The 57,671-nt window shown below is 45.8% G+C and carries 49 protein-coding genes and 17 tRNA genes (2 of these 66 running past the window's edge); 42 read left to right on the top strand and 24 right to left on the bottom strand.

The features are described from left to right. Positions 1–1,895, top strand: partial view of a S8 family serine peptidase gene (locus AYJ58_RS16805; protein ID WP_106650992.1) — the 3' portion only. It extends 220 nt beyond the left edge of the window; only the last 1,895 of its 2,115 coding nucleotides appear in the window; its start codon lies off the left edge, out of view; its stop codon occupies positions 1,893–1,895. Between the two features lie 10 nt (positions 1,896–1,905). After that, positions 1,906–2,370: a hypothetical protein gene (locus AYJ58_RS16800; RefSeq protein WP_106650991.1), complete on the top strand. Its 465-nt coding sequence runs from the start codon at positions 1,906–1,908 to the stop codon at positions 2,368–2,370. Positions 2,371–2,416: 46 nt separating this feature from the next. Here AYJ58_RS16800 and AYJ58_RS16795 read toward each other — a convergent pair whose 3' ends face one another. Beyond that, entirely contained in the window at positions 2,417–3,319 is a 903-nt protein-coding gene (locus AYJ58_RS16795; protein WP_106650990.1) for a LysR family transcriptional regulator, read from the bottom strand. Between the two features lie 162 nt (positions 3,320–3,481). Here AYJ58_RS16795 and AYJ58_RS16790 point away from each other — a divergent pair, with 162 nt between their 5' ends. Beyond that, positions 3,482–3,964, top strand: coding sequence for a DoxX family protein (locus tag AYJ58_RS16790; protein WP_232790827.1), 483 nt, complete (start codon positions 3,482–3,484; stop codon positions 3,962–3,964). A gap of 63 nt (positions 3,965–4,027) precedes the next feature. Next, positions 4,028–4,840, top strand: coding sequence for a DODA-type extradiol aromatic ring-opening family dioxygenase (locus AYJ58_RS16785; protein ID WP_106650988.1), 813 nt, complete (start codon positions 4,028–4,030; stop codon positions 4,838–4,840). 157 nt (positions 4,841–4,997) lie between these two features. On the opposite strand, the gene AYJ58_RS16780 is transcribed toward AYJ58_RS16785, so the two are convergent. Then, a complete protein-coding gene (locus tag AYJ58_RS16780; RefSeq protein ID WP_006082311.1) occupies positions 4,998–5,873 on the bottom strand; it encodes a 1,4-dihydroxy-2-naphthoate polyprenyltransferase in 876 nt (291 codons plus the stop codon). 366 nt (positions 5,874–6,239) lie between these two features. Here AYJ58_RS16780 and AYJ58_RS16775 point away from each other — a divergent pair, with 366 nt between their 5' ends. The 4 genes from AYJ58_RS16775 (at position 6,240) to AYJ58_RS16760 (ending at position 13,163) form a co-directional block, all read left to right on the top strand. After that, positions 6,240–7,178: an SDR family NAD(P)-dependent oxidoreductase gene (locus tag AYJ58_RS16775; protein WP_106650987.1), complete on the top strand. Its 939-nt coding sequence runs from the start codon at positions 6,240–6,242 to the stop codon at positions 7,176–7,178. Positions 7,179–7,269: 91 nt separating this feature from the next. Continuing rightward, positions 7,270–8,136: an acyl-CoA thioesterase II gene (gene tesB, locus AYJ58_RS16770; protein ID WP_006085518.1), complete on the top strand. Its 867-nt coding sequence runs from the start codon at positions 7,270–7,272 to the stop codon at positions 8,134–8,136. Between the two features lies 1 nt (position 8,137). After that, positions 8,138–8,539 (top strand): YbaY family lipoprotein, encoded by a 402-nt coding sequence (locus AYJ58_RS16765; protein ID WP_006082308.1) that lies wholly within the window; start codon positions 8,138–8,140, stop codon positions 8,537–8,539. Between the two features lie 727 nt (positions 8,540–9,266). Beyond that, complete coding sequence (locus AYJ58_RS16760; RefSeq protein ID WP_106650986.1) at positions 9,267–13,163, top strand: S8 family serine peptidase; 3,897 nt, start codon at positions 9,267–9,269, stop codon at positions 13,161–13,163. A gap of 97 nt (positions 13,164–13,260) precedes the next feature. On the opposite strand, the gene AYJ58_RS16755 is transcribed toward AYJ58_RS16760, so the two are convergent. Next, entirely contained in the window at positions 13,261–14,142 is an 882-nt protein-coding gene (locus tag AYJ58_RS16755; protein WP_106650985.1) for a LysR family transcriptional regulator, read from the bottom strand. Between the two features lie 152 nt (positions 14,143–14,294). Between AYJ58_RS16755 and AYJ58_RS16750 the strand changes: the two genes are divergently transcribed. Together AYJ58_RS16750 and AYJ58_RS21880 are read left to right on the top strand one after the other, a co-directional pair. Then, positions 14,295–15,542: an MFS transporter gene (locus tag AYJ58_RS16750; protein ID WP_106650984.1), complete on the top strand. Its 1,248-nt coding sequence runs from the start codon at positions 14,295–14,297 to the stop codon at positions 15,540–15,542. A gap of 76 nt (positions 15,543–15,618) precedes the next feature. Then, a complete protein-coding gene (locus tag AYJ58_RS21880) occupies positions 15,619–15,759 on the top strand; it encodes a hypothetical protein (protein WP_157825782.1) in 141 nt (46 codons plus the stop codon). 58 nt (positions 15,760–15,817) lie between these two features. Here the strand turns inward: AYJ58_RS21880 and AYJ58_RS16745 are convergent, their stop codons facing one another. Beyond that, complete coding sequence (locus AYJ58_RS16745) at positions 15,818–16,756, bottom strand: LysR family transcriptional regulator (RefSeq protein WP_106650983.1); 939 nt, start codon at positions 16,754–16,756, stop codon at positions 15,818–15,820. A 96-nt stretch (positions 16,757–16,852) separates the two neighbouring features. Here AYJ58_RS16745 and AYJ58_RS16740 point away from each other — a divergent pair, with 96 nt between their 5' ends. Together AYJ58_RS16740 and AYJ58_RS16735 are read left to right on the top strand one after the other, a co-directional pair. Further along, positions 16,853–17,287: a DMT family transporter gene (locus AYJ58_RS16740; protein ID WP_106650982.1), complete on the top strand. Its 435-nt coding sequence runs from the start codon at positions 16,853–16,855 to the stop codon at positions 17,285–17,287. Positions 17,288–17,296: 9 nt separating this feature from the next. Beyond that, positions 17,297–17,746 (top strand): DMT family transporter, encoded by a 450-nt coding sequence (locus AYJ58_RS16735; RefSeq protein WP_106650981.1) that lies wholly within the window; start codon positions 17,297–17,299, stop codon positions 17,744–17,746. A gap of 81 nt (positions 17,747–17,827) precedes the next feature. Here AYJ58_RS16735 and AYJ58_RS16730 read toward each other — a convergent pair whose 3' ends face one another. The 14 genes from AYJ58_RS16730 to AYJ58_RS16665 all read right to left on the bottom strand — a co-directional run bounded on the left by AYJ58_RS16730 (position 17,828) and on the right by AYJ58_RS16665 (position 26,118). Then, positions 17,828–19,207, bottom strand: coding sequence for a sigma-54-dependent transcriptional regulator (locus tag AYJ58_RS16730; RefSeq protein WP_006082299.1), 1,380 nt, complete (start codon positions 19,205–19,207; stop codon positions 17,828–17,830). Between the two features lie 4 nt (positions 19,208–19,211). Then, on the bottom strand, positions 19,212–21,008 hold the full coding sequence (locus AYJ58_RS16725; protein WP_106650980.1) for a sensor histidine kinase: 1,797 nt from the start codon (positions 21,006–21,008) through the stop codon (positions 19,212–19,214). A gap of 129 nt (positions 21,009–21,137) precedes the next feature. Beyond that, positions 21,138–22,535: a TRAP transporter large permease gene (locus AYJ58_RS16720; RefSeq protein ID WP_006082297.1), complete on the bottom strand. Its 1,398-nt coding sequence runs from the start codon at positions 22,533–22,535 to the stop codon at positions 21,138–21,140. Continuing rightward, positions 22,535–23,272 carry a TRAP transporter small permease gene (locus tag AYJ58_RS16715; RefSeq protein WP_198555495.1) on the bottom strand — a complete coding sequence of 246 codons (738 nt, stop codon included), beginning with the start codon at positions 23,270–23,272 and terminating at the stop codon, positions 22,535–22,537. The genes AYJ58_RS16720 and AYJ58_RS16715 overlap by 1 nt, the downstream gene beginning before the upstream one ends. Positions 23,273–23,331: 59 nt before the next feature. Next, a complete protein-coding gene (locus AYJ58_RS16710) occupies positions 23,332–24,351 on the bottom strand; it encodes a TRAP transporter substrate-binding protein (protein ID WP_071939600.1) in 1,020 nt (339 codons plus the stop codon). A gap of 466 nt (positions 24,352–24,817) precedes the next feature. Continuing rightward, positions 24,818–25,048 (bottom strand): hypothetical protein, encoded by a 231-nt coding sequence (locus tag AYJ58_RS16705; RefSeq protein ID WP_006082294.1) that lies wholly within the window; start codon positions 25,046–25,048, stop codon positions 24,818–24,820. A gap of 170 nt (positions 25,049–25,218) precedes the next feature. Then, positions 25,219–25,294: transfer RNA gene (locus AYJ58_RS16700), tRNA-Val, on the bottom strand. Between the two features lie 28 nt (positions 25,295–25,322). Further along, a tRNA-Val gene (locus tag AYJ58_RS16695) sits at positions 25,323–25,398 on the bottom strand. 28 nt (positions 25,399–25,426) lie between these two features. Then, positions 25,427–25,502, bottom strand: a tRNA-Val gene (locus AYJ58_RS16690). Positions 25,503–25,530: 28 nt separating this feature from the next. After that, positions 25,531–25,606 (bottom strand) — tRNA-Val (locus tag AYJ58_RS16685). Positions 25,607–25,654: 48 nt separating this feature from the next. Further along, a tRNA-Val gene (locus AYJ58_RS16680) sits at positions 25,655–25,730 on the bottom strand. A gap of 48 nt (positions 25,731–25,778) precedes the next feature. Further along, positions 25,779–25,854, bottom strand: a tRNA-Val gene (locus tag AYJ58_RS16675). A gap of 39 nt (positions 25,855–25,893) precedes the next feature. Beyond that, positions 25,894–25,969, bottom strand: a tRNA-Val gene (locus AYJ58_RS16670). Between the two features lie 73 nt (positions 25,970–26,042). After that, positions 26,043–26,118, bottom strand: a tRNA-Val gene (locus AYJ58_RS16665). 607 nt (positions 26,119–26,725) lie between these two features. Here AYJ58_RS16665 and gltX point away from each other — a divergent pair. From gltX to AYJ58_RS16615, 10 genes are all read left to right on the top strand, one after another. Next, positions 26,726–28,135: a glutamate--tRNA ligase gene (gltX, locus tag AYJ58_RS16660; protein WP_106650979.1), complete on the top strand. Its 1,410-nt coding sequence runs from the start codon at positions 26,726–26,728 to the stop codon at positions 28,133–28,135. Positions 28,136–28,240: 105 nt separating this feature from the next. Then, positions 28,241–28,316, top strand: a tRNA-Ala gene (locus tag AYJ58_RS16655). Positions 28,317–28,368: 52 nt separating this feature from the next. Next, a tRNA-Glu gene (locus AYJ58_RS16650) sits at positions 28,369–28,444 on the top strand. Between the two features lie 212 nt (positions 28,445–28,656). Next, positions 28,657–28,732: transfer RNA gene (locus AYJ58_RS16645), tRNA-Glu, on the top strand. 200 nt (positions 28,733–28,932) lie between these two features. Continuing rightward, positions 28,933–29,008 (top strand) — tRNA-Glu (locus AYJ58_RS16640). A 118-nt stretch (positions 29,009–29,126) separates the two neighbouring features. Continuing rightward, positions 29,127–29,202: transfer RNA gene (locus AYJ58_RS16635), tRNA-Glu, on the top strand. Positions 29,203–29,320: 118 nt separating this feature from the next. Then, positions 29,321–29,396: transfer RNA gene (locus AYJ58_RS16630), tRNA-Glu, on the top strand. A gap of 118 nt (positions 29,397–29,514) precedes the next feature. Continuing rightward, positions 29,515–29,590, top strand: a tRNA-Glu gene (locus AYJ58_RS16625). A 103-nt stretch (positions 29,591–29,693) separates the two neighbouring features. Continuing rightward, positions 29,694–29,769 (top strand) — tRNA-Ala (locus AYJ58_RS16620). 133 nt (positions 29,770–29,902) lie between these two features. After that, positions 29,903–29,978, top strand: a tRNA-Glu gene (locus AYJ58_RS16615). Between the two features lie 594 nt (positions 29,979–30,572). Here AYJ58_RS16615 and AYJ58_RS16610 read toward each other — a convergent pair. After that, positions 30,573–32,402, bottom strand: coding sequence for an ABC transporter ATP-binding protein (locus tag AYJ58_RS16610; protein WP_106650978.1), 1,830 nt, complete (start codon positions 32,400–32,402; stop codon positions 30,573–30,575). 171 nt (positions 32,403–32,573) lie between these two features. Between AYJ58_RS16610 and AYJ58_RS16605 the strand changes: the two genes are divergently transcribed. The 7 genes from AYJ58_RS16605 (at position 32,574) to AYJ58_RS16575 (ending at position 39,827) form a co-directional block, all read left to right on the top strand. Further along, entirely contained in the window at positions 32,574–34,265 is a 1,692-nt protein-coding gene (locus AYJ58_RS16605; RefSeq protein ID WP_106650977.1) for a DNA-3-methyladenine glycosylase 2 family protein, read from the top strand. 92 nt (positions 34,266–34,357) lie between these two features. Further along, on the top strand, positions 34,358–34,915 hold the full coding sequence (locus AYJ58_RS16600; RefSeq protein WP_106650976.1) for a methylated-DNA--[protein]-cysteine S-methyltransferase: 558 nt from the start codon (positions 34,358–34,360) through the stop codon (positions 34,913–34,915). A gap of 47 nt (positions 34,916–34,962) precedes the next feature. Next, positions 34,963–36,246 carry a DEAD/DEAH box helicase gene (locus AYJ58_RS16595; protein WP_106650975.1) on the top strand — a complete coding sequence of 428 codons (1,284 nt, stop codon included), beginning with the start codon at positions 34,963–34,965 and terminating at the stop codon, positions 36,244–36,246. Positions 36,247–36,318: 72 nt separating this feature from the next. Further along, a complete protein-coding gene (locus AYJ58_RS16590; RefSeq protein WP_006082288.1) occupies positions 36,319–36,789 on the top strand; it encodes a phosphatase domain-containing protein in 471 nt (156 codons plus the stop codon). Positions 36,790–36,929: 140 nt separating this feature from the next. Further along, positions 36,930–37,826: a chemotaxis protein CheV gene (locus AYJ58_RS16585; protein ID WP_106650974.1), complete on the top strand. Its 897-nt coding sequence runs from the start codon at positions 36,930–36,932 to the stop codon at positions 37,824–37,826. A 174-nt stretch (positions 37,827–38,000) separates the two neighbouring features. Continuing rightward, positions 38,001–39,227 (top strand): serine/threonine transporter SstT, encoded by a 1,227-nt coding sequence (sstT, locus tag AYJ58_RS16580; RefSeq protein ID WP_106650973.1) that lies wholly within the window; start codon positions 38,001–38,003, stop codon positions 39,225–39,227. A gap of 75 nt (positions 39,228–39,302) precedes the next feature. Then, on the top strand, positions 39,303–39,827 hold the full coding sequence (locus AYJ58_RS16575) for a CIA30 family protein (RefSeq protein WP_106650972.1): 525 nt from the start codon (positions 39,303–39,305) through the stop codon (positions 39,825–39,827). Positions 39,828–40,020: 193 nt separating this feature from the next. Here AYJ58_RS16575 and AYJ58_RS16570 read toward each other — a convergent pair whose 3' ends face one another. Then, a complete protein-coding gene (locus AYJ58_RS16570) occupies positions 40,021–41,400 on the bottom strand; it encodes a Gfo/Idh/MocA family oxidoreductase (protein ID WP_106650971.1) in 1,380 nt (459 codons plus the stop codon). A 589-nt stretch (positions 41,401–41,989) separates the two neighbouring features. Between AYJ58_RS16570 and AYJ58_RS16565 the strand changes: the two genes are divergently transcribed. From AYJ58_RS16565 to AYJ58_RS16555, 3 genes are all read left to right on the top strand, one after another. Continuing rightward, the gene (locus AYJ58_RS16565; protein ID WP_232790825.1) at positions 41,990–42,484 is read left to right on the top strand and encodes a DUF4279 domain-containing protein; all 495 of its coding nucleotides are present in this window, start codon (positions 41,990–41,992) and stop codon (positions 42,482–42,484) included. 143 nt (positions 42,485–42,627) lie between these two features. Further along, entirely contained in the window at positions 42,628–43,095 is a 468-nt protein-coding gene (locus AYJ58_RS16560) for a DUF3617 domain-containing protein (RefSeq protein WP_106650970.1), read from the top strand. Between the two features lie 390 nt (positions 43,096–43,485). Next, positions 43,486–43,926: a hypothetical protein gene (locus AYJ58_RS16555; protein ID WP_106650969.1), complete on the top strand. Its 441-nt coding sequence runs from the start codon at positions 43,486–43,488 to the stop codon at positions 43,924–43,926. A gap of 98 nt (positions 43,927–44,024) precedes the next feature. Here the strand turns inward: AYJ58_RS16555 and AYJ58_RS16550 are convergent, their stop codons facing one another. Together AYJ58_RS16550 and AYJ58_RS16545 are read right to left on the bottom strand one after the other, a co-directional pair. Beyond that, complete coding sequence (locus AYJ58_RS16550) at positions 44,025–44,696, bottom strand: RluA family pseudouridine synthase (protein ID WP_106650968.1); 672 nt, start codon at positions 44,694–44,696, stop codon at positions 44,025–44,027. 75 nt (positions 44,697–44,771) lie between these two features. Then, positions 44,772–45,395: an acyl carrier protein phosphodiesterase gene (locus AYJ58_RS16545; RefSeq protein ID WP_106651853.1), complete on the bottom strand. Its 624-nt coding sequence runs from the start codon at positions 45,393–45,395 to the stop codon at positions 44,772–44,774. A gap of 106 nt (positions 45,396–45,501) precedes the next feature. On the opposite strand from AYJ58_RS16545, the gene AYJ58_RS16540 reads away from it, so the two are divergent. The 10 genes from AYJ58_RS16540 (at position 45,502) to AYJ58_RS16495 (ending at position 53,940) form a co-directional block, all read left to right on the top strand. After that, on the top strand, positions 45,502–45,726 hold the full coding sequence (locus AYJ58_RS16540) for a hypothetical protein (protein WP_106650967.1): 225 nt from the start codon (positions 45,502–45,504) through the stop codon (positions 45,724–45,726). A gap of 63 nt (positions 45,727–45,789) precedes the next feature. Continuing rightward, positions 45,790–46,827, top strand: coding sequence for a tRNA preQ1(34) S-adenosylmethionine ribosyltransferase-isomerase QueA (gene queA, locus AYJ58_RS16535; protein ID WP_106650966.1), 1,038 nt, complete (start codon positions 45,790–45,792; stop codon positions 46,825–46,827). Between the two features lie 162 nt (positions 46,828–46,989). Continuing rightward, complete coding sequence (gene tgt, locus AYJ58_RS16530; protein ID WP_106650965.1) at positions 46,990–48,114, top strand: tRNA guanosine(34) transglycosylase Tgt; 1,125 nt, start codon at positions 46,990–46,992, stop codon at positions 48,112–48,114. Between the two features lie 26 nt (positions 48,115–48,140). Continuing rightward, positions 48,141–48,473 carry a preprotein translocase subunit YajC gene (gene yajC, locus AYJ58_RS16525; protein WP_007649452.1) on the top strand — a complete coding sequence of 111 codons (333 nt, stop codon included), beginning with the start codon at positions 48,141–48,143 and terminating at the stop codon, positions 48,471–48,473. A 17-nt stretch (positions 48,474–48,490) separates the two neighbouring features. Beyond that, the gene (gene secD / locus AYJ58_RS16520; protein ID WP_106650964.1) at positions 48,491–50,341 is read left to right on the top strand and encodes a protein translocase subunit SecD; all 1,851 of its coding nucleotides are present in this window, start codon (positions 48,491–48,493) and stop codon (positions 50,339–50,341) included. A gap of 12 nt (positions 50,342–50,353) precedes the next feature. After that, complete coding sequence (gene secF / locus AYJ58_RS16515) at positions 50,354–51,301, top strand: protein translocase subunit SecF (RefSeq protein ID WP_106650963.1); 948 nt, start codon at positions 50,354–50,356, stop codon at positions 51,299–51,301. Between the two features lie 234 nt (positions 51,302–51,535). Beyond that, positions 51,536–51,853, top strand: a complete 318-nt coding sequence (locus tag AYJ58_RS16510; RefSeq protein ID WP_106650962.1) for a putative signal transducing protein — start codon at positions 51,536–51,538, stop codon at positions 51,851–51,853. Positions 51,854–51,981: 128 nt separating this feature from the next. Next, positions 51,982–52,341, top strand: coding sequence for a rhodanese-like domain-containing protein (locus AYJ58_RS16505; protein ID WP_006082272.1), 360 nt, complete (start codon positions 51,982–51,984; stop codon positions 52,339–52,341). Between the two features lie 19 nt (positions 52,342–52,360). Beyond that, a complete protein-coding gene (locus AYJ58_RS16500) occupies positions 52,361–53,272 on the top strand; it encodes a precorrin-2 dehydrogenase/sirohydrochlorin ferrochelatase family protein (protein ID WP_106650961.1) in 912 nt (303 codons plus the stop codon). Between the two features lie 125 nt (positions 53,273–53,397). Then, positions 53,398–53,940, top strand: coding sequence for a YaeQ family protein (locus AYJ58_RS16495; RefSeq protein ID WP_006082270.1), 543 nt, complete (start codon positions 53,398–53,400; stop codon positions 53,938–53,940). 82 nt (positions 53,941–54,022) lie between these two features. Here AYJ58_RS16495 and AYJ58_RS16490 read toward each other — a convergent pair whose 3' ends face one another. Continuing rightward, positions 54,023–56,482: a S8 family serine peptidase gene (locus AYJ58_RS16490; RefSeq protein ID WP_106650960.1), complete on the bottom strand. Its 2,460-nt coding sequence runs from the start codon at positions 56,480–56,482 to the stop codon at positions 54,023–54,025. Between the two features lie 786 nt (positions 56,483–57,268). Beyond that, on the bottom strand, positions 57,269–57,671 hold the 3' portion of the coding sequence (locus AYJ58_RS16485) for a rhodanese-like domain-containing protein (RefSeq protein WP_198555493.1). The gene runs 14 nt beyond the window's last position; the window shows 403 of its 417 coding nt (coding positions 15–417); the start codon falls outside the window, past its right edge; its stop codon occupies positions 57,269–57,271.

Below are 57,671 nucleotides of genomic sequence, written 5' to 3'. Positions count from 1 at the left end.
AACTAGGTACTTTGACTTTAGTTAATAAAAGTACTGGTGAATTTAATTATGCTTCCAATGCCAGTGAAGGCACTGATGTTGTCAGATTTAAAGTATCTGACGGTCAGTATCAAGCTGAGGGCACATTAACAATTCATATCAAAAATGGCGATCCCTTATATGCTTATCAATGGCATTTGAAAAACACAGGCCAGAATTCTTTTGCATTGAATCGCGGTATTGCTGGCGAAGACATGAATGTCAGTGACGCAATTTCAAAGCAAGTTATGGGTCAAGGTATCACAGTTGCAGTTGTGGATGATGGCTTGGAAATTTCTCATCCCGATTTAGTGAACAATACTGTTAAGGGAGGATCTTACAATTTGATCACGGGTTCAGTTGACCCAACTCCTTTTTCTGGTGAATCAGGTCACGGTACTGCAGTTGGCGGGATTATCGCAGCAGAAGGTTGGAACGGTATTGGTGGTCGTGGTGTCGCCCCAAAGGCACAACTAATTGGTTTTAACTTCTTAGATTCCGATCCGACAGGTAAAGTTACAAATGTTCAAACATTTGAAAACTTTACAAAATCACATGGTGCTAGTGCCTACAGCGATAGTGCCCGTGTTTTTAACCAAAGCTATGGTTACAGCGTGCCTTTCCCGCACGGTTTTGAAGAGGATGAATCTGAAGTATACCGCGATGTGACGACTCAAAGCTTTGATGGTAAAGGCAGTATTTTCGTTAAATCGGCTGGTAATGGTTATGACTACTATCGTTTCAGTACCTTCTGGCTTCCAGGAGATTACTTTTCTGCCACAGCTGAAAACCCTGCTAACCATGGATTACCTTTCCATAATTCAAACATGTCCAGTGATAATGCAAACGTCTACAATTTAGTCGTTAGTGCAATTAATGCTAAAGGCGTGTTATCGAGCTATTCATCTGTAGGGTCTAATATTTTTGTCACTGCTCCAGGTGGCGAATATGGTGAAGTTAATCCAGCGATTGTAACAACAGACCGTGTAGGTTGTGAAAATGGATCTGCGATTGCAGAAGATCGCCCAAGCACACCGTTCCACGGTGGGTTACATCCTTTAAACTCAAATTGTGATTACACTTCGACAATGAACGGTACATCTTCAGCTGCACCAAATACTTCAGGTGCAGTCGCCGTGATCATGAGTGCAAACCCAGATTTGACGTGGCGTGATGTACGCAATGTTCTTGCCAAGACTTCAACCAAAGTGAATGCTGATATTGCGGCTAAAACCGTTACTATTGGTGAGGGCGATGCCGCTCAAGAATATGTTGCTATTCCGGAATGGCAAGAAAACGCCGCTGGTTATTCATTCCATAATTTTTATGGTTTTGGCCGAGTTAACGTAAGCGAAGCGGTAAAATTGGCTAAATCCTATGCTGAGGATTTAGGTGAATACGTGGTAACTGAATGGCAAGCGAGCCAAGAATTGGCAAAACCTATTCCTGATGCGGACGTCAATGGTGTTAGTGATACTCAGATGGTAGCGGATGATTTAATCATTGAAGCTGTACAAATCGAGTTAACGGCAGATCACTTACGTCTACCGGATCTTGCTGTTGAGCTAATATCTCCAGCAGGAACGAAAAGTGTATTAATGACACCTTATAATGGTTTGGTATATCAAGGTGTTATGGATAAAACAGATCCTGAAGATCTCATTGCAGGCTTTGATGCAACGCCTATGCTGTCTAATGCTTTCTATGGTGAATCAGCTAAGGGAGAATGGACTATCAAGCTTATTGATGTGAATAGTGGTAACTATAGATTTATTAAGTATGATCAAGGTTATATCTCTATTCCTAATGAAGCTGATGGAAAACTAAAAGGTTGGTCAATTCGTTTCCATGGCCATGCTGCCAAGTCTGCATCTTAAGGAGTATTAAATGAAAGCGTTGAATTTATCATTAGTTGCAGTTGCTCTTACGTTATCTGCGCAAGCTATGGCACATGACAAAGTTGATTTGATTGAACCTCAAGGTGAAACACAAGGCGTCACAGTCAGTCGTGCTGAATTTTTGGGTACTGACAACCAATATTTTGTCAAAACTGATGCTGGCGTGAAGCAAGCGAAACAGTTAACGAAAGGACAGAAAGTGGTGACTCAGTCTGGTAAGCCATTTGCAGAAATGACTGGCAAATTGGTTGTTAAGCTTAAACCTGGCGTTTCAGCTGAGGATTTTGCAAAAGTTCATGGCCTGAAAGTGGATTGGCAAAACAAGAGTAATTTACTCTTGTTAGCCGCTGAAGAAGGCACTGATCTCATCAGCTTAGTGAACGCGATTAAGGCGTCACCCGAAGTTGAACGAGCTAAGTTAGATCGCGCCATTGCCAAGCAAGAAGTACAGTAATTTTTGTTTGATTTAAAAGGGCCTATTGGCCCTTTTTACTTTGGTGTTATGTTTTAAATTCATCCACAGAAAAAGCGAGCAGCTTTTGCCAGAGTGCTTGGGCGACTGGGCCTAAAGGCGAGTGGGGTTTTCGCATCACATAGTAATCGAGTTGAATGTTGTTTTGTCTTTCGCGTAGTTCCAGTGCGATTAATGCACCTTGTTTGAGTGAATCTTCAATCATATAGTGCGGCAGTTTGCCCCAGCCCATGCCACTTTGAATAAGCATTTTCTTGGTATAAAAATCATTAACATACCAACGTCGTTGCCCCGCCTGTACCCCAAACTCAATATTCGCAGTACCTGAGCCCGTATCTTGGATCACGATTTGATATTCGTTAACGAGCTCTCGTGCGTAGCTCAGTGTCGGATGACGCTCAAGCATGCGCGGCGCGGCGACATCGAGCAGGCTACCGGAAAAAAGATAGGCTAATTCTAAATGGCTCGAACGTATGGGTTCAATTCCGCCCGCAGAGATGATGATTTCAGCTTTATCTTGATTCAACGCTTCGAGTGCACCAGTTAAAAATTCTTGTTTGAGAATAATTTGGGTATAGGGGAACTCATTTTGAGTCAGTTCTAAAATCGGTAGAATTCGAGCGAGATTGAAAGAGGCTTCAAAAGCTAAGGTGATACTCGCTTCGTTGCCTTTGGCTAAATGTTTCGCCACTTGCTTCATTTCCTGCGCTTCATTCAGCACCCGCTGGGTATGTTGCAGCAGTTTTCGGCCTTGCTCTGTGATGGCGAGTCGATAACCTTCACGGTTAAATAAGATGAGATCGAGTTGAGATTCTAACTGTTTGATACTTTGACTAATGGCGGGTTGGGTTTTATGTAGCTTGTCACTGGCGGCTTTGAGTGAGCCCGCCTCAGCCACGGTTTTAAACATCAGCAGTTGGTCTAAGGTCACTGGGATTGCTCGCAAGTCATAAAGTATTAGTTTATGAGATATTAGATTTTATTCCATATTTATTTATCTTTTATCGGCTCATAATCTACTCCATTCTCGCTCGTGGTCTGCGGATTTATGCCCAAGACTGACGGCAATATTAAGATCAATGGGGTGTGTGCGATGCGATTTTTAAACTTATGTGGTGCTAAGGGCTCAAGTATCAATGGCTTAGTTGCTGAGGCCGATACGCAGAAGCTATTCCTTTGTGCCAATACACTCAATCGCGCCGCCGCAACCGTCACACTGGCGATGAGCATAGTGTTTTTTATCTCAGGATTTGCCAAGTTATTTGGCGTGCCTATGTTCCATGTTCCGTTTACTTTGATGAATCTTCCCACCGGATTTGGCTATTTTATTGGTTTGATGGAAGTGATTGGCGCCCTTGGATTGTGTCTACGTGACTACCGAGTGCTATCGGCGAGCGGTTTGCTGGCGATTATGATGGGGGCGATTTATTTTCACTTTAACTATGAAGCGGCGATTAATGCACTGCCTGCATTGAGTTTATCGGCTGGACTTTTTCTGATTATCAAACTGGATGAAATTATTGAGCGTTTAGTGCGATTTCAGCGGCAGTTGGTGCTGAGTCGCTCCGCATTTTAAGCGATAAAATTGAGTCTGAAGTCAATCGTACAGTTATAAGTTTACCAACATGAGAAAGCCTTGATGCAAGTTAACGCGAGTCGAATGCCTGTGCTATTTGTGCCCCACGGTGGTGGTCCACTGCCTTTGTTGAATGATGCCAATCATAAAGAGTTGCGTATTTTTTTAACCTCAGTGACCGCGCCCATTGAAACCCCTAAGGCGATTGTGCTGATCACCGCCCATTGGGAAGAATCTGTGGTGACCTTGTCGAGTAGCCCTAAGCCCAGCATTTTATATGACTACTATGGTTTTCCACCCGAAGCGTATCAGCTGACGTATCCTGCACCGGGTGAGCCAGAATTAGCGGCGCAGATTGCGAATATGCTCGCGGATAAAGGTATCGCCGCCCGCTTAGATAGCGAACGCGCATTTGATCACGGTACCTTTGTACCACTTAAGTTGATGTATCCCGAGGCGAATATTCCAGTAGTGCAAATGTCGTTAGTCCACAGTCTCGATCCTGAAACCCATATAGCGATTGGCGAAGCTTTAGCGCCGCTGCGGGATCAAGGGGTATTGATTGTGGGCTCTGGCATGTCGTTTCACAATATGCGGGCGTTTTTCTCAAGCGATCCCACGGTCCAAAGTCGCAGCGCAGAGTTTGACTATTGGCTGACGCAAACATTAACCGCAAGCGTGAACACTGCCGAGGCCAAAACAGCATTGACTCACTGGCAAGCCGCCCCTGAAGCGCGGTTTAGTCATCCGCGGGAAGAACATTTATTGCCTCTGCATGTGTGTTTCGGCGCTGGTCACAGTGATTCATCCCAAGCGCTACGTAACTTTAACGGCATTTTATTAAATACACTGATCTCAGGCTATATCTGGCAATAATCTGATGTTGGATTTATGTCATTGAACATGGCAGTAAACCTAAGATTAAGCATATTCAGCCAATAAAAAAGGTTCGTATCCTCGACAGATACGAACCTTTTTTGTATTCAGTATTAAGCTTTTAGCGGCTTATAGCATTAGCCTAGCGGCTTTACTCTTATGCGGTAAACACTAAACCCACGCTAAACAAGGTACTGAAAATCATGGTTAACTTAGCCGTGCGGCCGAGTAACGGATTTAACGCTTCACCAGACACCGCATAGAAATCACTGCTGAGTTTACGGGCGATAAGCAGTGACAAACCCGCGAGTAATACAGGTAATCCAGGTAAAATCCCCAGTAGAAAGCCTGCAATCACTAAGCCGAAGGGCAGGTAAATCAGCGCTTGATATAACACTTTTGATTGTGCTTCGCCGATACGTACTGCCAATGTGTGTTTGCCCGCTTGGGTGTCGGTGCGAATATCGCGGGTGTTATTGACCAGCATGATCGCCGCATTGAACAGCCCAATGGCGCAGCCTAATAACCAAGCATTGATTGTTGTATCGCCCGCCTGCAGATAATAACTCCCCACGACGGCGACCAATCCAAAAAAGATAAAGGCCGCGACTTCGCCCAGCCCATGGGAAGCGAGGGGATAGGGGCCACCACTGTAACCGAGTGCACCTAAAATGGCGGCCGCGGCGAGAATCGCGATAGGCCAGCCTCCGTGCCAAATTAAATAGGAACCCACAGCAAGTGCCATTAATAGGCAAAATATCATGGCATTGCGGACGCTCGTTGGTGGAATTAAACCACTTTGCGTCACGCGAACGGGTCCTAAGCGTTCGGCCGTGTCTATGCCGTTTTTAAAGTCAAAATAGTCGTTAGCGAGATTGACGGCAATTTGTAATAGCACAGCGCACAGCATAGAAGTGGCAGCGATTAACCAGCTGTAACTCTCAAGATGCAGGGCGAGAATATTGCCTATCAATAGAGGACCTATGGCCGCGGGTAGCGTACGGGGTCTTATAGCTAAAATCCAAGGATTCATGGCGTCCAGTCGTTATTGGTAAATGGGAATGGTATCGAGCAAGGGCTCAATTAGCGCATAGCATAACAAGATTTAACACGAAAGTGAGCACTATCTAATAAACGCATTTAACAGAGTTTGAATTGGCGCACATATGTTCACTGATGTAGGCGGAGATTTGTCGTCAAGCTCAAAGAAAATCAAAAAAGTCTGTGTTTCTATAGCTGATGTTGTTGGAGACACTGCGCCGCCCAAGACATAGGCGTAACGCTAAATCCTATGTTCAACTGGAGATACCACAGGTGCTAGTCGCCTTATGCGGGTTGTTTTTGAGCATTCATTGGCTGCGTTTTGCCGCTACTGTTATGCCGATAAGGATATATTTGGATGCGTTTCGATAATAAGGTGGCGTTAGTCACTGGGGCGGGAGCAGGGCTAGGTCGAGCCTATGCCATCATGTTAGCTGAGCGGGGCGCGAAAGTGGTGCTCGTTGATCAGCCGTTATCGTCATCCGAGTCTATTTCTACCGACAGCGCTCAAACAATGTCGGCCAACTTAGCATTGATGCAAACCTACTGCAGCATTATTAAACTCGGCGGTGACTGTCTCTACTTTGTGCTTGATGTTAGCCAGCGGGATGAAGTAAACCGCATGGTCGAAGAAGTGATCCTACGTTGGCATCGCATTGATATCTTGATTAATAACGCGGGGGTCTACGGTGCTTGTCCGTTCGAGCACATTAAGCTTGAGCAGTGGCAACGGCAATTGGATGTCGATCTCAATGGCAGTTTTTATCTGACGCAAGCCGTTTGGCCCTATATGCAACAACAGGATTATGGTCGGATCATGATGACGACGGGAGCTTCGGCCTTATTTGGTGATTTGCATCAAGTCGGTTTCAGCGCGAGTAAAATGGCGCTGGTGGGCATGGTGAATTGCTTATCGATAGAAGGAGAAATTTATAATATTCGCGTCAATAGTTTATGCCCGCAGGCCGTCACAGCGATGACCGCCAAACATTTAGCAAGTGCGATTCAGCCGTTATTTTCCTTTGAGTCATTAACCGCCACAACGGCTTTTTTGGTGAGTGAACAGGCGCCCAATGGTCAACACTTGCTCGCAGGTGCGGGCAGCGTCAGCCATGGCATGTTTGTCGAGTTTCAGCCGATGTATTTTAATGAGGGGCTTTTTACGCCGGATAATCTTGCGCAGCAGTGGCCACTGCTATACCAATCCTTTCCTGTCACTTTGCACTCCAGTGGTGAGGATAAAGTCTTGTCTTGGTCTCAGTTAAGCGCGCTAGAACACCATATTAAAATTGATTGATTTGATTGTGAATAATCGATAGAAGACTAGTCAGCTTAAGGCGAACTGAGTTACCCTTTAGCATTAATGGCTAATTATGCAGTAGGATCCCATGAGTCAGGTATTAGACGATCTTTTATCATTACTTTCCCTTGAGCAAATTGAAATCGGCCTCTTTCGTGGTCAGAGCCAAGATCTGGGATTTGGGCATGTGTTTGGTGGTCAAGTGATGGGGCAAGCGCTGAGCGCCGCTAAACAAACCGTCCCCGCTGAGCGTAAGGTCCACTCATTACACTCCTACTTTTTACGTGCCGGTGACGAGAAGTTACCGATTGTGTATGAAGTCGAAAATATGCGGGATGGCGGCAGTTTTAGTGCCCGCCGCGTGAGTGCAATCCAAAAAGGTCGACCGATTTTCCACATGACCTGTTCCTTCCAAGAACCTGAAGAAGGATTTAGTCATCAAGCGATGATGCCGCAAGTACCAGGACCTGAAGGTTTATTGAATCAGCAGGAATTAGCGCTGACGATGCGGGATAAAGTGCCGCCTAGCATACTCGAAAAGTTTATGGCCGATGCGCCCATTGAGATGCGACTGGTTAATCCATTACATCCCTTTGCGCCCAAAGAAACCGAGCCGTACCGTCATGTGTGGATGAGGGCCAATGGGCCCATGCCAAATGACGCCCATATTCATGAATATTTACTCGCCTATGCCTCGGACTTTAACTTTCTCGTGACAGCGGCTCAGCCCCACGGCGTGTCGTTTTTAAGTCCTGGAGTGCGCATGGCGACGATAGATCATGCTATGTGGTTCCATCGCCCGATTAATATGGGAGAGTGGTTGCTTTACAGTATTGATAGCCCCAATGCCAGCGGTGGCAGAGGTTACGTCAGAGGGCAGTTTTTTAATCAACAAGGTGAATTAGTGGCTTCTTCTACCCAAGAAGGCCTGATCCGCATGGTAAAAGGACGTTAATATGTATCTGAAAATAAAGTCGTTTGTATTGTTCTCGCTCATGGCAATTCTACTTAATGGCTGCGTGACGGTGAAACCTGAACCCCCGATTATTATCAATGGCGCAGCGGGTTATTTAGAGAAAATTCCCTTGCCTCAAGGTTGCCAAATCACCATTGCAATCATTGATTTGAATACCCCGGGTATTATCGTCGCACAGAAAACCTTTAATATCGCCAGAGCGCCAGTGCCGTTTAAATTTACGCTGCCTGCAAAATCGATCGATAAGAGTATCCAATATGGCGTAGTGGCGATGATCAAGTTCCAAGACCAAGTGATCTTCCAAACCTATGACAGGTTCCCTGTCGTCAATAATGATAAGTTCACGACAGAAGTGTTAATGAAGGCGGTCATGGCGAATTAATCACTCCTAATTATTGCCTGCGCATTATTTTTGTATTGCTGAAGATGTAGCCCTTTCAATTTATATTGGAAGGGCTTTTTTGTGGTTAATATTCGGGTATCCATGTTGTAAATGTAAAATCAAATATGATTTTGCTTTACACAGATCTAAGAATATTAATGCATAAGTTAGTCTTTATTTATAAGGAGTACCATTTTGTAAAAATGGCATTCATACTAATTTTGTTTAAAACAAGTTGAAGGTAAGTTTAATTTGTGTTTAATTTTATTTTTTAAAATGTTTATTTTGTAACAAATGTTTTTTTGCGAATAATAATATTTTTACGGTCACTCGTTCTGTTTTTTAGTGCACTATCTTGGTGCTCAAACATTTAAGAGTTTTAATTAATATACTGATTTTAAATAACTATTTGTGTTTCACATTTTTGTTTATGAGCTTTAATTTACCGGCTATTCAACCTGCGAAACAATCTATTTCTCTTTTTTAAGATAAATAGAAGCTGATATACGATTTACTGAATAACGTTCTGTTAACTTAATGTTTTAATTTGTATCTTAGCGTGTTACAAATCGTCGCGATAAAACTCAGTGATCATCATCACAGTAAATTGAATGGTTATTCATAAAAAATGTCAGTTACAGGTGACGTTCTTGGTTGTTGCAGTGTATTCATGCCACCAACCTGAGTTTTATAAATCATACAACTTATAAGAATTAGGGAAGTCACAATGAAAACTAAAATAGCACTAGCAGTGTCTATGGCGCTGTTATCGTCGTCGGCAAATGCGCAAACCGTTTTATCACCTACGGGTGAAACCTTGCAGTTAGATATTCCAAGTGAACTACAAGCCACGTCATTACGCGGTAATGCTGCCGGAGCTGAAGTTAAGTTTGTACCAGAAGCGGATTTAGGCGAGGGTGAATTTACTTATATCGTTCGTTTACGTGACAGTTCAGTCGCCAATTATCAAGGAACGACTCCTGGCTTTAAAGCGACTAGCTCACAGAGAGTGCAGACAAGTGGCACTTCAAAAGTCGCGGTGAATGGCAAACTCGATGCTTCAAGACCTGAAGTTAAAAGTTATGTTAGCTATTTGAAAGTCAAACAAAACCGATTTTTAGCTAACGCGAGTGCAGCTATTGGCACCAATCTGCAGCCATTAACGACCTATCAGTATGCGTTAAACGGTATGGCAGTTCGCATGACTCAAGCTCAAGCGAAGAAAATGGCTGAGTTACCTGAGGTTGCGTTTGTTGAGCGCGAACGCATGGAACAAATGGAAACCGACGTCAGCCAAGCGCTTATCGGTTCTCCAAATGTATGGGATGGCAGCGCAACGGGCACGAAAGCCATGGGTGAAGGTGTGATTGTCGGTATTATCGACTCAGGCATTAACTCTGACCATGCTTCATTTGCGGATGTTGGCCAAGATGGTTATGACCACACTAACCCATTAGGTCAAGGCATCTATATTGGTGACTGTAAAACTGACTTCGCCAGCATGTGTAACGACAAACTGATCGGTGTCCGTAGCTATCCAGAAATCACCAATAACTTTGATGACGTAAAAGTGTATGGTGACATCCCCCCGGCAAAAAATGGTGAGGATTACGGTGGACACGGTTCGCACGTTGCTAGTACAGCAGCGGGTAACATTTTAGTTAATGTCCCTTACGTGCAAGGTGAAACGGGTAAGTTAGAAGGTGATGGTATTGCGACGGGTCTTGAATTTGCGCAAATCTCAGGTGTTGCACCACATGCAAACATCATAGCTTATCAAATCTGTAATCCGGGTAATGCGGGCGACACTTATTCTGGCTGCCCGACCGCACCTATTTTGAAAGCATTAGACGATGCAATCAAAGATGGCGTCGATGTGATCAACTTTTCGATTAGTGGTGGTGGAAATCCGTGGAATAGTGCAACAGAACAAGGTTTCTTAGCTGCGCGTAATGCGGGTATTTTTGCTGCAGTCGCTGCGGGTAACACTCGTGGCGCAACAAACACGAGCCCTGCAATTAATCAAACGCCTTACTCTACACCTAAAAATGCACCTTGGTATACGTCAGTTGCTAATTCGACCCACAATCGCGACATAGTACGCGCCGTTGAATTTAACGGTAAAAACTACCACTACACTGCTGGCTCTGGCCCTGTTCAAACTGAAGTGCTCAAAGGTGTGCCTGTTTATGCAGGCACAATTGATGCGGCCAATTTTGAAGCCTGTAAACCATTCGCTGCTGATGCTTTTAAAGATAAGATCGCTGTTTTAAGACGCGGTGGTTGTTCATTCGATATTAAAGTCGCTGCGGCGAAGGAAGCTGGCGCTAAAGGGGTGATTGTTTTCAATAGAGATGGTGAAAATAATGCGCGCCTGATCATGTCTGGGTTAGATAAATTGGATATTCCAGCGGTATTTATTGGCGATATCGATGGCTTAGAACTGATTGCTGCTATGGCAGCAAATCCAGCGCTTGAAATCACGCTGTCTCCAACTCCTAAAGTCGTCAGTAAAGAAGCGGATGTTTTATCAGCCAGCTCCTTGATTGGACCTAACCTAACTAATGATGTACTCGTGCCTTATGTTGCTGCCCCAGGCAGTGACATCTACGCTGCTTATTCGGATCAACAATTCGGCCATGATGAAACAGGGACAGATCCTGCTGATTTCACGTTGATGTCAGGTACTTCAATGGCGAGTCCTCATGTTGCCGGTGCTGGCGCGTTACTTAAATCGCTGCATAAGGATTGGACGCCAGATAACATTCGTTCTGCGTTAATGATGACAGCAACGACAGCCCAAGCCATGAAAAAAGCCGATGGTAAAACCGTTGCAGATCCGTTTGACGTAGGCGCAGGCCGTATTCGTGTGGATTTAGCGGCAAAATCTGGCTTAGTGATGGATGAAAGTGCCTTAAACTACGAGATTGCTAACCCTACAACAGGTGGCGATCCACGTAAGCTAAACATTCCAAGCATGGCTGATTCACGTTGTATCGATACTTGTACTTGGACACGTACTGTCACTGCAACGGCTGACGGTAGCTGGACTGCAAAAGGTGTTTCCGCAACCGATAAGTTCGCGTTAACTGTGATGCCAGAAAGCTTCAACCTGAAAAAAGGTGAGAGCCAAACTATCACAGTGACTGCTGATGTGACTGACGTGGGTGCAAGTTGGGGCTTTGGTAACTTAGTATTAGCTTCAGAAGCCTTCCCAACGGCTAACATGCCGATCGTGGCTAAGATTGCTAAACGCGACTTACCTGCGGTTGTTAATGTTTCAGCCTCACGTGATGCCGATGAGCGCAATTTGGCTCACTTGAAAGCAATTGATCTACCGGGTGTTGCGGCGACAGTGACTGAACTTAAGTTAAGCGCTACTTATGAATCAAGTGTGAAACAGGATTCAAATACCGATAGTGCATTTGATGATTTAGCCGATGGCGTAAAAGTATTTAGCTTTAACGTTGAAGACAAAGCGTTATATTTCAATGCATCAATCGGTAATACCACCTCTCCTGACTTAGATATGTTTGTGATACTCGATAAGAAAGATGGTAGTAAGCTTTCTATCGCGGCATCTTCTGCGTTTGGTGGTTCAAAAGAAAGTGTGTCTATTAAGGACCCAGTGAAAGGTGAGTATATTGTCGTGATACAAAACTATCAGGCATCTGCAGCCGATGCGGATGATGCTTTTAGTTTGAAACAAGTGACCTTATACGATGAAGCGGGTGATAACTTAACGGCAAATCTTACCGGTGATCATAAAGATTTCAACGTCAACTTAGCTTGGAAACAAGCGATGTTAGTGGGCGATGCTGGCTTGGCAATGCTGACTCTGACCACTACTGATGACAAAGTCGCACCGGTTAAAATTCCGGTTATATTTGAGCGCGTCAGTGATGATGTTTTACCGCCTCTAGGTAGCACTGTTTCTGGCGAGTTAACGCCAGGCGCCGCTAAAATGATGAAGACCCGTGTCGAAGCGAACAAAACGCAAGAAACCCGCGTTTACACTTTAGAGGCGTTATTACCAGAAGGTCACGAAGTGGCTAATATCAGCCATCAAGGTACACAAGTGGGTAATAAGATCACTTGGACTATCGAGATGGTCTCTGGTGCATCGGCACAAGATGTGACGTTTGACTTAGTGCCACGTAAGGCAAGCCAAGACAACCTTGTGACTTTGACCAACAAAGTGAACAACGAGTCGGCTGAAATCTTGAAGCAAGAATATCAATTTGATGTTCCAGAAGTGGCGCCAGTGGCAGTGATTGAAGCACCGGTATCTGTTCAAGAAGGTAAACCACTGTTTATCGATGCGAGCAAGTCATCCGATGCCAACAATGATCCATTAACCTACAAATGGACTCAGTTAGGCGGTGCGAGCTTTAACTTTGACGCTAATGCAGCCAAGCTTAATCTCGTGGCGCCAGAAGTGAGTGGTACAGCTCAAACAGTGTCATTCCAACTGACTGTAGCGGACAACCATGGCAATAAAGATTCAAGTGTCGTGTCTGTGTCTGTGACTGAAACACCCGCTAAGAAAGATGATGGTGGTTCATTAGGTTGGTTAAGCTTGTTATTGCTACCATTTGCCTTTGGTCGTCGTAAACAAGGCTAATCGCTTAAGGTTAAATCGCAAGGTTTAACAGTAATTTAATAGTAAATAGAGAAGGGCTGATATTGATATCAGCCCTTTTTGTTTTAATCGGTTTAGGTCAGCGATTTGACATTAAAAAATCGACAAAGGCGCGGTCTGCTTGACTGACGGGGCGTTGTTTTTTCCATGCGATGTGCAGATTCAAAAATACTGGTGGATCGAAGGGCTTAGCTAAAATGTCATCTTTTGAGCTTATGGCCATTTCGAGCACGCTGGTGATCCCAAATCCTTGGGAAACAATCTGTTTGATAAGGTTAATCAGATTAGTCTCGAAGGCGACATTGGGCTTTTTCCCCAGATCCTTGGCTTGCGATAAGATCCACTCGCGGTGGAAATAACCTGTCTTGAACATCACTAATTCATGGTCGAAAAAGTCATTGAGACTGACGGCGTTATGTTCCGCTAAAGGGTGTTCGGCTCCCATAGCGATCACCATTTGCTCACGGATTAACAGCTGACTATCAAATTCGGGTTGTAGGTCTTGGGCGGTAATGATCGCAATATCCACTTCTTCCTGTTGCAACATACGCAGTGCGTCGCGCGTCCCGCCTTCAAACAGTGACAGTTTCAACTCGGGGTATTTATGCCGAAAAGCCATTAAGCGCGAGGGCAGGTAGAAAGATCCCAGCATGCCCGGCACGGCAATACGGACTTCCCCCGAGGTGAGATTCGCCATGGCACGGATTTGCGCTTCGGCCTGCTTAAGCTGTTTCAGGATCAAAGTGGCATGTTGATGCAGGACTAAACCTTCGGCCGTGAGTGCGAGCAGCTTGTCATTCTTGTTGCTCGTACGATTAACCAAAGTCACGCCGAGTGCGACTTCTAAGCGCTTGATACTTTGGCTTAACGCCGGTTGAGCCATATTCAGTTTCTTGGCTGCGGCGGTAAAGCTGCCAGTACTGGCAAGGGCATCTAAATGTTTGAGTTGGCGGATATCCATCAATCGGGCCCATACTGTTGAATAGTGGCAAGGTCGGTGCTTTGTGGCTATAACAAAAATCAATGATAGCGATAGATATTATCTATTATTGTTATGTTATGCCCAGTGATAACCTTTGTCTATCCTATGAGTGATGCTTTGTCGAGGCTCCTGTGCAAGCCGTGTTAGATACTATGATTGATCATAAACAGCGTGATACCCGACTGATGTGGGCGCTATGTGTTGCCTCTGTGGTGGTGTATATCAACTTGTATCTGATGCAAGGCATGCTGCCGCTAATTGCGGAGCATTTTGCGGTATCAGGGTCTAAAGCGACGTTAATCCTGTCAGTAACCAGTTTTTCCTTGGCCTTTTCATTGCTCTTGTATGCGGTACTGTCAGATCGTATCGGTCGACACACGCCGATCATTGTCAGCCTGTGGTTGTTGGCGTTATCTAACTTATTGTTGATTTGGGCACCTGACTTTAACGGGTTAGTGCTAGTGCGATTGCTGCAAGGTGCGTTACTCGCTGCCGTGCCAGCAATTGCGATGGCGTACTTTAAGGAGCAGTTGTCACCGAGCACTATGCTCAAAGCCGCAGGCATTTACATTATGGCGAATAGCATTGGTGGCATTGTTGGCCGTTTACTCGGCGGCGTTATGTCGCAGTTTTTATCTTGGCAAGAATCCATGTGGCTGCTGTTTTTAGTCACCTTAGCGGGCGTGGCTTTAGTGAACTATTTGCTGCCTTCACTTGCCGATGCGCAGGCCATGTCAAAGAGTAAAACTGAGCCCTCTTTATCAAAACGCGCCCGTTTAGCCCAAGATCTTCATGGCTTTAGCCATCATCTAACCGATGCACAAATGCGCTTGGTTTACGCGATTGGCGGCTTAACCTTTATGATGATGGTGAATCAATTTAGTTTTATTCAGCTGCATTTGATGGCGGCGCCCTATCAATGGAGTCGCTTTCAAGCAACCTTGATTTTTCTGTGTTATTCCAGCGGCACTATTGCGTCGTATTTCACCGCTAAATGGCTCGCCAAATTTGGCCAACATAAGTTATATCAGTGGTCTTGGTGCGTGATGTTGCTCGGCAGTTTACTGACCCTGTTTGATACCACTTTAACCATTAGCTTAGGTTTTTTGATGACGGCCTGTGGCTTCTTCCTCACCCACAGTTGCTGTAATTCCTTTGTCGCGATGCGCGCCAGTCGCGATCGGGCTAAGGCGACATCACTGTATTTATGCTGTTACTACTTAGGTGCGGCGATTGGCGGCCCTTATTTGATGATGTTCTGGCATGAGGCGCAGTGGCGCGGTGTGGTTATGGGGTCGTTAACCTTACTGGCCTTGATTGCCTTGGCCATCACCCGTTTACATTACCATCAAACCAATGACGTTCGTGCGCTTGCATAGGCTTTGACAGGGCTATTGTTGTTAAAGCAATAAAAGAAAAAAATCGCTAAGCTATTATATCAATTGATTAAATCAAATGAATAAAGGCCAACATCAACTGTTGGCCTTCGTTTTTGGTGTGGGTCGTTTGATAAGCTGGCTCAAACCTGCAAATCATACTCGTTATGCGGAATGTGGGGCTGAGTTTCATGCCTTGAGTCTTATGGTTGATATTTAAGCTCACCTATTAAGTGCCCGATTTAATGTATTTGTTGCAGCTTAAGTACAGCGATTCACTAACCTTGATATTTCCAGTAGGGCGGACTGCCATACACCTCAAGAAAGTAGTCAATCACAGCGCGGACATTCAATGAGGGAGTGCGAGAATTTGGATAAATGGCAGTAATGTAATGCTGATCAATTTTTATCGCTGATTCGCAGTCCGTGAGCAATGAAATAAGTTGTCCATTTTTAAGAGAGTCACCGATTAACCAGTCAGGAAAGAGGACGATTCCCATATCATTTAATGCGGCTATGAGTAATGTTTCCGCATTATTTGAGGTGAGGATTGGGGTGATAGGCTGATGCAGCCATGTCGTCTTGTTCTTGTTAAAAAACCAGCGATTTTGACCCGAAGATCCGCTATAGACTAAGCATTGATAGTTTTTGAGATCGGCGGGTTCAGTGGGCATGCCATGCAGTGCTATATACGCTTTGGACGCCGCAAGATGATAGGTTTGGCTTCCCAGTATTCTTGAGTGGAGTGATGAATCAACCAAAGTGCCAATACGAAAGATAATATCGGCGGCACTAACATGCGGATCGATATAATCGTCTGTTTGTGTGAGCTCCACTTGTACCTGCGGATATCGCCTTAAAAACCCCGCTAACCAAGGCGCAATATGTCGCTGCCCGAAAAAAACCGGGGCATTAATTCTGATCAATCCCTTAGGTTCTATCGTCCTATCTAATAATTCATTGCGGACTTCATTCAGTTGATCTGCCATGGAACGCGCATATTCAATGAAAATCCTGCCCGATTCCGTGGGTATTATTGCCCTGGTATTTCGATAAAACAGCTGCTGTCCCAGAGAATCTTCTAGTTGGCTGATGACTCTGGAAATCATCGAGGGAGAGACCCCTTCCTTTCGAGCCACAACAGAATAGCTTTTGCTGTCATAAACGCCGATAAAAAACTTTAACGCTCGCATATTGATTGAGTTTATATCATTCATTTTTGCAAATTCTGCACAGGTGTTTCCTGCATTGTCTCATTTATTGGTTTTATCGACTAGGGTACTCTTGCTGCCCATAATCACAGGAGCTTATGTATGCAGTTTTTAATGATTTTCTTTGTTGTGCTAGGAGGGGCGGGATTATCCGTTGAAGCGGGCCTCCTAGGACCTTTAGGTGCTGAAGTCGGGGAGTTATGGGCAACCTTTAGCATTTTCGGTGTCGGCGCAGCACTCACCTTTATCTTGATGCTGTTTTTCAGTCCTCGAAATAGTCCCTCATTTTTCGCGCAACCCTCTTGGACATTAACGGGCGGCGTGCTGGGCCCTATTTATGTGGTGATACTCACGATCGCGACACCAGCAATTGGGATTGCTATGACAATGATCGGTATTTTAGCGGGCCAAGTTGCGAAGAGTTTGCTGATTGACCACTACGGTTTATTTGGTACAGCGCATAGACGAATTGATACCAAACGTATTGTGGCACTGCTATTTATCGTCGTAGCATTAGTGCTGATGGCGCAAAGTTAAGGGCGAGTTATGACATTGATTATGATTATGTTGGCTGTGATTGGCGGTGCTACCTTGAGCATGCAAGCGGCGATAAATGGACAACTGGGGAGTAAAGTGGGGGTGTTTCGCAGTGCATTTTTAACTTTTTCGACTGGAGCCTTGATCACTGGATTGTTGATTTTTTATTTTGAACCACCTCAAGCAGTGACATTGTTGGATGTGCCTAAATGGCAGTTATTAGGTGCAATGTGTGGCGTGCCTTATATCGTTATCATGGTGTTAGCCGTTCAGCGGATAGGTACAGCTGTCGCAACCGTTGCGGTTATTTTTGGACAACTACTAATGAGTATGTTGATTGATAATTTTGGCTGGTTTGGCAATGAAACGATTCACTTTTCTACAAGTCGAATCGCCGCCGTGATCTGTTTGGGAATTGCACTTTATTTTATACATTCAAGTAATAAAACGTCGGCGTAATAGATGATTCAGACTCATTTTTATGCTGTGATAGCGAACCCAGCTCAAGCTGGGTTCGCACTCTCTTGTCATCGAAATGAGCTAGTCATCGGAGTTAATGTACTGCTTGCGGTCTAAATCATATTTACGCATTTTGTCGTAGAGGGTTTTACGGGGCAGTTCCAACTGCTCCATTGTTTGCTTAATGCTGCCCTTGTTGTGGCTAAGCGCTTCTTCAATCAGTACCCGCTCAAAAAACTCTACCCTTTGTAGTAAGGACATACTCGAGTGCAGGCTTGGGGTGTTGCCCAAAGTGCCAGCAAAGGCAGCTTCTCCGCCCAGCAGTACAAAGCGTTCGGCGAGATTACGTAACTCACGCACATTGCCCGGCCAGTCGTGGGAGGTGAGTATGGCGTTTTGCTCGGCATTTAAGGCAATAAGCGCTTTGTGATAGCGTGCCGATGCGACGCGGGCAAAGTGCAGGAACAGTAAAGGAATGTCTTCACGGCGATCCCGCAGGGGAGGGATAGGCACAGTCACCAGATTTAAGCGATACAACAAGTCTTGGCGAAATTCCCCCGTGTCACATAGGCTTTTTAAATCCACCTTAGTGGCGGCAATCACCCGTATATCAAGGCTGATGCTTTTGTTTGACCCTAAGCGTTCAACTTTTCGATCTTCAAGCACTCGCAGCAGTTTTACTTGCAGCGACAGTGGCGTACTTTCAATCTCATCTAAGAATAACGTACCGCCGTTGGCGTATTCAAATTTGCCAATACGCATCTTATCGACGCCGGTAAAGGCACCCGCTTCGGCGCCAAAGAGTTCACTTTCAATCAGATTCTCGGGAATCGCCCCACAGTTGATGGCGACAAAGTTGGCTTGGCTGCGGCTGCTATGATCGTGTAAATAACGGGCGACGAGTTCTTTACCTGTGCCTGTTTCACCTTCGATTAACACATCAGCTGGGGTATCTATCACTTGATCTATGATGTGGCGCATGCGGTTGATGCCGACACTGTTACCCAAAATGCGAGGGCCTGGTACGCTCTGACTTTCGAGATCCTTTTTAAGCTTACGGTTCTCTAAGGTCAGGCTGCGTTTATCTAAGGCGCGCTTGACCACATCGAGTATATGCTCGTTATTAAAGGGCTTTTCGAGAAAGTCGTAGGCGCCTTGCTTCAGGGCATTAACTGCCATGGCGATATCCCCAAAACCTGTCAATAGCACAACGGGGAGGTCGGGGTCCTGCAGCCGGATTTGTTGCATTAAGCTGATGCCATCTAATTGCGGCATGTTGACATCCGATATCACCATTCCCGCCCAATCTTTATGCAGGTGCTTAGCGATCCCTTTAGGCTCTGTGGTGGCGAGTGCCTTAATGCCCTCAAGTTCAAATAGCTGAACGAGAACTGTGCCTATGTGCGGCTCATCGTCGATGATGAGAACAGAATAATCTTGGATGGAATTGGGCACACTCATAAGACTAACGTTCCTCAAGCAAATAAATAGGTAAAATAATCTGGAAAATGGCGCCACCCTCTTCGGCATTGGCAACGTTAATTTGGCCTTGCATGGATTCGATAATACGCTGTGAAATCGATAAGCCCAGGCCTAATCCGTGTCGCTCGTTAGTGGTAAAATAAGGTTCGAATATTTTTTCCATTTGGCTTTCGCGCACACCTGGGCCTGAATCTTGGATGCTGATGCAGAACTTATCTTCACTGGTCACGCGGATGACCAAGCTGCGTTTAACCGATTGTTGCATAGCGACAATGGCGTTGCTCATGATATTGACAAACACTTGCTGTAATCGGACTTTATCGCCCCAAACCTGATAGTTGCCATTGGGTAACTGCACATCGAGTTCAACGCCTTGCTTGTCTATTGCGGGCTGAACTATGGTCAACGCTTGTTTGATACAGCGGCCAATATCGGTGGCGCTATCCGTGCCTTGGCTCTTGCGAGTAAAACTTTTAAATTGGCCGACAATATCGGCCAATCTATCGGTTAGTTCAATAATAATCTTGATATTATCCAGTGCCTTATCTTGCATATTACGGGCTAGAAAGGTTTGAGTATTTTGGGCGTAGCTGCGCAGTGCCGCAAGCGGCTGATTAAGCTCATGGTTAATGCTGGCGGATAAACTGCCGATCACTGTGAGTTTTGCAGCTTGGATGAGTTCATCCTGAGTGTCTTTCAGCTGATGGTTCGCCTGCTGCAAGTCCTGAGTCCGTTCTTCGACTCGCTGTTCTAACAGGCTTTGTGCCAGCTGCATGCGCTGTAGGTTGCGGCGACGCTCGGCGCTAAATAAGATGCTGAGTGCCAGCAACAGATAAATACTGGCTGACAGTAACATTAGTGCAGGTAAAGACGACATCAAGGGTTTGATGGGCGCTAAGATGTGCACCCGCCAGCCAGCTTTGGCCATTAACTGATGATTATCCATGTATTGCTCATGATCTCTGCCCGTTTGCAATTGGTAGATCATGGCTTGGCTGCCACTCTCATAGGGTGGTTTCATCAACAGTTCACCTATGGGGCGTTCCGCGTAACGCTTTGATGCATTAAGCGCATATTGTTTGGCTTGGGTAAGTGGAGTGAGTGACTTTAACCGCCACTCATCGACGCTAGAGATAAAAACAATGTCTTCAGGGTCGCTGATAAGGAATTGGTATTGACCCGCAATGGCAATGCTCGTGCTTTGCTGCTCGATACCGCTAATGTCCACTTTGACTATGATAGCGCCGAGTATGCCTTTACCGCCTTGCTGATAAATAGGGTAAGAAAAGTAAAACCCACGCTTATCTGAGCTGGTACCCACGGCATAATAACGGCCTAAATTGCCCGAAATAGCATCGGTGTAATAGGGTCTAAAGGAATAATCCTTGCCAATAAAGGAGAAACTCTGTTGCCAGTTACTGGCGGCAATCGCGATCCCTAAGGCATCAATCAGATAAATATCGGACGCCTCAGTGACATGCTGTATTTCTTCGAGATATAAATTAAGTTCTTGGATCTTATCGGGGTTTTGTTGGTCGTTGAGTACATTGGCGAGCATAGGGTTCGTCGAGAGCACGTGGGGAATGCTTTCGTAGCGCGATAATGCACCATCGAGAAAGCTGACTAATTCTTTTAGTTGTTTCTCCGATTGCGCTTGGATCTCTATTTTACCTTGATGCAAATGCACCCAATAGGTCAGTTTGAGCGTTGCAAATAGGCCTGCAAGTAACACTACAGTGAGAAAGAGGCGTTTCTTGGCCTTAGGCGTCATGGGCAACATGGTGGCTATCCTGATAAAGCGACGGTATCAATCACTGAGATTGTGCATCATAAAACAAAGCGAGCCTGACTAGGCTCGCTTAAAAACTAACTGTAATCAAGGGGTAATCTCACAACCTTGAATTGCAGATTAATAACCACGCATCGAATCCAACCATTCTGGTAAGAAGAGCGAAATCTGTGGCACGTAAGTGATCAAGGTTAAGAAGGCTAACATCAGCAGTAACCAAGGCAGAACCGATTGAATGACCCAGCCAATACTCTTACCCGTGATCCCCGCGGTAACAAAGAGGTTGAGCCCCACCGGCGGCGTGAGCATACCTATCTCCATGTTTACCACCATGATGATACCTAAGTGAATAGGATCTATGCCTAAGTGAGTCGCGATAGGGAAGAGGATCGGCGCCATAATCAGTACAATTGCCGATGGCTCCATAAAGTTACCAGCAGCAAGCAGCAGTAAGTTAACGATGATCAGGAAGCCCCAAGCGGGTAAACCCATGTTAACGATATGCTCAGCGATAATATGTGGAATACGCTCAGTGGTTAATACATGCGCGAACAACATAGCGTTAGCTATGATAAACAGCAACATGATACTGACCTTAGCACCATCACGCACTACGTTACGTATGTCTTTGTCGATAGGCGTTTTAATTAGCCCTAGGAACATGTGACCTAAGTTACGTGCGGCGGCTTTAGGTAAGCTTTCACCTTGATTGCGCCAAGCCACCTCTTTTAATGGTCCAATGTCACGGTAACCAAATACCGCAATAAAGTACGCATACATACAAGCCACAGCCGAAGCTTCAGTCGGGCTCGCAACGCCGCCATAGATAGAGCCGAGTACGATAAGGATGAGTGCTAATCCACCCAAAGCTTTAGCGCTTGAAATCCCTAGTTGTTTAAAGCCTGGAAAAGGACGCGAAGGCAGGTTCTTAAAGCGGGCGACGATGTAGATAACGATCATCAGTATGAATCCCATCATTAAGCCTGGGATTAAACCTGCCATAAACATTCTTGCTGCGGACACTTCGGTCGCTGCCGCATACACCAACATCACAATGGACGGTGGGATCAAAATACCAAGTGTGCCTGAGGTCGTGATAACCCCCGCCGCAAACTTCTCGGGATAACCCGCTTTAACCATGCCCACAATCACGATTGAACCAATCGCCGCTACGGTTGCGGGTGATGAGCCTGAAACCGCCGCAAACAGCATACAGGCCATAACAGATGCCATCGCTAATCCACCACGGACATGTCCAATACTGTCCATGGCAAAATCGATAATCCGTCTCGCGACGCCACCGGTTGAGAGGAAGGCGGATGACAGAATAAAGAAGGGGATAGCGAGTAGAGTGTAATGCTCCGATGAAGACTCATACAGTTTGAGTGCAACTGAGGCTAAGGAGTCATTCGAGAAAAACAAAATGGTGAGCATGCTGGAAAAACCTAACGCGATAGCGATAGGCATACCGAGAAACATACATACTAATAGGGCGGTAAATAGGGTTGCGATCGCCATTATTTAGTCTCCTTTTCGTCAGAGACGGATTCTTCATTGGCGTTTTTAACGCTTTCATCGATTAAATGCATACTTTCTTTCGCTTCATCGGCAAATTGGAAGCCAGTGACTTGGTCACGTAGGATGGCAATAAAGAGTTCGGCGAATCGCCAAGTTAACATCGAAAAACCAATGATCAAGATGCTCTGGGATAACCAAATTGGTACCGCGCCATCTTCAACATCAATCCTTAAGGTGTTCCAAGCAAAGTCTGGGTCGATGTTTTGTAATGGAGTTAATAGATCTTGTCCAAGCACGTCTTTATATGTATCCGCAAAAGATTTTAGAAAATCTAGGTTGAAAATATGTAATAGAAATTGGGGGAAATGAATATCTTCCATAGGCACACCAATTTGATACATCTGGCTTAAGTAATCCCAACTGCCTTTTAAAAACAGTCCGCAATAGACGATACAGACAAAGGCGGTAACGAGGGACGTTATCTTTTTGGCCCGAGGCGCTAAGTTTTTAACGAAGGCATCGACACCAATGTGCGCGCCAACTTTTACCCCATAAGACATACCAAACAACACAAACCAACCGCAAAAGGTCAGTGTGAGTTCTTGGATCCACAGAAAACCCGTATTGAAGAAGAATCGTGCGACGACTTCTGAAAACACTAACAACGTCATCAGAGTGATCAATAAATTGAGCACACCTTCTTCAAAATAACCAAATATTCGCGATATCACAGCCATAATCCCCTCGCTGAAATGGCCGCTTAACCTCGGTTGAGGTTAAGCGGCTATCATCATTATTATTTATTTGCAGCTACAGCAGCTTCAATCACATCTTTACCGATTTGATCTTCAAACTTAGCCCAAACTGGTTTCATCACATCGACCCATTTTTGACGTTCAGCAGGCGTTAAAGTCACTAACTGTGAACGTTTAGAATCTAGGATTAACTGTTTGTCTTGGTTATCTTTCTCAGCGGCAATTTTATTACCTAATGCGATAGATTCATCTAAAGCTTCTTTGATGATCTTACGTTTGTCAGCGGGTAAGCCTTTCCAGAAAGTGTCAGAGGTCACGACCATATAGTCGAGCACACCGTGGTTACTTTCAGTGATTTGGCTTTGCACTTCATAAAACTTTTGTGAGTAAGTATTTGACCACGTATTTTCTTGACCATCGATAGCGCGGGTTTGCAGCAGGGTAAATACTTCAGAGAAGGGTTTTTTCACTGGGATAGCACCGACAGCATCAAACTGAGCAGCCAGCACATCAGACGCCATTACGCGGAACTTCAAGCCGTTTGCATCAGAAGGATTTTTAAGTGGCGTGTTAGCTGAGAACTGTTTCAGGCCATTGTGTAAATAACCTAGACCGACAATCCCTTTACGGGTCATAGAGTTCAGCAGTGTTTGACCTGCTTCACCTTGTTGGAAACGGTTTACCGCATCCATATCATTGAAGAGGAAAGGTAAATCGAATACTTGTAGGCGTTTAGTGTAACGTTCAAATTTTGAGAGTGACGGCGCAACAAATTGCACGTCGTTTAATAGTAGTGCCGCTAACTCGTTGTTATCCCCAAATAACTGTGAGTTAGGAAATACACTGACCTTGTATTCACCCGGTAAACGTTGTTCAACGAGTTCTTTAAATTTAAGTGCCATTTGGCCTTTAGGCGTATTTTCTGCCACAACGTGCGAAAACTTAATTTCAATAGGTTCTGCAAATACGTTAAAGCTGGTTGCGAACACGGAGGCAACGGCGAGCATTTTGACTAAGGTTTTGAGTGGACGGGTCAATCCAGTTTGTTGATTCAATGTCATCTTGAGTTCCTTTTTCTGTTGTTAGGATTTGTCCTCAGTCTTGGTTAGTTTGTTACCAAGTTTGAGTAGGAATACAGCCTTGATTTCCCTGAGGTCTGTCTTACTAAAGGCAAATACCACGCCAACTTACACTGACTTCTGTAAGTGTTTGGTTACTAAAGTGTAGTTCATTTGATGTTTGTCACACTTTTAGTTTTGTGGGTGAGATCTCGCTCACAGTGATTTTCTATTTGGGTGGAAACCCACCCATGGTGCGGATCTGCCTCAAATAGATAACCCTTGGCGGTGCAGGTTTATTAAACAAACTTAGTTATTTTGAGATCAAAAAATGCCGCAAAAGTATGCGCTACGCTGAAAATGCGTGATGGATTATTTTGGGATAAGCAGTGTAGGCTGATTGTGTGGTTAATTGCGGTCAAGTCGATGGCGTTTGTCGTCAATCAAGACAAAGGGGCAGTTGGTGCAGTTAATCATCATCTAAAAGGATACGTTTTAGGATCGCATCGCTAGGCAACAACTCTAAGTGGCCTTGTTCGTCAAAGTACCAACCGGTAATAAAGCCCTTTTGGCGCATACTGACGAGATTATGCATGACTTCCCTGGCTTCCTTGAGTGCCGTTTGCTCATCGCAAGCATGGGTATGCTTTAAATAAGCGGCAATATTGGCAAGAGAAGCGGATTGACTGACGCTGGCCATAATGTTGATCTCCAAACAATGCTAAAAGCAGAATGAAATCAGGCTGAGTGTCGATAGAGCTCGGTATTTTACGGATTATAAAAGGCGAAATAGTAAAATTTAGCACTCGCTGATTGAGATCAAGCATAGTTGAGTCAGCGTGTTGGTAAAGTTTATTGGGGGGATAAATATGGTGGTCGCTACTGGGCTCGAACCAGTGACCCCCTCCTTGTAAGGGAGGTGCTCTCCCAGCTGAGCTAAGCGACCTGGGATGTAACTTGTGTATTGCAGAATATGGTGGTCGCTACTGGGCTCGAACCAGTGACCCCCTCCTTGTAAGGGAGGTGCTCTCCCAGCTGAGCTAAGCGACCTGGGATATAACTTATGTATTACAGAATATGGTGGTCGCTACTGGGCTCGAACCAGTGACCCCCTCCTTGTAAGGGAGGTGCTCTCCCAGCTGAGCTAAGCGACCTGGGATATAACTTGTGTATTGCAGAATATGGTGGTCGCTACTGGGCTCGAACCAGTGACCCCCTCCTTGTAAGGGAGGTGCTCTCCCAGCTGAGCTAAGCGACCTGGGAATTCTGATGTTACACATTTTTTAAGTCATTATTCACTGAAGAATGGTGGTCGCTACTGGGCTCGAACCAGTGACCCCCTCCTTGTAAGGGAGGTGCTCTCCCAGCTGAGCTAAGCGACCTGGGAATTCTGATATGACACAATTTTTAAGTCATTATTCAGTGAAGAATGGTGGTCGCTACTGGGCTCGAACCAGTGACCCCCTCCTTGTAAGGGAGGTGCTCTCCCAGCTGAGCTAAGCGACCTGGGAATGACTTTCACACAATGAGGTACATTAAGTTATATGGTGGTCGCTACTGGGCTCGAACCAGTGACCCCCTCCTTGTAAGGGAGGTGCTCTCCCAGCTGAGCTAAGCGACCTGGGATATAACTCGATTGTACAGCCAATATTTTTTACAAATTATGTTTAAAAACAATATATCTATAAAAATAATGGTGGTCGATACTGGGCTCGAACCAGTGACCCCCTCCTTGTAAGGGAGGTGCTCTCCCAGCTGAGCTAATCGACCTCGCTGTGTGGAGCCGTATTATAGGGAGGTTCGATCTAGTGTCAACGCTTTTTAGTGAAAAAAGCATTGGTCGCGCTATTTTTGTTCGCATTGGCTTAATGCTAATCACGCAGCCGATCAAAGTGTTAGTTTATTCGCCAATCAATGCGTGCAATTTGGGTGTTTGGGATGTCGCGATAGCCGGCTGTATGTCACTTGTGAGCATTTAAATGACAAAATGACTGGGCGGAGTGACTCGCAATGATTTGAATCTTAGAGGTGCGGTTGATCGCGGTGTTGCTCAACAAACACATAATTTATAGCTGAAGGTAAATGATAGGGGCAAAAAGTAAGGCCAGTATCTAAACCTTGAGAAACTCAATCATGCGCCTTAGCCAAGATAAATAGGCACAGGTTTGCGGGTGATGGCTGTGGCAGCACTTTAATATGTGTACCTTTATATAGGCTTCTCTATATAAGGAGGGGATTTAGCGTCACGATTTTATCAGATAAGTGATACTGCAGAGCTTGTCCCATTTGCAGCGCCTGCTTTGACTGTTAGAATAAGCCCACTTTTTTATCGTGATTGTCTTTATCTAGACGACTTTATATAGGTTAGTGTCCCATTATGACAACTAAGACGCGTTTTGCCCCTAGTCCTACTGGTTTCTTGCATGTTGGTGGTGCCCGTACTGCACTTTATTCTTGGTTACAAGCCCGTGCCAATAACGGTGAGTTTGTATTACGTATTGAAGACACTGATATTGAGCGTTCGACTCAAGCCGCCTGCGATGCGATTTTAGAAGGTATGAACTGGTTAGGTTTGACATGGGACGAGGGCCCGTACTACCAAACTAAGCGTTTTGACCGTTATAACGAAATCATTGCTCAAATGTTAGCAAAGGGCACTGCATATAAATGCTATTGCTCACGTGAACGTATTGATGCGTTAAGAGAAGCACAAGCCGCCAACGGTGAAGCACAAAAGTATGATGGTTGCTGCCGTGACTTGCCAGCTCGTGATACTGATGAGCCATTTGTTGTGCGCTTCAAAAATCCTATTGGCGGTTCAGTGGTATTTGATGACCATGTTCGTGGCCGTATTGAATTTTCTAACGATGCGTTAGATGACTTGATCATCGCCCGTACCGATGGTGTGCCAACCTATAACTTCTGTGTGGTTGTTGACGATTGGGATATGGGAATTACCTGTGTGGTTCGTGGTGAAGATCATATCAACAATACGCCACGTCAAATCAATATCCTTAAAGCATTAGGGGCGCCGATCCCTGAATATGCTCATGTTTCTATGATTCTCGGTGATGACGGTGCGAAATTATCTAAGCGTCATGGCGCAGTGAGCGTAATGCAGTACCGTGACGATGGTTATTTGCCAGAAGCACTATTGAATTACCTAGTACGTTTAGGTTGGTCACATGGCGATCAAGAAATCTTCTCATTAGAAGAAATGAAGCAATACTTTAAACTCGGTGATATCAATAAAGCCGCTTCAGCCTTTAATACCGATAAACTGGTGTGGTTGAACCAACACTATATTAAGAGTCTTGCTCCAGAATATGTGGCGACACACTTACAATGGCACATGGACGATCAAAAAATTGATATGTCAAACGGCCCAGCATTAGCGGAAGTGGTTACGGCATTAGCCGAACGCGCTAAGACACTAAAAGAGCTAGCCGCTTCTAGCCGTTACTTCTATGAAGACTTTGCTGAGTTTGATGAAGCCCAAGCGAAAAAGCATTTACGTGGAGTTGCGTTAGAGCCATTACAACTGGTTCAACAGAAATTAGCCGCATTAACTGAGTGGACAGTAGAAGCTATCCATCAGGCGATTGAAGATACTGCAACTGAATTAGATGTGGGTATGGGTAAAGTTGGTATGCCTCTACGTGTCGCTGTAACAGGGGCAGGGCAGTCACCAGGCCTTGATATCACATTATTTTTAATCGGAAGAAGCCGTTCTGAGCAAAGAATATCCAAAGCGATTGAATTTGTAGCAGATAGAATAAATTCCTAAAAAACGAGTTGACACTTTTAGGTGCGCTGCATAGAATGCGCCACGCAGTTGAGACACAGACGAGCAAATGCTTGTAGTGCACTTAAATGTAGCTTGATAAGTTTTGGGGTTATAGCTCAGCTGGGAGAGCGCTTGCATGGCATGCAAGAGGTCCACGGTTCGATCCCGTGTAGCTCCACCAAACTTACTGCAGATGTTAAGCAGGAACGTAAGTTCGAATTAATATGTCCGGGGTCCCCTTCGTCTAGAGGCCTAGGACACCGCCCTTTCACGGCGGTAACAGGGGTTCGAATCCCCTAGGGGATACCATCTATTTTTATAGAGAGTGGTTCCTGTCGAATAACTAACGAGTTGTTTGGTAAGAAAAAAGCATTTACTTCCTAGCCTACTGAAGTGAATGTGTTACAAAGCTCGGTTACGAGCTAAATCATAAGTCCGGGTCCCCTTCGTTTTTTAGAAGAGAGTGCCTAGGATACCGTAGATGTTAAACGGGAACTTTAAGTTCAAATTAATATGTCCGGGTCCCCTTCGTCTAGAGGCCTAGGACACCGCCCTTTCACGGCGGTAACAGGGGTTCGAATCCCCTAGGGGATACCAAATATTGGTTCCTGTCGAATAACTAACGAGTTGTTTGGTAAGAACAAAGCATTTACTTCCTAGCCTACTGAAGTGAATGTGTTACAAAGCTCGGTTACGAGTTAAATCATAAGTCCGGGTCCCCTTCGTTTTTTAGAAGAGAGTGCCTAGGATACCGTAAATGTTAAACGGGAACTTTAAGTTCAAATTAATATGTCCGGGTCCCCTTCGTCTAGAGGCCTAGGACACCGCCCTTTCACGGCGGTAACAGGGGTTCGAATCCCCTAGGGGATACCAAATATTGGTTCCTGTCGAATAACTAACGAGTTGTTTGGTAAGAACAAAGCATTTACTTCCTAGCCTACTGAAGTGAATGTGTTACAAAGCTCGGTTACGAGTTAAATCATAAGTCCGGGTCCCCTTCGTCTAGAGGCCTAGGACACCGCCCTTTCACGGCGGTAACAGGGGTTCGAATCCCCTAGGGGATACCAAATATTGGTTCCTGTCGAATAACTAACGAGTTGTTTGGTAAGAACAAAGCTTTTACTTCCTAGCCTGCTGAAGTGAATGTGTTACAAAGCTCGGTTACGAGTTAAATCATAAGTCCGGGTCCCCTTCGTCTAGAGGCCTAGGACACCGCCCTTTCACGGCGGTAACAGGGGTTCGAATCCCCTAGGGGATACCAAATATTGCTTCCTGTCGAATAACTAACGAGTTGTTTGGTAAGAACAAAGCATTTACTTCCTAGCATACTGGAGTGAATGTGTTACAAAGCTCGGTTACGAGTTAAATCATAAGTCCGGGTCCCCTTCGTCTAGAGGCCTAGGACACCGCCCTTTCACGGCGGTAACAGGGGTTCGAATCCCCTAGGGGATACCAAATATTGGTTCCTGGCGAACAACTAGCGAGTTGTTCGGTATGAACAAAATCTAAATTTCTGTTAGTGTGCGACTGATAAAGTCAGCTGTATCGACAAAGATTTGGGGCTATAGCTCAGCTGGGAGAGCGCTTGCATGGCATGCAAGAGGTCCACGGTTCGATCCCGTGTAGCTCCACCAATTTACTGCAGATGTTAAGCAGGAACGTGAGTTCAAATTAATATGTCCAGGTCCCCTTCGTTTTTCTAGAAGAGCGTGCCTAGGACACCGTAGATGTTAAACGGGAACATTAAGTTCAAATTAATATGTCCGGGTCCCCTTCGTCTAGAGGCCTAGGACACCGCCCTTTCACGGCGGTAACAGGGGTTCGAATCCCCTAGGGGATACCAATTTTAATCAAGGTTTATCGAAACTTTGGTTAAAGACAATAAACCACCTCAAGGTGGTTTTTTTGTATCTGAATTTTAGTATTTAATCGAGACCCCCAGTTCATTTGCGAGTCATACGCCTCGAGTTATTTGCCGAAGCCGAATTTACCCATCAATCAAACCATCCACATTAAGATAAATAATGTTTCGAGAGGCTTACTTCCTGTGGTGAAGTCATTCTGTTCAATCGTGTGGTAAGCATTATTGAAGTGTTTTCCTGTTTACCCTTGCGCTAGCCCATGGCTAAAACTCACCTTTCGGATTGTTCAGCGTGTTGGCACTTTGAATGCTGCCACTCTTAATGGTGATACTTGGAACCTTTAAACGCGATTGATCTCATGTTTTCAACAGCTCAACGAGTGAAGCTTGAAGTGATTTGTGCTTACTGCATCTATTGTGATTGATGTGTAGCGTATTGCTGCGATGAATATAAGGGCAATTATAAGAGTGAAGCTTTGCGGGAAGAGGGCAGAATTAGGCGGACACTTATTTGAGTTTGAGATAAAAAAGGCGACTCTCATTACAGAGTGTCGCCTTTGTCATTTAACTTTTAATTTAATCTACACCTAAGAACCCACCAGTTTGGTGGGCCCAAAGCTGGGCATAAATACCGCCAGCGTCAATCAGTTCTTGGTGCGTGCCTTGCTCAACGACTCGGCCTTGATCTAATACAATTAACCTGTCCATCGCGGCAATAGTAGAAAGTCGATGGGCGATTGCAATGACTGTTTTACCTTGCATTAACTCATATAAACTTTCTTGAATGGCGGCTTCGACTTCAGAATCAAGCGCTGAGGTGGCTTCATCAAGTAGCAAAATCGGCGCATTTTTTAATAAAACCCGCGCGATGGCGATACGCTGTCTTTGGCCCCCAGAAAGTTTTACGCCACGTTCACCCACTTGGGCATCTAAACCATGATTACCGTGAGGGTCACTTAGATCCTTAATAAAGTCATAGGCTTGAGCTTGTTTAATCGCACTGTCGAGCTGTTCTTCGCTGGCCGTTGGATTGCCGTAAAGAATGTTCTCGCGAATAGTACGGTGCAACAGTGATGTATCTTGGGTTACCATACCGATTTGCGAGCGTAGCGAATCCTGCATAACTGTTTTAATGTCTTGATCGTCAATATTAATCTGACCTTTCTCGACATCGTAGAAGCGCATTAATAGATTCACTAAGGTCGACTTACCCGCACCAGAACGTCCCACTAAGCCAACTTTTTCACCTGCCTTAATATTCAGATTCAGATCTTCAATTACCCCTGTTTGCTCACCATAATGGAAACACACTTGGTTGAAATCAATCTTACCCTGATTGACGACCAACGGCTTGGCGTTTGGCTCATCTTGGATGATCGTTGTTTTCGATAAGGTGTTCATCCCATCGGTGACAGTGCCGATATTTTCAAATAACGAACTGATTTCCCACATGATCCACTGTGACATGCCGTTTAAGCGCAGTGCTAAACTGACCGCAATGGCGATGGCGCCTACCGTGATTGCATTATCAGTCCACAGAGCTATCGATACAGCGGCAATGCTGAATGCGAGTACATAGTTGATAATTTGCACGCTGACACTGATGCCCGTTACTAAGCGCATCTGGCGATAAACCGTGTCTAAGAATATCCGCATACTGGATTTGGCGTATTCGGCTTCTTTTTGCGTGTGGGCAAATAGTTTCACTGTGGTGATGTTGGTATAACTGTCGACAATACGGCCTGTCATGGTCGAGCGCGCATCGGCTTGTTCGGTAGAGACACTTTTCAGCCTAGGTACAAAGTACCATTGCAGCCCAACATACAGTGCAAGCCAGATGAGCATAGGTATGACTAAGCGCAGATCTGCGCTGGCGATCATCACTAACATAGAAGTGAAATACACGAGAATGTATACCAATACATCGAGTAATTTCATCACAGTTTCACGCACGGCTAGGGAGGTTTGCATGACTTTGGTGGCGATTCGGCCAGCAAAATCATCTTGATAAAATGACACACTTTGCTTTAGCAAATAACGGTGGGCGAGCCAACGGATCGACATAGGATAATTGCCGAGCAAGGTTTGATGCATGATAAGCGCATGCAGCAATACCAAGATTGGCATCACAATCAGCACCATGCCTCCCATCAGCATCAATGTTGTGCCTTCGTCTTGAAATAAGGTTTCAGGATTTTTTTTCACAAGCCAATCCACTAATTGGCCCATAAATCCGAACAGGGACACTTCAAGCATTGCCAGCATAGCGGTCAGCACTGACATTAAGATCAGCGGCAGTTCGTAGCCTTTAGTGTAGTGGCGGCAAAAAGCATAAACCCCAGTAGGTGGCTTAGTGGGTTCATCATCGGGGAGGGCTTCCACCCAAGATTCAAATCGTTTAAACATGAATTAGCTCTATGGTGAGATAAAAATAGTCGCGTATAGCATATAGGATTTCATTCCCTAAAAGCATTGAAATGATTGAGTTCCGTTTTCCGCTAGTGCTACATGCTAGTTTTACGTAAAGTGATCAACAAGAAATTAATTGTGAGCGAATATTGTCGGGCGTGATCAACAATGAGTACAGATAGAGTGCCTAAGAGTTCAAATAAGCGTGATGAAATAGACTCGGTGCATTCATTGGAGTCCAGTTCGGGGCAACTTTCTGCATCCATTTGCCGTGAGGCGAGGATGAGCCGCGATCCGCGTTTTGATGGTAAGTTTTTTGTTGGCGTATTAACGACGGGCATTTATTGCCGTACCGTGTGTCCCGCCGTCGCGCCAAAAGAGCAAAATGTGCGTTATTTTGATTCGGTCGTGAAAGCCGCACAGGCGGGATTACGCCCGTGTTTGCGTTGTCGGCCCGACAGTGCGCCAGGCTCAAATCCATGGAAAGGCACAGGCACTACGTTGGCGAGGGCCATTAGTTTAATTGAAACAGGCGCCTTAGCGGGGAAATCATCGGGAGAGCCTGCCTCGACAGTCACACAATTGGCTGAGCGATTAGGGATCAGCAGTCGTTATCTCAATAAGCTCTTTACCGAAGGTTTTGGCACTTCGCCTAAACAATATGCCTTATATCGGCAGTTGCTATTCGCTAAGCAATTACTACATCAAACCCAATTACCTATCACCCAAGTCGCACTGGCAGCGGGTTTCAACAGTATTCGCCGTTTCAATGAGGCATTTAAGCAAACTTTACAATTGACGCCAACTCAATTAAGAAAGAGTGCATTAACCAAAGCGGCAAAGGAGTCCATGATTGAGCCACTAACAGGATTAAGTGAGATTGATAGTATGGGTGAATGTGTGCCGCACTATGGATTAACCTTGTATCAGTATTATCGGCCGCCATTGGATTGGGCATCACAGCTGGCGTTTTATCGCTTACGTGCGGTAACAGGGATGGAATGGTTCACGCCGCAGATGAGTCATCCACAAGCGAGCGATGTCGTTGGCGATGAGGCGTCCGTGGTAGATGAGGCCAAAGCTGGCGATAATGGGCTCGAATATGGTCGCTGTTTTGCCCTAGGTAAGATGCGCGGCACAGTGCACATTATCCATGAGCCTAAGCTGAATCGCTTCAAACTTGCGATTGCTTTGACCGAAGATTCTGTCGTTGATGAGCTGCAATTGCTGGTCACTGAGGTGCGGCGCATTTTAGATCTCGATGCGGATATGCAGCAGATTGAACAAGGTTTAAGTACGCTACCGAGTTTAGGTTTAACGCCGTTTTCGGGACTGCGCATTCCTGGCGCTGGATCTTTATTTGAAGCGGTTTGCCGCGCCATCTTAGGCCAACAGGTGACGGTCGTGCAAGCAACTAAGTTACTGAATATATTAGTTGAAGCCTATGGGGAGCGTTTTAGTCTCAATGGCCGCGAGTATCGATTATTCCCAACACCCGAGGCGATTCGTGAGGCGGGTTTAACTGAGCTTAAAATGCCGGGCGCCCGTAAATTAGCGCTCAATGCGCTCGCGGTGTTTATCTGCGAACATCCTGAGGCGAGCGTCGATGATTGGCTTAGCGTTAAAGGCATTGGTCCTTGGACGATAGCGTATGCCAAGCTTCGTGGCTTGGGCGATCCAAACGTGTTTTTGCATTCGGATTTGATTGTTAAAAAGCATTTATTGGCCTTATATATCAAGAACAATAGGTTGGATGAAACAGCCGCTGCAGCGGTGAGCTATCCCCAATTGTGCGAGCAGCTGAGCCAACAAATTGCCCCATGGGGCAGTTATTTAACCTTTCAGCTTTGGCATCAATAACCATTAAGCTGTCTCACGTTGAATGGCCAGTTTAAAAGATGAGTAAGCAGTTCAGTTAAGAACCAAATTAAGATCAAATAAAGAGACAGATTATGAAACATGCGATTCGTCAATTGAGCCAAGCGCCAAGCATTGCAGAATATCAACCCTGCGCCGTGGATACGTTTATCAGTCCTGCCGGAATATTGCAGTTAAATGCCAATGCCTATGGACTGAGCCATTTAACGGTTGTCGGCTCGGATCGCACTGAGATTGCGCTTGCCAAGGCGAGTGAGGATGCCCTCAATCAAGCTAAGGCGTATATTCGCGAAACTCAGGCGCAGCTCGCGGATTACTTTGCGGGTGAGCGGGTTGAATTTGATTTAAAGCTCGCGCCCAAGGGCACTGAATTTCAGCGCGACGTATGGCAAGCCTTGCTCAATGTAGATTACGGCCAGAGCTGTAGTTATGGGCAGATTGCCGAGCAAATCGGTCGGCCTAAGGCGGTGCGCGCCGTGGGCGCGGCCAATGGTGCCAATCCCATCGCGATTATCGTGCCTTGCCATAGAGTGATAGGCAAAAATGGCAAGTTAACGGGTTATGCCTACGGGCTTGCGATGAAACAGCAGTTGTTAACGCTGGAAACTGACAAGCACTGCCTCGATATTTAAGCTAGAATAGCCGCCTATTAAGATATTGGTGAGCAGTTAAACTTTCTATGACTCAGGCTTCTTCCTCTGCGGCAAGCTTTGCCCAACTCGGCATTATTGCACCTTTGCTAAATCGACTAACCGAATTAGCGTATGTTTCGCCCACACCAGTACAGGCAGCGACGATCCCCGCTGTGCTTGTTGGGCGGGATGTGTTAGCCGGCGCCAATACGGGCTCGGGTAAAACGGCAGCCTTTGCCGTGCCGCTGTTGCAGCAACTTGTTGAAGCAAAAACAGACGATAAGACAGGCGCTTATGTTCGTTGTTTGGTCTTAGTGCCCACCCGTGAATTAGCCCAGCAAGTCGCTGACAGCTTTCTGTCCTATGCCTCGCATTTGAATGGCAAACTGAAAATTGTCGCTGCGTTTGGCGGTGTGTCAGTCAATACGCAAATGCAGAGCCTACGCGCTGGTGCCGACGTATTAGTGGCAACGCCGGGCCGTTTGTTAGATCTGTTGTCGAGTAACGCCATCAAACTTAACCGCGTTAGCGCCTTAGTCCTCGATGAAGCCGATCGCATGTTAAGCCTTGGTTTTACAGAAGAATTAGCCCAAGTGCTCGACGCTTTGCCCGCCAAGAAACAAACCTTATTATTCTCAGCGACATTCCCTGAAGAAGTCCGCGAATTAACGGCAAAACTGCTGAATGATCCGCTTGAATACCAATTGCAAAGTGAACAAGAAAGCACGATTCATCAGCGGGTTATTACCGTTAATCGTCCGATGAAAACCGCATTATTGGCGCATCTGATTAAAGAACATCAGTGGTCACAGGCGTTGATTTTTGTCAGTGCCAAAAATACCTGTAATCATTTAGCGCAAAAGTTATCTAAACGTGGGATCACTGCCGAAGTCTTCCATGGTGATAAAGCCCAAGGCGCGCGTACGCGGGTGCTCGATGGCTTTAAAAACGGTGAGATCAGCGTGTTAATTGCGACCGATATCGCAGCGCGTGGGATTGATATAGATAAACTCCCCGTGGTGATTAACTTTGATTTACCCAGAAGTCCTGCAGATTATATGCATCGTATTGGCCGTAGTGGCCGCGCCGGTGAAGCAGGCTTAGCTGTGACCTTGATTTCCCATGAGGATTATCACCACTTTGGCGTGATAGAGAAAAAGAACAAGCTTAAGTTAGTGCGTGAGCAAATTGTCGGTTTTGAAGCCGATGATGAAATGCCAGTCGAACTGTTAGAACAAGCTAAACCTGTCGCCAAGCCCGAAGGTATGGGTAAAAAAAAGCGTAAACAGTTGCCGGCTGCCAATGCTGAATTTTGGGGCAAAAAATCTTAAGTCGTTGGAAACAAGCTATTCTTAGCTTATCTCTGGCGTTCCTTGTCATCTCACTTGTCGTAGGTAAGGTTTATGCAACACTTATTCTGGTTAGTTGAAGGTAAAGTCGCAGGGCGCAGTGGTCCCAATAAAGATCCCTGGGATTTGCAGGCGCTTAAAGAGGCCGGTATTGGTGCTATTTTGTCGGTCAATGGGGGCGAAGGCTGTGAGCCTAGCACCTTTAAAAAGCTCGATTTACGTTACGAATGTATTCCCTTTTCGCGCAATGTGCCGCCCCAAGATGGGGATGTGGCGATTTGTGTCGCTCAATTGCCCAAGGCATTAGCTTTTATCCAACAGTGTGAAGCCGATGGCTTACCTGTGGTGATCCATTGTCGCTCGGGTAAGGATCGCACCAGTCTCATTATGGCCTATTACTTAATGGTCAATGGTGCTGCGCCATTACACGCTGTAAGCCAAGTACGCAGTATTCGCGATATCGCCTTTACTGCCGATGGCTGGGATCAATTCGCCTTTGACGTTTTGTACGCATTACAAGACTAAGCCTTTTGTAGGTGTCTCAGGGCCGAACCTATTCATTAATAGGCATAATAGTTTCATTCGTTTGACCTTAGTCATCAAAATTTTACTGTGTTAAGGTTAAGCTATCCGCAGGTTGGTTTTAGTGAGTTATCTATCTAATTATGAAAAGTAAGGCAAGTCAGTCACAGGGATTACTACTGTTTCGGTTATCACAGACGCAAGTGTTTGCCTTAGGCACGTTGAAAGTGCGTGAGCTGGTGCCGTACACACGTCTCAGCAAAATCCCCCAATCTCATCCGACGATTCTAGGGGCTTCGACTATCCGTGGTCATACGATTCCTATCATAGATATGGCGGCGGCGATTGGTTATCGGCCAATAGCCCCTGAAGAGCGGGAAAAGTGCTACATCATCATCACGGATTGTCAGCGGATGATCATTGGTTTCTTGGTGCGCGGTATCGATAAGATTATTGAATGTAACTGGCGTGATATTGAAGCTCCTTCGTCTAGTTTAGGGAAAAATGCCTATTTGACGGGCGTGACACGTTTTGAGGACCAACTGGTACAGTTACTTGACGTTGAACTGTTATTGTCGAAAATCTTCCCCGATGATCCACAGACGAATCGGGCTATTTTGACCGACGTACAACGTGAAAAACTTAAACCTATGAATATCTTATTGGTGGATGATTCTAAGGTGGCGCGTAAGCAGTTATCCGACGCCCTTGATATGATTAACATTCCTTATCGAGTCACCGCCGACGGTAAAGAAGCGCTAGTCATGATGGAGCAAGCGGCACTGGAACATCACCCGATAGATATTCTGGTGAGTGATATCGAGATGCCGGGACTGGATGGTTACGAATTGGCTTTTGAAGTGCGTGATAATCCACTGACTGCCAAGGCCTACATCATTTTGCATACGTCTTTATCCAGCGAAATTAGCGTGAGTCAGGCCCATCAAGTTGGGGCGAATGAAGCACTGACTAAGTTCGATGCCCACGAGTTAATCGATGCCATGTTACGTGGCGCCGATCTCGCCTTAGACAAGCGCTAATCTGGCGCTTGTTAGTTTTTTGTATGCTTTTTGCGGGGCTAGGGTAATTTAGTTAGCTTATTTCCCCGCAAAACTAGACAAGTCCAGTCACATCCTATAAAAACCTTATTGGCCTCATTTCCGAAGGTGCGCGTTGGGGATCTCAACCGAAATATAATAACGATAGGTTAAACCATGAAACAAGAATCATCATTGTTAGCTAAGTTGGCTAATGGCAGTCTCGTAATACAAATCTTTTTGGGGATCATCGCTGGTGTGGTCTTAGCCAGTTTTTCACCGAGTAGCGCGAAAGATATCGCCTTCTTAGGCAGTTTATTCGTTGGCGCATTAAAAGCGATTGCTCCCATCTTAGTCTTTATCTTAGTGGCGTCATCGATTGCTAATCAAAAAAAGAATACTCAAACCAATATGCGTCCCATTGTGGTGCTGTATTTATTCGGCACTTTCGCAGCCGCATTAACCGCAGTACTCCTGAGTTCGATCTTCCCGACTAACTTAGTTTTAGTTGCTGGCGTAGAAGGCACTAGCCCACCACAGGGCATTGGTGAAGTCATTCATACCTTGTTATTCAAACTGGTTGATAACCCAGTCAATGCGTTAATGACGGGCAACTATATTGGTATCCTCGCTTGGGGTGTGGGCTTAGGTTTAGCCTTACATCACGCTACCGATTCGACTAAACAAGTGTTTGCCGACATGAGCCACGGTATTTCACAAATGGTGCGTTTTATTATCCGTTTAGCGCCTATCGGTATTTTTGGTCTCGTTGCGGCGACATTTGCCGAAACCGGTTTTGCGGCGATTGCAGGTTATGCCCAGTTATTGGCTGTGCTATTAGGTGCGATGGCTATTATTGCTTTAGTTGTTAATCCATTGATTGTGTACGTGAAGATTAAACGTAATCCGTATCCGCTGGTATTTCAATGCTTGCGAGAAAGTGGTGTGACGGCGTTTTTTACTCGCTCGAGCGCGGCAAACATTCCGGTGAATATTGCGCTGTGTGAAAAGTTAAAGCTGCATGAAGACACGTATTCAGTTTCTATTCCCTTAGGTGCCACCATCAACATGGGCGGCGCGGCGATCACTATTACCGTATTGACCTTAGCGGCGGCGCATACCTTAGGTATTCAAGTCGATTTACTGACTGCCTTGTTACTGAGTGTTGTTGCTGCTGTTTCAGCTTGCGGCGCATCGGGTGTGGCGGGTGGTTCATTATTGTTGATCCCACTGGCTTGTAGCTTGTTTGGTATTTCTAACGATGTTGCCATGCAAGTGGTCGCTGTTGGCTTTATTATTGGTGTGGTTCAAGATGCTGCCGAAACCGCATTGAACAGTTCAACCGACGTTATCTTTACCGCTGCCGCTTGTGAAGCCGCTGAGAATAAAGCTAAACTGAGTTAACGAGTGCTGTTATTCGTATCGAAAAGTATTATGGAAGCAGTCACTTAGGTGGCTGCTTTTTTTATGGGAGTCGTTATGATCTTTTTTGATTTTAGCGTGCTAGATGCCGCAAAACCCTGGTATGGGATAAATGACACTGTGATGGGCGGTTTGTCCCGCAGTAAAATGACGGTTTCACCTTTGGGTTATGGTGAGTTTAGTGGCCATGTGTCGCTGGCAAATGGTGGCGGGTTTGCCTCAGTGCGTTGTGAGTTTAGCCCTATAGATGTCAGTGAGTTTACTGGGATTTACATCGAACTCGATGGCGACCGAACTAAAGACTATAAAGTGAATTTAAAGGATGTCGACACACCACAAAGTACGGTGTATCAAGCGCCTATGCCCACGCCAACTCACCAAACCTTTGGCGTGAGTAGTGCCAGAGTATTGAATTGGCAGCGGATAGAAATTCCATTCCGTGATTTCAAGCCCCAATGTCGGGGTAAACCGATTTCCCGAGTGGCAATAGATTTAAACCAAGTCTGTAGTCTAGGGCTAGTGATTGGTGCCCAGCAGAGTGGCGATTTTTCTTTGAAAATCAGAGAAATCGGCTACTACTAACGCTTGTAGTGAGTTTCTTATGGTGAATTTATTGTCGCGAGTTTCTTACCGCTAAGTGCTTATGGCAGATGGCTTGTTGCTAATGGCGCGGGTCATCTCAGGACTTAATTTAACAGTAAGAAAAAGGATAAGGCCGAGGTACTTATCCTTTTTATGGGCAGGGCAAAGTGGTGAGTTTGGCGAAAGCCGCAGTTTAAGCGCCAACAATCCCTAATGGTTTGGCGGTTTGCCATGCCCCGCGGGTAAAATCAGGGAAGGTGACAGAGTTACTGCGATCATTAAGTGAATGTTCACTTAAGATATTCACCACCGACCAAGACGCGCCATCGTACACATCCTGATCTAAAGCCTCGCCATTGCGTAGGCAATAAATCATGCGCCATAGCATCACAAAGTCCATGCCGCCGTGGCCGCCGTTAATTTCAGCCTCTTTTCCTATGCGCTGCCACAGTGGATGATCGTATTTGTCGTACCACTTTTGCATGTCCATATCCCACTCGTGGTAACTTTGACCAAAGCCACCATTTTCGACGGCGATACGATTCGGGAAGCCAGCAAACACGCCATTTGTTCCTTGGATTAAATTATGGCGACTGTAAGGTCTTGGGGTCGTCGTGTCATGCTGGACCATTATGGTTCGGCCCTTAACGGTCTTAATCAGACTGGTATTGATATCCCCATTGATATACTTGAGCTGATTACGTTCATGATCGGCGGGAAATTCACGTTTAGCATAGAGCGCACGGCCAAGGGCAGGCGAACTCATTGAGGTTAGATAATCGAACCTGTCACCGCGGTTGATGTTCATATACTGGGAAACTGGCCCTAAACCGTGGGTCGGGTACAAGTTGCCGTTACGTTTGGTATGCCAGTAAGTGCGCCATGAGCCTGTCTTATGATCGATCTCTTTCATCTGCCAACGTAGCTCATGGATGTATGCGGCTTCGCCGTGGAGTAGCTCACCAAACACGCCTTGGCGCACCATGTTGAGCACCATCAGCTCTTCGCGGCCGTAGTTGACGTTCTCCATCATCATGCAGTTTTTCTGAGTGCGCTCAGCAGTATCGACAACTTGCCAGCACTCCTCAACCGTGAGCGCCATTGGCACTTCGACAAAGGCATGCTTGCCGCTCTCCATGGTTTCTATCGCCATTGGCGCGTGCCATTCCCAAGGGGTTGAAATAATCACAATATCGATATCATCGCGGCTCAACAGATCGCGATAGCTCAGGTCATTAGCTGTATAGACAGTGGGTTTGGGCCGATTCTGTTTAACGATATGATCCACGGCCCTGTCGAGTACCGCTTGATGGGTATCACAAATGGCTTTGAGTTCAATGCCTTGTAAATGGCAGAATTGCTCGACATGGCTAAATCCTCGCTCGCCAACACCGATAAAACCGACTCGGACCACGTCCATCTTAGGTGCTATGAGTCCGATAACGGATTTACCCACTTGCGGTTTAGGGGCGACGCTACTGGCGTAGGCATTGAGAGCAATATTGGCAGTAACGAGTCCTGCAGTAGCAGCACCTGCAGCCTTAAGAAAATTACGACGATGAATGTTATGCATAGCGCTTCCTGCTTTATTTTTGTTTTGTAGGGATATTGAAATATCACTTGGTCTTGTTTGTGCGGTCATTCACTTATGGGTTATATCAGAAACCCCATTTAAATTGGCAATAAAGATGTAACAAGCTCCTATAAGTCCATTTAGTATGAAACGCGTAACATTGTTGGCTTGATGTAAAATTAAAAAAAAACAATTGCTTGAGTTATTTTTGTTGCGAGTTCATCAATATGATCAAAGCAAACTAAAAAACGAAATTGGACAATATGTGGAGCATATTCATACCAAAGGATTGAGTTTTAGATTTGTAGAAATAACGCAACATCCCCCTTGTGCTTAACTCTTCATCAAGAGTCGTAGAAACTGGAAGAGATACAATCGTATCTAAATTGCTTGTTTGTGAGTGCTTTCTGTCAATACACGTGCGTGTTATCTCAAACATCTAAATCTAAAAATATTTAAAATAAAACACTTAGAGGTTACCGTTTTAGGATAATAGGTCTGGAAAACGCGCATGCGTGTCTTTCTGATGGATTCTTGTATATGAAAAGCGGTATAAAGCTGATAACTTTTAGTTAATACAGGTAGTTAAGTGTGCGCGTTTTTATTTTTCTATGGACGCCAACGCTACGCTGCATTGGCGCTTTTTAGCTCAGCATTAGGGCCTTTTATGGGTGCATTTGAATATTCACAAGCCACTCTTCGGATCTTCGGGGATGATTTGATACCTGAAGACGTATCAAATTTACTTGGTGGTACAGCAACTAAAAGTAAAAAGAAAGGTGATGAAGATGTTAGCAAAATCAGCGGAAAAGTGCGGATTGCCAAAACGGGTATCTGGCATTTTCAGGCTAAAAAGAGAGAGCCAGAAGACCTAAACGCGCAGATTGAAGCAATTTTATCCCAGCTAACAAGTGACTTAGCGATATGGGAAAAGCTTTACCAACGCTACAAAGTTGACATGTTCTGCGGCTTGTTTATGGGCAACTGGAATGATGGTTTGAGCTTGTCACCTGAAATCATGCTGGCACTTGGTCAACGTGGAATTGTTTTAAGTTTAGATGTTTATAGTGGGTCGGACGATTAAGATAGTTGTCGCCCCTAAAAACAAATGTTAACGCCTGCAAAAGTGCTGGCTGCGACGTCAACCCGCTGCACGGCTTTGCGTGCTAAATTTGGGCGCTAGGCACTAAAACCTTACTTGTTTTTCATTAATTAAAGGAATAATAAATGACCCACCTAATTACTAAATTGATGTTAACTGGACTCATAGTGGCATCAACTCATCTTCACGCTGAAAACTACGACTTCAAACCGGGTTTATGGGAAACCATTTGGAAATCCGAAATAGTAGAAATAGACGCACCTCCTGAAATGGAGAAAATGATGCGGAGCATGTCCAAAAGGCCTGATTACACGGAAACTGAATGCATAAATGACATCTCCTTTGCATTTGATTTGGAGCCTGAAGAAAATGAAGGCGAAGAATGTCAAACCAACAGCAATTGGATCAGTGCTAACAAAATGGTGTTTGAAACATCATGCACTAGTCCTGATGGTGCATCTAAAACAGTGGGTGAAATGCATTTCAATGGGAAAACGTCCACTTCTAAGCTTGAAGTGACAATCTCTGAAGAGGCAATGAAAATCAAGTCGAAACTCGTTGGCAATGGAAAATATATTGGCGCTTGTGACTAAGTGCCATACAAGCTCTACAACTTAACGCATAACGGTTAATAAGGATGTTATGAGGACTGTTAGTAATATAAAAGGGATTTATTGAACTTTCGCTGGCATTGCCAGTTGGTCTGTATTGTGTATGGCTGCCGTTCCATTGTATCGACGTTTAAACAGCGTGGCGCTCTCATTCAGCTCGCTAGATAAGTCTTTTAGCTGTCTTTACTTTAGCGATAAGTAAATAGTGATAAAGATCGCGTTTTTATTTGTAGATTGAGCTACACTGCCGATTAATTAATCAAAGGTATTTATCTTTTATATTTTAAACATTTAGCAAATTTAAATTAACCTAAAAGTTACATTTGACGGGCGGTTTGAAGTAATTTGCTGTAGTGGGGAGTAAAGCGTTAAATGGGTTCTATGCTTAATGTACTACCACAACTGACATTCACTTTAGGTGATTGGGTATTGCATAAGGATATCAGGATGTCTGGGATTGAAAAACGCCGTCGCCTTCATTGGCGGGAGACAGATATGCAAAATCGTGAAATTATTGGTCGTTGGTTAGATGGGCGTCCTTTATTGGGTGACAAAATTACCCTCTATAAAGAAGACGGAAAATATTTTTTAGAAACTTGGTTTAGCGATGGCTGCCATAGTTTAGATGAAGTCTATATGTCGCCAACCGCTGAAGGCCATAAGCTGGAAGATGTGGGCGGTAATTTCTTTGGTGAATTCTTTATCGTGACACAGTCGCAGCAATTACAATTTTGTAATGAGCAGGGCTGTTATTTCCAAGCGGATAAATTAGCCGCCGATGCCGATTTTGCTCAAGGCATACGCGTCGCTTAAAAGGCAACAATCGAGTCCGTAAGTAACTAAGGTCGCATTTTAGCTCAGTGCTAAATCGCGACCTTTTGCTTTTATGGGATTGTAGCGAGTGGCTTAAGTTACTCAGTAAATGGATGTTTGCTAGTAAAAAACAGCGGTTTAGCCGAATAGGGATGAGTCAGACTTAAGCTTTGTGCATGTAAGCATAAACGCGGTTTGGCCTTGATAACCTCGGCATCACCGTAAAACTCATCGCCTAAAATCGCATGCCCTAGGGCAAGCATATGCACACGCAATTGATGGGTGCGGCCGGTTTCTGGCGAAAGCTCGACTAAGGTGCTGTTTTCTCGGCGCTCTAAAACTCGATAGTAGGTGAGGGCACTTTTACCGCCAGTCTCTCCTGCCTGTAGCGTCTTTTGATAGGGCGGATGCTCAGTGTCTGGCGCAATCGCGAGGTCAATCATGCCCTGTTCCTGCGGCACATGTCCCATCACTTCGGCAATATAGACTTTCTTACTCTGCCTATCTTGAAACTGCGTTTTTAAATGTGACTCGGCTTTTTTATTGCGGGCGAACACCATAATGCCCGAGGTCGCGCAGTCGAGCCGATGCACTAAAATCGTTTCTGGATAAAGGGTTTGTAAGCGAGTTAACGCGCAATCGAAGGTGTGAGCCGCTATACCCGGATTAGACAATAGGCCCGAAGGTTTATTGATGATAATCAGATCTCTATCTTTATAGCGGATGTCTAGCCAAGGAACTGCTGGGGGCTGGTAATCAAATATCTGCATTTTGTCCTCATTTTTGCGCGGCCATACTAGCAAAATTTACCCAGGCACACAGCATAATCTCATGCTCGCTTATTCCTAGGGGGAGGAAGGCAAATATTCTGCAGGTGTTTTACGGCTCCAGATACGGGTATAAGCCATCAGCTGCGGATAAAAAGTGCGGAATGCGGTTTCGATTTCGATCTGCATTTTATTGACGACTTTATGGGCATCTTTAAACAGTGCGGCTTGCGGATGCTGCTTTGCCACTTGTGCTAAGGCGTGTTGTAAGCCTTTTCCCGTGGTGTAGCTGCCCAGCCAATCGGCGCTGCGCATGGCTGGCAAGAGTGTAAATAGTGCCTCTGGATGGTATGGATCAACGCCTTGCGTGGCGAAAGTATCTAACGCATCATAGGCCTTGCGGCTGAATTCATCTAAGGGTTGGTGATGATATTCTTCCCAATAGTAAGCTAAATAGTGATCGAAACTCACGGCCATGAGCTCTGCTGCTATGCTTCTTAAAGGCGCAGGGAAAGCTTCCATTAATTCAATCGTGAGTTCGTGGCTGCTGCAAAGGGTATTAATCTCTTGGTTTAGCCATAACGCTTGGCGTAACTCAGCTGGAGCTTGTGCAACTGGTGCTTGAATATAGTTACCCGCCACATTGGCGGCAAGGTGCGTTTTACTGATGTCGGCGAGATGTAAGTGTGTAAGAAAGTTCATATTTTGCGCTTGGTTAATCACGTCGGTTCACGGTATCATGCGCAAGCGCGCTTAGGAAAGCACAGAAGCCAAAAATGCAGTTTTTTTTCACTTTTTAGGATCATGGATGATGTGGAACTGGTTTATAAAAATGCTTGGTCGAGACGAGCAGCCCAAACGTAAAAAAGTGTTAGTGGATATTCCCTTCGAACAACACCGCTTTAGCATGGATGATTTCAGCCGTTCGCGGCTTAAATTCGATGCCGATGACAATTTGCCCCAAGATGGCGTCAAACCTATTAGCGTCAAACCTATGGTTCCTGAGCAAGAAGTGGACGCTGGCAATAAGTAATCTTGATATTCTTGGCCTCTAACCATAGACTAGCCGCCGTTCTAAGCTATCTAGAGGCCTATCATGCGCGTTGCAGACTTTTCTTTCGATCTCCCCGATGAGCTGATCGCTCGTTATCCTATGGCGCAGCGTAATGCATCCCGTCTGTTAACCTTAGACGGCAATTCTGGCGCGTTAGGCGACAAACAATTTACCGATCTGCTGGGGATGATTAATCCCGGCGATTTAATGGTGTTCAACAATACCCGAGTGATCCCCGCGCGTATGTTTGGCCAAAAGGCCAGCGGCGGTAAGTTAGAAATTTTAGTTGAGCGTATGCTCGATGATAAGCGCATCGTCGCCCACGTTCGCAGCTCTAAATCGCCGAAAGTCGATTCGTTAATTCTGCTCGACGGTGGCTATCAAATGAAGATGGTCGCCCGTCACGATACTTTGTTTGAACTTGAGCTGTTATCCGACTTAACCATTCTAGAGGTGCTCGAAGCCGTAGGGCATATGCCGCTACCGCCTTATATCGACAGACCCGATGAAGATGCTGACAAAGAGCGCTACCAAACCGTGTATAACCAAAATCCAGGTGCAGTTGCTGCGCCAACGGCGGGATTACATTTTGACGATGCCATGCTCGATGCATTAAAAGCCAAGGGGGTGAATATCGCCTTTGTGACTTTGCATGTGGGCGCGGGCACCTTTCAACCGGTGCGTGTTGATACCATTCTTGAGCACAAGATGCATTCTGAGTGGGCCAATGTGCCGCAGGATGTGGTTGATTTAATCGCGCAAACCAAAGCGGCGGGTAAACGTGTCGTGGCCGTCGGCACAACATCTGTGCGTTCCTTAGAAAGTGCGGCGCGCGCAAACCAAGGTGAACTCAAAGCCTTTAGCGGCGATACCGATATCTTTATTTATCCTGGTTATCAATTCCAAGTGGTCGATGCCATGGTGACGAACTTTCATCTGCCCGAATCGACTCTCATCATGTTAGTCAGCGCATTTGCCGGTTTTGATCATGTTATGGCGGCGTATCAACATGCTATCGCGCAAAAATATCGCTTTTTTAGCTATGGTGATGCCATGTTTGTGACGAAAAAAGCCCACTAGACCAAGATTTTGTTTTAAAATAGCCGCCCAAAGTGAGTATGGGCGGCAACTTTTTTTCGTTAAAAGGTTGAACCTTTTAACGCTGTCCCCATCTCTATTGTTAATCAAAATGGCATTAGCCATTAAAAATGTAGTCAGACTGTTTATCTGGCGAGGTGAATTATGAAATTTGAATTAGACACTACCGACGGCCGTGCGCGCCGTGGTCGGTTGATTTTTGACCGTGGCACAGTAGAAACCCCCGCATTTATGCCTGTTGGAACCTACGGCACAGTTAAAGGTATGACGCCAGAAGAAGTACGTGCTACAGGCGCGGACATTTTGCTCGGTAACACTTTCCATTTATGGTTGCGCCCAGGCGAAGAAATCATGCGTAAGCACGGTGACTTGCATGATTTTATGAACTGGCAGCGTCCGATTTTAACGGATTCGGGTGGTTTCCAAGTATTCAGTCTTGGCGATATCCGTAAGATCACCGAAGAAGGTGTGCATTTCCGTTCGCCAATCAATGGCGAGAAAATCTTTTTAGATCCTGAAAAATCAATGCAAATCCAAGATGCATTGGGCAGCGATGTGGTGATGATTTTTGACGAATGTACGCCGTATCCCGCGACTGAAGATGAAGCGCGCAAGTCAATGCAGATGTCGCTGCGTTGGGCCAAACGTTCGCGTGACGAATTTGACCGTTTAGAGAACCCTAACTCTCTATTCGGCATTATTCAGGGCGGTGTGTATGAAGATTTACGCGACGAAAGCTTAAAAGGCTTAGTCGATATCGGTTTCGACGGTTATGCCGTCGGTGGTTTGGCCGTAGGAGAGCCTAAAGCAGATATGCATCGCATTCTTGAGCATATTTGTCCGCAAATTCCTGCTGACAAACCTCGCTATCTGATGGGGGTCGGTAAACCAGAAGATTTAGTTGAAGGGGTACGTCGTGGTGTTGACATGTTTGACTGTGTAATGCCAACCCGTAATGCCCGCAACGGTCATCTGTTTACGAGTGAAGGTGTGATCAAAATACGCAATGCGCGTCATAGAGATGACACGTCACCACTCGATACTAAGTGTGATTGTTATACCTGTAAAAATTATTCACGGGCGTACCTTTACCACTTAGATCGTTGTAATGAGATTCTGGGTGCGCGTTTAAACACCATTCACAACTTGAGATACTATCAAATGTTAATGGAAGGTTTGCGCGGTGCGATTGAGACGGGTACATTAGACGCCTTTGTGGCGGACTTCTATACCAGTCAAGGTCGCGAAGTACCAGAGTTAGTCGATTGATTTTTTGCTAATAAGAAGAGAAAACTATGTTTATTTCAAATGCATATGCAAGCGCTGCCGGCGCACCACAAGGTGGCGGCACGATGGAACTGATTTTCATGCTGGCGATTTTCGGCCTGATTTTCTATTTCATGATTTTCCGTCCGCAATCAAAACGCGTTAAAGAGCACAAAAATCTGATGTCTTCACTTGGCAAAGGTGATGAAGTGCTGACCAGTGGTGGGATTTTAGGCAAGATTGCAAAAATCAGCGACGAAAGCGATTACGTGTTACTGAGCTTAAACGACACAACACAAATCACGATCAAAAAAGACTATATTGCAGCTGTATTGCCTAAGGGCTCTATCCAGTCGTTGTAAGCCAAGAGGGCTCAGGCGTGTTAAATAAATACCCAATGTGGAAAAACATTATGGTGATGCTCGTCATTGCCATAGGTTGTTTCTATGCCGTACCGAACCTATTTGGTGAAGATCATGCGGTGCAAGTGGTGGCGACTCGAGGTGCTGAAGTCACGGCATCAACCCAAGCCAGTGTGAACGAGCTGTTAGCCAGTAAGGGCATTGCGGTAAAGCGCTCTGAGCTTGAAAAAGGTCAGTTGTTGGTCCGTGTGCAAAATGCGGATCAACAGCTACTGGCGAAAGAAGTGATTGCTGACAGCTTAGGTGACAAGTTTACTGTGGCGCTCAACTTAGCCCCAGCGACACCTAAGTGGCTTGAGTCAATGGGCGGTAGCCCAATGAAACTCGGTCTCGACCTTCGCGGCGGTGTGCATTTCTTGATGGAAGTGGACATGGGCGAAGCGATTCGCAAAATGGAAGAGGCTAAAATTGCCGATTTCCGTTCGCAATTACGTGAAGAAAAAATCCGTTACGCGGGCATTCGCAATAATGCTCAAGGAATCGAGATTAAATTCCGTGATGGCGAAAGTTTAGCCAGTGCCGAACGTTTCCTAAAATCTCGCAGCAACGATATGGTGTTCACCGATGTGAGCAAGGGTGAAGACTTTGCCCTGCAAGCTGTGATGAGTGACGTGTATCTTAAGCAGATTAAAGAAGAAGCACTGCAACAAAACATTACGACCATTCGTAACCGTGTAAACGAGTTAGGTGTGGCTGAGCCTGTAGTACAACGTCAAGGTGCCGAGCGCATTATCGTTGAATTGCCAGGTGTGCAAGATACGGCTCGCGCTAAGGAAATCTTAGGTGCTACCGCATCGATTGAATTCCACATGGTCGATGACAAAGCCGACCCTAATGCAGCGCAATCAGGCCGTGTGTCTGCAGGTTCTGAAGTCTACCAGCGCCGTGAAGGCGGCACTGTAATATTGAAGAAAGAAGTGATGTTGACCGGTGATCATATCACTGGCGCACAACCTAGCTTTGACCAGTACAGTCGTCCACAGGTTAGCATCAACCTTGATGCGAAAGGCGGCACCATTTTCTCTGACGTGACCAAAGACAACATAGGTAAACCTATGGCGACCTTGTTCATCGAATACAAAGACAGTGGTGAGCGTAATGCCGACGGCAGCGTTAAGATGCAGAAAATCCAAGAAGTGATTTCTGTCGCGACCATCCAAGCGCGTTTAGGCCGCAACTTTGTGATCACTGGTTTAAGCCATGGTGAAGCACAAAATCTTGCACTATTACTGCGTGCTGGTGCCTTGATTGCGCCAGTATCGATTGTTGAAGAACGTACCATAGGTCCAAGCTTAGGTGCTGAAAACATCGAAAACGGTGTTCAAGCTATGGTTTGGGGTATGGCGGTTGTCTTACTCTTTATGCTGGTTTACTACCGTGGCTTTGGTCTTATCGCCAACATCGCCTTAACCATGAACTTAGTTATGGTCGTGGGCGTAATGTCGATGATCCCTGGCGCAGTATTAACCCTACCAGGTATTGCCGGTATGGTGTTGACTGTGGGTATGGCAGTTGACGGTAACGTGCTGATTTATGAGCGTATCCGTGAAGAATTACGTGCGGGCCGTAGCGTCCAGCAGGCCATCCACGAAGGTTATGGCAACGCATTCTCCACCATCGCCGATGCGAACATCACCACTTTCCTAACGGCGCTGATCCTGTTTGCCGTAGGTACAGGCGCTGTTAAAGGCTTCGCGGTGACCTTGATGATAGGTATTGCGACTTCCATGTTTACTGCAATCGTGGGTACTCGCTCAATCGTTAACGCGATTTGGGGCGGTAAGCGCGTGAAGACTCTGTCTATCTAAGGGGAAGTGACAATGTTAGAAATTTTATCTTTAAAACATACGGTAAACTTCCTCCGTCATGCACTGCCAATCAGTATTATGTCAGCTGTATTGGTACTGGCTTCATTGGTTTCTCTTGTGACCAATGGCATTAACTGGGGGCTTGATTTCACTGGCGGTACTGTCGTTGAAATGGAGTTCACTAATCCAGTCGATTTAAACGCCCTGCGGGTGCAACTGACGACGCCAGATTCTGAAGGTGCAGTCGTACAAAACTTCGGTTCTAGCCGTGACGTATTAGTACGTTTACAGGTGAAAGAAGGCGTGAAGAGTGACGTGCAAGTTAAGTCTGTCATGGAAGCTGCGCAGAAAGTTGATCCACAAGTTCAGCAGAAGCGTGTTGAGTTCGTTGGCCCACAAGTGGGTAAAGAACTGGCTGAGCAAGGCGGTTTAGCGGTATTAGTCGCGCTTATTTGTATCATGATTTATGTGTCCTTCCGTTTCGAATGGCGCTTAGCATTTGGTTCTGTCGCGGCATTGGCGCACGACGTGATCGTGACTTTGGGCGTGTTTTCGGTATTCCAATTGGAATTCGACTTGACCGTTCTGGCGGGTCTATTGACGGTTGTGGGTTACTCACTCAACGATACTATCGTAGTATTTGACCGTATCCGTGAAAACTTCCTTAAGATGCGTAAAAGCGACCCTGAAGAAGTGGTTAACGTTTCCATTACTCAAACCATGAGCCGTACTATTATCACCACAGGTACAACCTTAGTGGTGGTCGTAGCCTTGTTCCTTAAGGGCGGCACTATGATCCATGGCTTTGCGACTGCATTGCTGATGGGTATTTTTGTGGGTACGTATTCTTCTATCTATGTGGCGAGTTTCTTGGCCATCAAACTGGGTATCAATCGTGAACACATGATGCCAGTTGAGATTGAGAAAGAAGGCGCTGATCAACCTCCTATGATGCCTTAACGGTTACATTAGTGTTAAAAAGCCACCGACGAGGTGGCTTTTTTTTAGCTTAATTTTGAGCTAGATCTGGCATTCTGCTAGCAAACTCACAAAGTTATAGTCAGTTATGCTGTAAAAGTGGGATGTTAATTAAATTAACAACTGGTGTAAAAATCAGCGCTCGACAGGCTCGGCTATTTAGCAGTAGGATGTCGGCAACCCATATTCCAGAGAGTTGTAGCCGTAGGATGTCGCATGGAAGAACGTAAAGTGTTAGTTGCTGGTGGTAATTTATTGCAAGCCCACACATGGAAAGGCTTATTGGAAGCCTGCGGTATTCATGTTGAGCTCAGAGGTGAAGCGCTATTAGGCGGGATTGGTGAGCTTCCGACTGGAATGCACAATGTCGAGTTGTGGGTGGGCGAGTCCCAACATGCGTCGGCGCAAGTGCAACTGAATGCGTTAGATGTTGAGAGCCCACAATGGCAATGTGTGCAATGCCATGAAACCAATGAAGGCAGTTTTGAGCTGTGCTGGCAATGCAGCTCTGAGCGCAGCGAAAGCCACAATTAGCCTTGGATAGGCAATCACCTTCGCTTTGTGCTGTGGCTGAAAGATTGCGTCTACTGGATGAGAAGATTACACTTTGCTGATAAGCTGACATTCATCATGTCATTCAATATCTTATCTAGGAGTCAGTGATGCCGCATCCCAGTGCTTTTTCCGCCCTTGTTGACGCAATTCTGCCTAACATCACCGAAGTGACCATTGAAGCCTATCAGGCCGATGACAGCTGGCATCTTGTGGATGTGCGTGAGGATCGCGAGTGGCTGCAGGATCATTTACCCCAAGCGAAACATTTAAGCCGGGGTATTTTAGAGCGTGATATCGAAGCACGTTTCCCCGATAAGCATACCCCCATATTACTCTACTGCGCAGGTGGTGCGCGCTCAGCCTTGGCGGCCCATAATCTGCAACTCATGGGCTACACCCGCGTTGCCTCTTTGATAGGTGGCTATAAGGGCTGGGTACAGCGTCAACTGCCAGTCGTGCAGGATTAAGCGTTCAGGATCTCATTTAATGCAATATTTCCCCTTGTTTGTCGATACGGTTAACTTAAATGTTTTGCTGGTGGGGGCGGGTGATGTGGCGAGCCGTAAGCTGGCGCTGCTAACACGTACCGAAGCCAGTATCCATGTGATAGCCCCTGAGGTGAATCCTGAAGTGCAGCGTTATGCCGATACGGGTCGTATTCTGCTATCCCAGCGTGAAGTGGTCCACGCCGATATTCAAAATTATGATCTGGTGTATTTAGCCACGGCAAACGATAGTCTTAATGCCGAGTTGGCGACTCTAGCCACCGCGCGCGGTATTTGGGTTAATGCCGTTGATAATCCGGCATTTTGCCGTTTTATCACCCCTTCGATTGTCGATAGAGGCCGTTTAGTCGTGGCGATCAGCACTGCGGGCGCGGCACCGGTATTTGCACGCACGATTCGCTCGCGCTTAGAATCCAGCCTACCGCAATCACTCAAGCCTTTATTCGACTTTGTCGCCGATAGACGCGTCGAAGTGCAAGACAAGCTCGATTCAACCTCGAAACGCCGCTTATTTTGGGAGCGTTTTTTCGATACCAATGGCGACCGTTTCGATAGTCGTACCACCGAGCATTACCATAATGCGTTTAATAACTTAGTCAGCCGCGGCGAAATCCTTTTGCTGGATGATGCAACCTCTGTGGACTTACTGCCACTCGCCGCCATGCCGTTGTTGCAGCGCCTCGATTGGATCTATAGCCAAGGCGATTTGAGCGACGAATTGGCAGAATTAGTGCGTCGAGACGCCAATCGGGGCGAGTTACCCGCACTCAGTGAATTGAGCCTGCAATACGAACAGGGCACACGCATGTTGCTGGTGGCCGATACACAAAAAATCAGTCAGTTGAAAGCGCATTTCCCGATGGCTAAGCATTTACGACCCGGCGCGATTTAACCTTTCGTCCAATTTATGGACGTATCCTATTGTTCGTTTGAGCTAATGCCGAGTCTCAGGTAGACTCGGCAGCCTTATTTTAGAATTTCGCTGTTTCAGGATTTCACTCTGCATTTAGGATGACTATGGCCCTCAAAGCGACCGTGTTTAAGGTCAATTTACAGATAGCCGATATGGATCGGAATTATTACCAAGATCATCAATTGACGCTTGCCCAGCATCCTTCCGAAACCGATGGCCGCATGATGGTGCGTTTACTGGCGTTTATTGTGAATGCCAGCGAAACCTTAAGTTTTAGTAAAGGTTTGTGCGTCGATGATGAGCCAGAGCTATGGGACAAAACCCTATCAGGCGAAATTGATCTGTGGGTTGAGTTTGGTCAGGCCGATGAGAAATGGCTGCGAAAGGCCAGTGGCCGCGCCAAAGTCGTGCAGTTATTTACCTATGGTGGCCGCAGTGTACCCATTTGGTGGAAACAGAATCAGCAGGCGTTAGAGCGTTACCAGAATTTAAAAGTGTGGAATATTGCCGAAGAGTCAGTCACGGCGATGGAAGCCTTTGTTGGGCGTAATATGGCATTGCAAGTTTCGATTAGTGAAGGCCAAATTTGGTTATCGGATAATGAAACCAGCGTGTTGATTGAGCCTGAAATCCTCAAAGATATTTAACGTCTTGTAAAAAAAGAGCCTGCGATTGCAGGCTCTTTTCATTTATTACTTTCATTTTTCAGTAATGAGTATTGATTGGGATTTATTGGAAGCTCAGTTCCCAGCTATCGATATAACCCACATCACCACGGCCACTGTCTACGGCTTTCAACTTCCATACGCCGTTCGAATTCGCACCTGTCATATCAGCGGTATAGCTCTTGTTGATATTGGCAGCACCTGAACCTGTGTTGCTATGCAGAGTGACGGTTTTACCAGAAGGGCTGATCAATTGCACTTTTAAGTCACCAATGTAAGGGTGGACTATGTTCACTACCGCAGTCACAGTGCCTGAATCACCTGTGCGAGTGACTGTGATTGGGCTAGTGATCCCAGCAGCTTTGTTATCTGGAATGTTGTAGTTATCAGTGTTGCTATAGCTTGCAGGCGTAGTCGGTGGAGTACCGCCGCTAGATGCTGTGTAGCTTGCTGTTAATGACACACCTGTGAAGGCCGAGTAGCCTTTCAGCATGGCGTAGTAAGTGCCTGATTGGACATTGGTGATTGGGCAAGACTCGCTATTGCCACTTTTATACGGACGGCAATCATAGTTAGCTGTAGTCGGCGCAGCACCATATTGCACATACAAGTCCGCATCACCTGTTCCACCGTTCATCACAAAGCCTAAGTTAGTTGCGCCTTGTGGTACGTCAAAGGAGAAGTGCAGTTCTTCACTCGCTGCGCCGCCTAAGCCCGTTTTAGCTACACCGTTAACTAACACGCCATCGGTTGGAGTTGGATCAACCGGACCCGTTGGGCCAGTACAAGAGGCATCTAAGAAGGTTTTCGCGGCAACAGCGTTGACTAAACCATAGCCATAGTAGTTGTCACGGCCCGCAGTACCAAGATCTTCGGCGGTCATTTTCAATGCATTACGAACCTGCGCCGCACTACACTCAGGGTGATAGCTCCACACTAAGGTTGCAACACCTGACACATGTGGCGTCGCCATCGAAGTACCGTTGTAGTATTCGTAATCTTTATTGCCTTGGTTGCTGACTGTTGCTGTCGCACCCAGTTGATTACGCAGTGCTAAACCTGTTGCGCGATCCACTGATACGGAAACCATATTGATTTCACTGTTTGCATCGACAAGGAAGGGGTTTTGTAAGCCAGGTAATGCCGCGTTACTGTAAACAATCGCCGCACTGGCACCGGCATTTTTACAGGCTTTAGCCGCATTGATTTCAGGGTAACTTGTGCCTTGATTGCCAACACGTTCCACTAAACAAATCTTATTGGTCATGTTGCCGCAGTTGAAGCTAGTTCCGCTGACGCTACATTCGGCAAGCGTAGCTGTCGCTGTACCATTGTATGGTGCTGCCACATAGTTGCCGCCCGATGAAATGAGGCGATTATGAGGCACCACACCTGAATCAAAGTAAGACTGACCACCGATAGTAATATCGGCTAAACGGCCTTCGCCACGGGTAACCGTCGACAGAATCGCTTCACCTGGGCCAGATATTTCAACTTGGTTGGTGTATTGGGAAAATGCAGAGTGGTCTTTATGATTATCCACTGAGGCGACTGACATCACGCCATCGTAGGATGCTGGATAGCTGTGAGCACTATTGCCATCGTTACCTGCAGCGGCAATCAAGAGAACACCATTATTATAATGGGCAGCAAGAGCATTACGCTCAGTGGTGCTCGAACCCGCACCACCTAAACTCATAGTGACAACGTTAGCGCCGTTGGCAACACAAGTATCTACCGCGGCCACTAAGGATGAAGAGTAACCCCAGCCAGATTCGTTAAACACTTTTACGACATGAATATTGGCATTTTGATTTGGCATTACGCCGATCACGCCGTCGTTGTTGGCAATTGCCGCAATCGTGCCCGCAACGTGAGTACCGTGGGCGTTGTTGTTACCTGGCTCGAACCAGTTGCCTGTGCCTGAGTTATTGGTGCCCGTGACATTATTGCCACTTAAATCGCTGTGACTACGATCGTAGCCAGAATCGATAATACAAATAGTACGATTGCCTGCTTGGCTATCGCTTAACTGAGTCGCCCCCACAAAGGTTTGACCCCAAGGCGTGCTTTCACTCAGTAAGTGACGCGGCATATCCTCTTCAACGTATTCCACATCGGCGCGTTTTTTTAACGCATTGATGCCGTTTGCATCGAGTTTGACCGAGTAACTGTTACTGCGGCCGATACGTTTCATTTCCTTCGCTTGTACTTTGTTCAATGCAGTGTGTTGAGCACTGATTTCCGCCATTTGGGGCTGATAATTCATTGTGGTTGGCAGCGTATCAGTTGCCGCGTCACTCGATTGCTGATCACTCATTGATTGCACATTACTGGCCGACATTATGGTAGCAGCATCGGCATTTTTAAATTTCACTATGTAACGCTTTGGCAGTGGAGAGGTTTGTGCTTGTAATGCCGCGGCAAAACCTGGTGCTTGTGGTGCTGCTTGTACACCGGCTGAGATCGCAATAGCTAAGCTTGAAAGACTTAACGCTATTTTAGTGGTTCTGTTGATTGTCATGTTCTTCTTCCATGGTCAATTTAGTGTTAATCATTATTATTTTATGTTTCATAAGAATAACTACGACTCAGATGCTACTCGGTTAGTGAATTTATCTGCGACCAAAGTATTTGTAAATCAATTGTTAACGGTATGGTTGCTTATAAAACCTCATATTTTGTAAGCAGTTAATTTGAATATAAATTCAACATGTAACGAGTTGTAACTAAGTTTTATTCAATTTCTTGTTTTTTTATGTGATAAAAATGAATAAGTGAATACGAATTTACGGTCAATATGAGTACTTTATACTGATTTTCCCGTTTATATGTAATTGAAATTTTTACATATATTTTTTAGTGATTACAAATAACTAAATACCTCTGTAAAGTTTGGTCATTATAATGAGTTTTTTTCAAGTGATTGATTATGCGAAATTGTTGCAAATTTCTGTCAAGGGAGTGGCAGTTGCCAATTCATTGACGACGGCTAAGCCATTCACGCAAATTTGTTGATGTGTTTTTTGGAGGGTGCGTGAGCGGCAAAATTGGAGGTGAAAGCATACGCAATGTATGTGGTTAGAATCTTCTGCCTAATTTCGATATTTCACTTAGACAATAAAAAAGCGCCAAAGGGCACTTTTAGAGGGAAACCTTGAATGACTAGAGTGCAGTGACAGTGCCTAAGTGATTTACACTTGCTTCCCCGCACTAGAGCACTAGAGCACTAGAGCACTAGAGCACTAGAGCACTAGAGCACTAGAGCACTAGAGCACTAGAGCACTAGTGCATAGTCGATGGCGGTGAATTACTTAGCGGGCTTTTTTTGCGCTTCAACTAAGGTGGAATAACCGCCACCATTATAGGTTTGCGTATATCCCGCGGCGACTAAGGCTTCGGTCGCGATACTGCTACGGCGACCACTACGGCAATACAAGACTACAGGCGTATCTTTGGCTATGCCACGCTTGGCAAATTCCTCTGACACTTGCTCAAAGGGAATATTGACCGCATTGGCTAGATGACCTTCGGCAAACTCCTCAGGCGTTCTGACATCGAGCACCATAGCGCCTGCGGCAATCTTATCCCATGCGATTGCAGGATCTTGGTCGGCGGCGCTGGCCATCATGGGCATTAGTAGCAGTGGCACGAGAACCAGTGATTGCAGGCTTAATAGGGCTAAGCGCATTAGGCTTTGGCCACGGGTTACG

The organism is Shewanella sp. Pdp11 (assembly GCF_002838165.1).
In the GTDB taxonomy this organism is placed as follows: domain Bacteria; phylum Pseudomonadota; class Gammaproteobacteria; order Enterobacterales; family Shewanellaceae; genus Shewanella; species Shewanella hafniensis.
The sequence above is the reverse complement of the archived record's forward strand: the minus strand, read 5'-3'. Positions and strand labels throughout refer to the sequence as shown.

What these genes read in the sequence shown, in the direction of transcription:
- AYJ58_RS16800 (WP_106650991.1), top strand. Translation starts at nt 1,906, where the DNA reads ATGAAAGCGTTGAATTTATCATTAGTTGCAGTTGCTCTTACGTTATCT.
- AYJ58_RS16790 (WP_232790827.1), top strand. Translation starts at nt 3,482, where the DNA reads ATGCGATTTTTAAACTTATGTGGTGCTAAGGGCTCAAGTATCAATGGC.
- AYJ58_RS16785 (WP_106650988.1), top strand. Translation starts at nt 4,028, where the DNA reads ATGCAAGTTAACGCGAGTCGAATGCCTGTGCTATTTGTGCCCCACGGT.
- AYJ58_RS16780 (WP_006082311.1), bottom strand. Translation starts at nt 5,873, where the DNA reads ATGAATCCTTGGATTTTAGCTATAAGACCCCGTACGCTACCCGCGGCC.
- AYJ58_RS16775 (WP_106650987.1), top strand. Translation starts at nt 6,240, where the DNA reads ATGCGTTTCGATAATAAGGTGGCGTTAGTCACTGGGGCGGGAGCAGGG.
- tesB (WP_006085518.1), top strand. Translation starts at nt 7,270, where the DNA reads ATGAGTCAGGTATTAGACGATCTTTTATCATTACTTTCCCTTGAGCAA.
- AYJ58_RS16765 (WP_006082308.1), top strand. Translation starts at nt 8,138, where the DNA reads ATGTATCTGAAAATAAAGTCGTTTGTATTGTTCTCGCTCATGGCAATT.
- AYJ58_RS16760 (WP_106650986.1), top strand. Translation starts at nt 9,267, where the DNA reads ATGAAAACTAAAATAGCACTAGCAGTGTCTATGGCGCTGTTATCGTCG.
- AYJ58_RS16755 (WP_106650985.1), bottom strand. Translation starts at nt 14,142, where the DNA reads ATGGATATCCGCCAACTCAAACATTTAGATGCCCTTGCCAGTACTGGC.
- AYJ58_RS21880 (WP_157825782.1), top strand. Translation starts at nt 15,619, where the DNA reads ATGAATAAAGGCCAACATCAACTGTTGGCCTTCGTTTTTGGTGTGGGT.
- AYJ58_RS16745 (WP_106650983.1), bottom strand. Translation starts at nt 16,756, where the DNA reads ATGAATGATATAAACTCAATCAATATGCGAGCGTTAAAGTTTTTTATC.
- AYJ58_RS16740 (WP_106650982.1), top strand. Translation starts at nt 16,853, where the DNA reads ATGCAGTTTTTAATGATTTTCTTTGTTGTGCTAGGAGGGGCGGGATTA.
- AYJ58_RS16735 (WP_106650981.1), top strand. Translation starts at nt 17,297, where the DNA reads ATGACATTGATTATGATTATGTTGGCTGTGATTGGCGGTGCTACCTTG.
- AYJ58_RS16730 (WP_006082299.1), bottom strand. Translation starts at nt 19,207, where the DNA reads ATGAGTGTGCCCAATTCCATCCAAGATTATTCTGTTCTCATCATCGAC.
- AYJ58_RS16725 (WP_106650980.1), bottom strand. Translation starts at nt 21,008, where the DNA reads ATGTTGCCCATGACGCCTAAGGCCAAGAAACGCCTCTTTCTCACTGTA.
- AYJ58_RS16720 (WP_006082297.1), bottom strand. Translation starts at nt 22,535, where the DNA reads ATGGCGATCGCAACCCTATTTACCGCCCTATTAGTATGTATGTTTCTC.
- AYJ58_RS16715 (WP_198555495.1), bottom strand. Translation starts at nt 23,272, where the DNA reads ATGGCTGTGATATCGCGAATATTTGGTTATTTTGAAGAAGGTGTGCTC.
- AYJ58_RS16710 (WP_071939600.1), bottom strand. Translation starts at nt 24,351, where the DNA reads ATGACATTGAATCAACAAACTGGATTGACCCGTCCACTCAAAACCTTA.
- AYJ58_RS16705 (WP_006082294.1), bottom strand. Translation starts at nt 25,048, where the DNA reads ATGGCCAGCGTCAGTCAATCCGCTTCTCTTGCCAATATTGCCGCTTAT.
- gltX (WP_106650979.1), top strand. Translation starts at nt 26,726, where the DNA reads ATGACAACTAAGACGCGTTTTGCCCCTAGTCCTACTGGTTTCTTGCAT.
- AYJ58_RS16610 (WP_106650978.1), bottom strand. Translation starts at nt 32,402, where the DNA reads ATGTTTAAACGATTTGAATCTTGGGTGGAAGCCCTCCCCGATGATGAA.
- AYJ58_RS16605 (WP_106650977.1), top strand. Translation starts at nt 32,574, where the DNA reads ATGAGTACAGATAGAGTGCCTAAGAGTTCAAATAAGCGTGATGAAATA.
- AYJ58_RS16600 (WP_106650976.1), top strand. Translation starts at nt 34,358, where the DNA reads ATGAAACATGCGATTCGTCAATTGAGCCAAGCGCCAAGCATTGCAGAA.
- AYJ58_RS16595 (WP_106650975.1), top strand. Translation starts at nt 34,963, where the DNA reads ATGACTCAGGCTTCTTCCTCTGCGGCAAGCTTTGCCCAACTCGGCATT.
- AYJ58_RS16590 (WP_006082288.1), top strand. Translation starts at nt 36,319, where the DNA reads ATGCAACACTTATTCTGGTTAGTTGAAGGTAAAGTCGCAGGGCGCAGT.
- AYJ58_RS16585 (WP_106650974.1), top strand. Translation starts at nt 36,930, where the DNA reads ATGAAAAGTAAGGCAAGTCAGTCACAGGGATTACTACTGTTTCGGTTA.
- sstT (WP_106650973.1), top strand. Translation starts at nt 38,001, where the DNA reads ATGAAACAAGAATCATCATTGTTAGCTAAGTTGGCTAATGGCAGTCTC.
- AYJ58_RS16575 (WP_106650972.1), top strand. Translation starts at nt 39,303, where the DNA reads ATGATCTTTTTTGATTTTAGCGTGCTAGATGCCGCAAAACCCTGGTAT.
- AYJ58_RS16570 (WP_106650971.1), bottom strand. Translation starts at nt 41,400, where the DNA reads ATGCATAACATTCATCGTCGTAATTTTCTTAAGGCTGCAGGTGCTGCT.
- AYJ58_RS16560 (WP_106650970.1), top strand. Translation starts at nt 42,628, where the DNA reads ATGACCCACCTAATTACTAAATTGATGTTAACTGGACTCATAGTGGCA.
- AYJ58_RS16555 (WP_106650969.1), top strand. Translation starts at nt 43,486, where the DNA reads ATGGGTTCTATGCTTAATGTACTACCACAACTGACATTCACTTTAGGT.
- AYJ58_RS16550 (WP_106650968.1), bottom strand. Translation starts at nt 44,696, where the DNA reads ATGCAGATATTTGATTACCAGCCCCCAGCAGTTCCTTGGCTAGACATC.
- AYJ58_RS16545 (WP_106651853.1), bottom strand. Translation starts at nt 45,395, where the DNA reads ATGAACTTTCTTACACACTTACATCTCGCCGACATCAGTAAAACGCAC.
- AYJ58_RS16540 (WP_106650967.1), top strand. Translation starts at nt 45,502, where the DNA reads ATGATGTGGAACTGGTTTATAAAAATGCTTGGTCGAGACGAGCAGCCC.
- queA (WP_106650966.1), top strand. Translation starts at nt 45,790, where the DNA reads ATGCGCGTTGCAGACTTTTCTTTCGATCTCCCCGATGAGCTGATCGCT.
- tgt (WP_106650965.1), top strand. Translation starts at nt 46,990, where the DNA reads ATGAAATTTGAATTAGACACTACCGACGGCCGTGCGCGCCGTGGTCGG.
- yajC (WP_007649452.1), top strand. Translation starts at nt 48,141, where the DNA reads ATGTTTATTTCAAATGCATATGCAAGCGCTGCCGGCGCACCACAAGGT.
- secF (WP_106650963.1), top strand. Translation starts at nt 50,354, where the DNA reads ATGTTAGAAATTTTATCTTTAAAACATACGGTAAACTTCCTCCGTCAT.
- AYJ58_RS16510 (WP_106650962.1), top strand. Translation starts at nt 51,536, where the DNA reads ATGGAAGAACGTAAAGTGTTAGTTGCTGGTGGTAATTTATTGCAAGCC.
- AYJ58_RS16505 (WP_006082272.1), top strand. Translation starts at nt 51,982, where the DNA reads ATGCCGCATCCCAGTGCTTTTTCCGCCCTTGTTGACGCAATTCTGCCT.
- AYJ58_RS16500 (WP_106650961.1), top strand. Translation starts at nt 52,361, where the DNA reads ATGCAATATTTCCCCTTGTTTGTCGATACGGTTAACTTAAATGTTTTG.
- AYJ58_RS16495 (WP_006082270.1), top strand. Translation starts at nt 53,398, where the DNA reads ATGGCCCTCAAAGCGACCGTGTTTAAGGTCAATTTACAGATAGCCGAT.
- AYJ58_RS16490 (WP_106650960.1), bottom strand. Translation starts at nt 56,482, where the DNA reads ATGACAATCAACAGAACCACTAAAATAGCGTTAAGTCTTTCAAGCTTA.